46 protein-coding genes are annotated in these 53,485 nt (G+C 58.9%); 27 read left to right on the top strand and 19 right to left on the bottom strand.

Annotation, left to right across the window (positions count from 1 at the left end):
- Positions 1 to 347: 347 nt before the first annotated feature.
- The 7 genes from IM317_RS20660 to nudI all read left to right on the top strand — a co-directional run bounded on the left by IM317_RS20660 (position 348) and on the right by nudI (position 16,643).
- Complete coding sequence (locus tag IM317_RS20660; RefSeq protein ID WP_033146335.1) at positions 348 to 10,403, top strand: BapA/Bap/LapF family large adhesin; 10,056 nt, start codon at positions 348 to 350, stop codon at positions 10,401 to 10,403.
- An 80-nt stretch (positions 10,404 to 10,483) separates the two neighbouring features.
- The gene (locus IM317_RS20655; protein WP_033146336.1) at positions 10,484 to 11,887 is read left to right on the top strand and encodes a TolC family outer membrane protein; all 1,404 of its coding nucleotides are present in this window, start codon (positions 10,484 to 10,486) and stop codon (positions 11,885 to 11,887) included.
- Positions 11,884 to 14,082, top strand: coding sequence for a type I secretion system permease/ATPase (locus IM317_RS20650; RefSeq protein ID WP_033146337.1), 2,199 nt, complete (start codon positions 11,884 to 11,886; stop codon positions 14,080 to 14,082). The genes IM317_RS20655 and IM317_RS20650 overlap by 4 nt, the downstream gene beginning before the upstream one ends.
- A gap of 10 nt (positions 14,083 to 14,092) precedes the next feature.
- Positions 14,093 to 15,262, top strand: a complete 1,170-nt coding sequence (locus tag IM317_RS20645) for an HlyD family efflux transporter periplasmic adaptor subunit (protein ID WP_086374946.1) — start codon at positions 14,093 to 14,095, stop codon at positions 15,260 to 15,262.
- A 253-nt stretch (positions 15,263 to 15,515) separates the two neighbouring features.
- Positions 15,516 to 15,815 carry a type II toxin-antitoxin system RelE/ParE family toxin gene (locus IM317_RS20640; RefSeq protein WP_033146338.1) on the top strand — a complete coding sequence of 100 codons (300 nt, stop codon included), beginning with the start codon at positions 15,516 to 15,518 and terminating at the stop codon, positions 15,813 to 15,815.
- A gap of 10 nt (positions 15,816 to 15,825) precedes the next feature.
- Positions 15,826 to 16,173, top strand: a complete 348-nt coding sequence (locus IM317_RS20635) for a HigA family addiction module antitoxin (protein WP_033146339.1) — start codon at positions 15,826 to 15,828, stop codon at positions 16,171 to 16,173.
- A gap of 44 nt (positions 16,174 to 16,217) precedes the next feature.
- Entirely contained in the window at positions 16,218 to 16,643 is a 426-nt protein-coding gene (gene nudI, locus IM317_RS20630) for a nucleoside triphosphatase NudI (protein WP_033146340.1), read from the top strand.
- On the opposite strand, the gene IM317_RS20625 is transcribed toward nudI, so the two are convergent.
- Positions 16,615 to 17,346, bottom strand: a complete 732-nt coding sequence (locus tag IM317_RS20625; protein ID WP_033146341.1) for an AraC family transcriptional regulator — start codon at positions 17,344 to 17,346, stop codon at positions 16,615 to 16,617. The genes nudI and IM317_RS20625 overlap by 29 nt on opposite strands.
- A gap of 97 nt (positions 17,347 to 17,443) precedes the next feature.
- Here IM317_RS20625 and IM317_RS20620 point away from each other — a divergent pair, with 97 nt between their 5' ends.
- Complete coding sequence (locus IM317_RS20620; RefSeq protein WP_033146342.1) at positions 17,444 to 17,863, top strand: nuclear transport factor 2 family protein; 420 nt, start codon at positions 17,444 to 17,446, stop codon at positions 17,861 to 17,863.
- Positions 17,864 to 17,865: 2 nt separating this feature from the next.
- Here the strand turns inward: IM317_RS20620 and IM317_RS20615 are convergent, their stop codons facing one another.
- The 3 genes from IM317_RS20615 to IM317_RS20605 all read right to left on the bottom strand — a co-directional run bounded on the left by IM317_RS20615 (position 17,866) and on the right by IM317_RS20605 (position 20,557).
- Complete coding sequence (locus tag IM317_RS20615; RefSeq protein WP_033146343.1) at positions 17,866 to 18,384, bottom strand: DUF6622 family protein; 519 nt, start codon at positions 18,382 to 18,384, stop codon at positions 17,866 to 17,868.
- An 84-nt stretch (positions 18,385 to 18,468) separates the two neighbouring features.
- Positions 18,469 to 19,650, bottom strand: coding sequence for a PLP-dependent aminotransferase family protein (locus tag IM317_RS20610; protein WP_033146344.1), 1,182 nt, complete (start codon positions 19,648 to 19,650; stop codon positions 18,469 to 18,471).
- Positions 19,651 to 19,669: 19 nt separating this feature from the next.
- Complete coding sequence (locus tag IM317_RS20605) at positions 19,670 to 20,557, bottom strand: LysR family transcriptional regulator (RefSeq protein WP_033146345.1); 888 nt, start codon at positions 20,555 to 20,557, stop codon at positions 19,670 to 19,672.
- A 97-nt stretch (positions 20,558 to 20,654) separates the two neighbouring features.
- On the opposite strand from IM317_RS20605, the gene IM317_RS20600 reads away from it, so the two are divergent.
- Positions 20,655 to 21,257 carry a short chain dehydrogenase gene (locus IM317_RS20600; protein WP_023308908.1) on the top strand — a complete coding sequence of 201 codons (603 nt, stop codon included), beginning with the start codon at positions 20,655 to 20,657 and terminating at the stop codon, positions 21,255 to 21,257.
- Here the strand turns inward: IM317_RS20600 and IM317_RS20595 are convergent.
- The 7 genes from IM317_RS20595 to IM317_RS20565 all read right to left on the bottom strand — a co-directional run bounded on the left by IM317_RS20595 (position 21,251) and on the right by IM317_RS20565 (position 29,680).
- Positions 21,251 to 21,985, bottom strand: coding sequence for a bifunctional 2-polyprenyl-6-hydroxyphenol methylase/3-demethylubiquinol 3-O-methyltransferase UbiG (locus IM317_RS20595; protein ID WP_033146346.1), 735 nt, complete (start codon positions 21,983 to 21,985; stop codon positions 21,251 to 21,253). The two genes, IM317_RS20600 and IM317_RS20595, sit on opposite strands and share 7 nt — an antisense overlap.
- A 99-nt stretch (positions 21,986 to 22,084) precedes the next feature.
- Positions 22,085 to 23,464, bottom strand: a complete 1,380-nt coding sequence (locus IM317_RS20590; RefSeq protein WP_033146347.1) for an amidohydrolase family protein — start codon at positions 23,462 to 23,464, stop codon at positions 22,085 to 22,087.
- A gap of 1 nt (position 23,465) precedes the next feature.
- Positions 23,466 to 24,422 (bottom strand): carbamate kinase family protein, encoded by a 957-nt coding sequence (locus IM317_RS20585; protein ID WP_033146348.1) that lies wholly within the window; start codon positions 24,420 to 24,422, stop codon positions 23,466 to 23,468.
- Complete coding sequence (locus tag IM317_RS20580) at positions 24,419 to 25,999, bottom strand: hypothetical protein (RefSeq protein ID WP_033146349.1); 1,581 nt, start codon at positions 25,997 to 25,999, stop codon at positions 24,419 to 24,421. Before IM317_RS20580 ends, IM317_RS20585 begins: the two co-directional genes overlap by 4 nt.
- An 11-nt stretch (positions 26,000 to 26,010) precedes the next feature.
- Positions 26,011 to 27,426: a DUF1116 domain-containing protein gene (locus IM317_RS20575; RefSeq protein ID WP_033146350.1), complete on the bottom strand. Its 1,416-nt coding sequence runs from the start codon at positions 27,424 to 27,426 to the stop codon at positions 26,011 to 26,013.
- Positions 27,426 to 28,967 carry an acyl-CoA synthetase FdrA gene (gene fdrA, locus IM317_RS20570; RefSeq protein WP_033146351.1) on the bottom strand — a complete coding sequence of 514 codons (1,542 nt, stop codon included), beginning with the start codon at positions 28,965 to 28,967 and terminating at the stop codon, positions 27,426 to 27,428. The genes IM317_RS20575 and fdrA overlap by 1 nt, the downstream gene beginning before the upstream one ends.
- 107 nt (positions 28,968 to 29,074) lie before the next feature.
- Complete coding sequence (locus tag IM317_RS20565) at positions 29,075 to 29,680, bottom strand: ankyrin repeat domain-containing protein (protein WP_033146352.1); 606 nt, start codon at positions 29,678 to 29,680, stop codon at positions 29,075 to 29,077.
- A gap of 320 nt (positions 29,681 to 30,000) precedes the next feature.
- Here IM317_RS20565 and IM317_RS20560 point away from each other — a divergent pair, with 320 nt between their 5' ends.
- Positions 30,001 to 30,930, top strand: coding sequence for a LysR substrate-binding domain-containing protein (locus IM317_RS20560; RefSeq protein ID WP_033146353.1), 930 nt, complete (start codon positions 30,001 to 30,003; stop codon positions 30,928 to 30,930).
- Here the strand turns inward: IM317_RS20560 and IM317_RS20555 are convergent.
- Positions 30,927 to 31,085, bottom strand: coding sequence for a YqaE/Pmp3 family membrane protein (locus IM317_RS20555; protein WP_023308917.1), 159 nt, complete (start codon positions 31,083 to 31,085; stop codon positions 30,927 to 30,929). The genes IM317_RS20560 and IM317_RS20555 overlap by 4 nt on opposite strands.
- A 179-nt stretch (positions 31,086 to 31,264) precedes the next feature.
- On the opposite strand from IM317_RS20555, the gene IM317_RS20550 reads away from it, so the two are divergent.
- The 3 genes from IM317_RS20550 (at position 31,265) to IM317_RS20540 (ending at position 32,354) form a co-directional block, all read left to right on the top strand.
- On the top strand, positions 31,265 to 31,564 hold the full coding sequence (locus IM317_RS20550) for a helix-turn-helix transcriptional regulator (protein WP_029742056.1): 300 nt from the start codon (positions 31,265 to 31,267) through the stop codon (positions 31,562 to 31,564).
- 9 nt (positions 31,565 to 31,573) lie between these two features.
- The gene (locus IM317_RS20545) at positions 31,574 to 32,095 is read left to right on the top strand and encodes a rhodanese family protein (RefSeq protein WP_033146354.1); all 522 of its coding nucleotides are present in this window, start codon (positions 31,574 to 31,576) and stop codon (positions 32,093 to 32,095) included.
- A gap of 79 nt (positions 32,096 to 32,174) precedes the next feature.
- Positions 32,175 to 32,354 (top strand): hypothetical protein, encoded by a 180-nt coding sequence (locus IM317_RS20540; RefSeq protein ID WP_023308920.1) that lies wholly within the window; start codon positions 32,175 to 32,177, stop codon positions 32,352 to 32,354.
- Between the two features lie 38 nt (positions 32,355 to 32,392).
- Here the strand turns inward: IM317_RS20540 and stpA are convergent, their stop codons facing one another.
- Positions 32,393 to 32,797, bottom strand: coding sequence for a DNA-binding protein StpA (stpA, locus tag IM317_RS20535; RefSeq protein WP_033146355.1), 405 nt, complete (start codon positions 32,795 to 32,797; stop codon positions 32,393 to 32,395).
- Between the two features lie 495 nt (positions 32,798 to 33,292).
- On the opposite strand from stpA, the gene alaE reads away from it, so the two are divergent.
- The gene (gene alaE / locus IM317_RS20530) at positions 33,293 to 33,742 is read left to right on the top strand and encodes an L-alanine exporter AlaE (protein ID WP_008502567.1); all 450 of its coding nucleotides are present in this window, start codon (positions 33,293 to 33,295) and stop codon (positions 33,740 to 33,742) included.
- 32 nt (positions 33,743 to 33,774) lie between these two features.
- Here alaE and IM317_RS20525 read toward each other — a convergent pair whose 3' ends face one another.
- On the bottom strand, positions 33,775 to 34,119 hold the full coding sequence (locus IM317_RS20525; protein WP_023308923.1) for a DUF2002 family protein: 345 nt from the start codon (positions 34,117 to 34,119) through the stop codon (positions 33,775 to 33,777).
- A 160-nt stretch (positions 34,120 to 34,279) separates the two neighbouring features.
- Here IM317_RS20525 and IM317_RS20520 point away from each other — a divergent pair, with 160 nt between their 5' ends.
- The 13 genes from IM317_RS20520 (at position 34,280) to leuA (ending at position 49,115) form a co-directional block, all read left to right on the top strand.
- Complete coding sequence (locus IM317_RS20520) at positions 34,280 to 34,606, top strand: DUF883 domain-containing protein (protein ID WP_023308924.1); 327 nt, start codon at positions 34,280 to 34,282, stop codon at positions 34,604 to 34,606.
- A 242-nt stretch (positions 34,607 to 34,848) separates the two neighbouring features.
- A complete protein-coding gene (nrdH, locus tag IM317_RS20515; protein WP_033146356.1) occupies positions 34,849 to 35,088 on the top strand; it encodes a glutaredoxin-like protein NrdH in 240 nt (79 codons plus the stop codon).
- Positions 35,085 to 35,495 carry a class Ib ribonucleoside-diphosphate reductase assembly flavoprotein NrdI gene (nrdI, locus tag IM317_RS20510; RefSeq protein ID WP_021241965.1) on the top strand — a complete coding sequence of 137 codons (411 nt, stop codon included), beginning with the start codon at positions 35,085 to 35,087 and terminating at the stop codon, positions 35,493 to 35,495. The genes nrdH and nrdI overlap by 4 nt, the downstream gene beginning before the upstream one ends.
- Positions 35,468 to 37,612: a class 1b ribonucleoside-diphosphate reductase subunit alpha gene (gene nrdE / locus IM317_RS20505; protein ID WP_033146357.1), complete on the top strand. Its 2,145-nt coding sequence runs from the start codon at positions 35,468 to 35,470 to the stop codon at positions 37,610 to 37,612. The genes nrdI and nrdE overlap by 28 nt, the downstream gene beginning before the upstream one ends.
- 9 nt (positions 37,613 to 37,621) lie before the next feature.
- Positions 37,622 to 38,581 (top strand): class 1b ribonucleoside-diphosphate reductase subunit beta, encoded by a 960-nt coding sequence (gene nrdF, locus IM317_RS20500; protein ID WP_033146358.1) that lies wholly within the window; start codon positions 37,622 to 37,624, stop codon positions 38,579 to 38,581.
- Between the two features lie 331 nt (positions 38,582 to 38,912).
- Positions 38,913 to 40,124: a glycine betaine/L-proline ABC transporter ATP-binding protein ProV gene (gene proV / locus IM317_RS20495; protein WP_032660399.1), complete on the top strand. Its 1,212-nt coding sequence runs from the start codon at positions 38,913 to 38,915 to the stop codon at positions 40,122 to 40,124.
- The gene (gene proW / locus IM317_RS20490) at positions 40,108 to 41,178 is read left to right on the top strand and encodes a glycine betaine/L-proline ABC transporter permease ProW (RefSeq protein WP_033146359.1); all 1,071 of its coding nucleotides are present in this window, start codon (positions 40,108 to 40,110) and stop codon (positions 41,176 to 41,178) included. Before proV ends, proW begins: the two co-directional genes overlap by 17 nt.
- 9 nt (positions 41,179 to 41,187) lie before the next feature.
- Entirely contained in the window at positions 41,188 to 42,183 is a 996-nt protein-coding gene (proX, locus tag IM317_RS20485; protein WP_033146360.1) for a glycine betaine/L-proline ABC transporter substrate-binding protein ProX, read from the top strand.
- A gap of 202 nt (positions 42,184 to 42,385) precedes the next feature.
- Positions 42,386 to 43,570, top strand: a complete 1,185-nt coding sequence (locus tag IM317_RS20480) for an MFS transporter (protein ID WP_029742048.1) — start codon at positions 42,386 to 42,388, stop codon at positions 43,568 to 43,570.
- A 313-nt stretch (positions 43,571 to 43,883) separates the two neighbouring features.
- Positions 43,884 to 44,414: a transcriptional repressor MprA gene (gene mprA, locus IM317_RS20475; protein ID WP_023333174.1), complete on the top strand. Its 531-nt coding sequence runs from the start codon at positions 43,884 to 43,886 to the stop codon at positions 44,412 to 44,414.
- Between the two features lie 126 nt (positions 44,415 to 44,540).
- Positions 44,541 to 45,713, top strand: a complete 1,173-nt coding sequence (gene emrA, locus IM317_RS20470) for a multidrug efflux MFS transporter periplasmic adaptor subunit EmrA (RefSeq protein WP_033146361.1) — start codon at positions 44,541 to 44,543, stop codon at positions 45,711 to 45,713.
- A gap of 16 nt (positions 45,714 to 45,729) precedes the next feature.
- A complete protein-coding gene (gene emrB / locus IM317_RS20465; protein ID WP_032660391.1) occupies positions 45,730 to 47,277 on the top strand; it encodes a multidrug efflux MFS transporter permease subunit EmrB in 1,548 nt (515 codons plus the stop codon).
- Positions 47,278 to 47,459: 182 nt separating this feature from the next.
- Positions 47,460 to 49,115 carry a 2-isopropylmalate synthase gene (gene leuA, locus IM317_RS20460; protein ID WP_033146362.1) on the top strand — a complete coding sequence of 552 codons (1,656 nt, stop codon included), beginning with the start codon at positions 47,460 to 47,462 and terminating at the stop codon, positions 49,113 to 49,115.
- Here the strand turns inward: leuA and IM317_RS20455 are convergent.
- The 5 genes from IM317_RS20455 to yqaB form a co-directional block, all read right to left on the bottom strand.
- Positions 49,102 to 49,866 carry a helix-turn-helix domain-containing protein gene (locus IM317_RS20455; RefSeq protein ID WP_033146363.1) on the bottom strand — a complete coding sequence of 255 codons (765 nt, stop codon included), beginning with the start codon at positions 49,864 to 49,866 and terminating at the stop codon, positions 49,102 to 49,104. The genes leuA and IM317_RS20455 overlap by 14 nt on opposite strands.
- Before the next feature lie 54 nt (positions 49,867 to 49,920).
- Positions 49,921 to 50,436: an S-ribosylhomocysteine lyase gene (gene luxS, locus IM317_RS20450; protein WP_014884972.1), complete on the bottom strand. Its 516-nt coding sequence runs from the start codon at positions 50,434 to 50,436 to the stop codon at positions 49,921 to 49,923.
- A 153-nt stretch (positions 50,437 to 50,589) separates the two neighbouring features.
- Positions 50,590 to 52,134 (bottom strand): glutamate--cysteine ligase, encoded by a 1,545-nt coding sequence (gene gshA / locus IM317_RS20445; RefSeq protein ID WP_033146364.1) that lies wholly within the window; start codon positions 52,132 to 52,134, stop codon positions 50,590 to 50,592.
- 83 nt (positions 52,135 to 52,217) lie between these two features.
- Positions 52,218 to 52,646: a YqaA family protein gene (locus IM317_RS20440; protein WP_008499541.1), complete on the bottom strand. Its 429-nt coding sequence runs from the start codon at positions 52,644 to 52,646 to the stop codon at positions 52,218 to 52,220.
- Complete coding sequence (gene yqaB / locus IM317_RS20435) at positions 52,643 to 53,209, bottom strand: fructose-1-phosphate/6-phosphogluconate phosphatase (RefSeq protein WP_032648006.1); 567 nt, start codon at positions 53,207 to 53,209, stop codon at positions 52,643 to 52,645. Before yqaB ends, IM317_RS20440 begins: the two co-directional genes overlap by 4 nt.
- Between the last annotated feature and the right edge of the window lie 276 nt (positions 53,210 to 53,485).

The following is a 53,485-nucleotide window of genomic DNA, read 5'->3' as shown; positions in this document are numbered from 1 at the left end:
CCCCAATACATTAATGCCCTCTTCATTGTTTTTGCACTTATTTACGAAAGCTTAATTTGCACAACCTTCGTTTTCTGTCTATATCATTTTTATATTCTAAAAAATAATTCCTCTATTAATTACAGGGTTTTACAAGACACAAAACACCCATAAAAACTGTTCTCTTTTATAAGTCATTAGATTCGCTCTGATGTTGCCACTCTGAATTCTGGCGGGCATCGTGCGCGCTAAAAACAACGGTCAGTGCTGCGTAATAACAGCGACTGCGCCGGGGGCGCCCTTTACCTTCTGCAGAGTTGGCTCGTCTTGCTCGCCGTTCATGACACATCTGCTGGAGTAATGCCTAAATGAGCCAAATCTCTGTTATATCGAAACTTACTGGCGTGGAAACGACCACGGAAGGCACACAGGTTACCCTGAGCCATTCCTCTATCGTTGAGCTTAATGTCGAGCGAGCGAGCGTCTCCCACTTCGCGCGAAACGGTAACGATCTGCTGGTTACGCTGCACTCCGGCGAGGTGATCACCCTTAAAAACTTCTACGTCACGGACGCGCAGGGCGTGAGCCAGCTGGTACTGCAGGACAGCAACGGCGCATTATGGTGGATTGAAGATCCGACCGGAGCCGCCACGTACGAATCTATCGCGTCCACGGACGTGCTGCTTGCGGCCTCCGGGAGCGACGCCGGTGGTGCCGCCATCTGGCCATGGGCACTGGGCGGAATTGCCGCAGCGGGCGGCATCGCGGCGGCGGCAAGCACCGGCGGCGGTGATAGTGGCGGCAGTAACAATTCGGCCAATGCGGATACGACAGCGCCGAACGCGCCTTCCGGCCTTAAGTTCTCTTCAGATGGCAAAACCGTCACCGGTACCGCAGAACCCGGCAGTACCATCACGCTGAGAGACGCGAACGGCAACGTCATTGGCACAGGAAAAACGGGCAGCGACGGCAGCTTTACCGTCTCTCTCGGCACACCGTTGACCAACGGCGAGCAGGTGACCGCCACCGCCACGGATAACGCCGGGAATACCAGCCCGGGCACAACGCTCAACGCGCCGGACACCACCGCGCCCGATGCGCCAGCAATCACCAGCGTAACGGACGATGTCGCCCCGCAGACGGGAGCAGTCAGCAACGGCGGCAGCACCAACGATCAGCGCCCGCAGCTTACCGGCACCGGCGAAGCGGGCTCGACCGTGACGATTTATGACGGCGGAGTCGCCATTGGTACGGCGGTCGTCGCCAGCAACGGCACCTGGACCTTTACCCCGTCGGTTGACCTGAGCGAAAGCACTCACCAGATTACCGTGCGGGCAACCGACGCCGCCGGCAACACCGGGCCAGCCTCGCCGGTGTTTACCCTGACGGTGGATCTTACTCCGCCGGACGCGCCGAGCGCGATTGTGTTGACCGACGATACGGGCCTTATCAAGGGAACCATCACGTCTGTCGCGCCAACCGATGCTTCACTGCCCATCCTCGCGGGAACCGGCGAGCCCGGCGGAACCATCACCATCTACGATAACGGCGTGGTGGTTGGCACAACGACGGTGTTGCCCAACGGCACCTGGAGCGTCACGCCGAACGGCCCGCTCCCGGACGGGACACACTCCATAACCGTCACTGAAACCGATGCCGCCGGAAACCTGAGCGCGACCTCAGAGCCCGTCATCTTCACCGTGGACACCACGCCGCCGTCTGCCCCGGGTAATCTCGAGGTTTCGAATGATGGCGGCACCATCAGCGGCATCGCGGAAGCTGGCAGCACGGTGACCATCCGTGAAGGCAATGTCACCCTTGGCACTGTTGTTGCCGACAGCGAAGGGAACTTTAGCCTGACGCTGACCCCGCCGAAGCTCAACGGCGAAATCCTGACCGCTGACGCCACCGACACGGCGGGCAACACGGGGCCCGCAACCTCCGCGGCGTCACCGGATATTACCCCACCGCAGACGCCAATTATCGTGTCGGTGATTGATGACCTGCAGGCCACCACCGGCCCCGTGGGCCAAAACGGCCTCACCAACGACCGGGCCCCGACCGTGAACGGGACGGGCGAAGCGGGCTCGACCATCACGATTTATAACGGCAGCGATGTCCTCGGTACGACGGTTGTTCCCTCCTCCGGCCTGTGGAGCTTTACGCCGCCCGCACCGCTGACCGATGGCACCTGGGTGCTGACCGCGAAGGCGACGGATCCCGCCGGTAATCCAAGCGGGTTATCAGACCCGTGGACAATTAACGTCGACGGCACGGCACCCGGCGCCCCGGTGATTTCACAAGTTGTGGACGATGTTCCCGGTCGCACCGGCTCGCTCGACATTTATGAGACCACTAACGACGCAACCCCGACGCTCAGCGGTACCGCCGAAGCAAACGCGACGGTCACCGTGCGCGTGGACGGTGTTGCTATTGGTACGACCGTCGCCAATGGTCTTGGCGTATGGATCTTTACGCCTTCCTCGCCTATCGCCGAGGGCCCGCACGCCCTGACCGCCGTCGCGACCGATGCGGCAGGTAACACCAGCGGCGTCTCCAACACCTGGACTCTGACGATTGACAGCGTCGCGCCTGCCGCCCCGGTCATTACCCAGGTGCTGGATGATGTGCCGGAGCGCCTCGGTGCGCTCAACCCCAACGACAGCACCAACGACACCACGCCGACGCTCAACGGCACGGCTGAACCTGGCTCAAGCGTCACCATCCGCCTGGATGGCACCGATCTTTTCACGGTCCTGGTCGACGACAACGGCACGTGGACCTATACCCTCACCACGCCTCTTGGCAGCGGGCCTCATACCTTTACCGTTGTTGCCACCGATGCGGCGGGTAACACCAGCCAGCCGTCAGGTGGCTTCACCCTGACCGTCGATACCACGCCGCCAGCGGCAGCAACCATCGCCACCGTGACCGATGACGTCGGCGGCGTTCAGGGCACGCTCATCAGCGGCGATACCACGGATGACACCACACCGCTGCTGCAGGGCATCGCCCCGGCTGATGCGGTGATCACCGTCTATGACGGCGCCACCCTGCTCGGCACCGCCACCCTCGACGGCAGCGGTGGCTGGAGCTTTACGCCCGTTACCCCGCTCACCGACGGCCCGCATTCGCTGACGGTTCACGCCACGGATGCCGCCGGCAATACCACTGTCTCCAGCCCGTTTGTGTTGACGGTAGATACCGTCGCGCCCGCCACGCCGGACGTCCCGGCCATCACCGTCAATCCTGACGGAACAGCAACAACGCTAAACCCGGGCGAAACCACCCGCGACACCACGCCAACCCTGAGCGGTACCGGCACGGCGGGCGATACCGTGACGATCTACAACAACGGCGCCAAAATCGGCGACGCTGTCGTGGACAGTACCGGCAGCTGGTCGTGGACGCCATCACCCCCACTGTCCGGCGGTACCTATGACATCACCCTGACCGTCACCAACGTGGACGGCACGGGCAACGAAAGCGCCCCGTCGCAGCCGGTAACCATCACCATTGATACCGAAGCGCCGGCTACGCCTGCGGCACCGACCGTCACCGACAGCGTCACCCAGATCACCGGCCCCGTACCCGATGGCGGAACCACCAACGATCCGCGCCCGGTCCTGAGCGGCACCGGCACGCCGAACGACGTCATCAACATCACTGACACCGTCAACGGCATATCGACCGTCGTGGGCACCGTCACGGTAGACAGCAGCGGCAACTGGAGCTGGCGCCCTGGCAGCGACATTGCCGAGGGCAGCCACGCCTATACCGCCACCGCCACCGATGAAGCGGGCAACGTCTCTGACCCGTCGCCAGCGATTACGATCGTCGTGGATACCCTGGCACCGGATACGCCGGTGATTAGTGCAGTGGGCGGTGAGCCGAACGGTGGCTACATCACGGATACCACACCGACAGTGGGCGGAACCGGCGTCAACGGTGAGACGGTGATCGTCTACAACAACGGCGTCGAAGTGGGCCGTGTCGTGGTGGCTAACGGGGAATGGAACCTGACGCTTCCAACGCAAACGGACGGTCCGCTCAACATTACCGTGGCGGGCGTGGACGCAGCGGGTAACGTCAGCGCGCCGAGTTCGGTCTTTACCGTTACCCTCGATACCGTTGCGCCTGAGATCCCCGTCATTAGCACCGTAGCTGACAGCCAGCTGTCTAATAACGTGCTCTACACGAAGGACGGCACGCCAACCCTTACCGGGACCGGTGAACCCGGCACCACCGTTATCGTTTCCGTAGACGGCACGCCATCTACGGTGCTGGTGACGGTCCAGCCGGGCGGCACCTGGAGCTGGACTGCCGACACGACGCTGCCGGATGGTCCTCATACGTTCACAGTCTCTTCCAGCGATCCAGCGGGTAACTCCTCCGGTGATTCAGCACCGCTGAGCGTGACGGTAGACACCGTCGCCCCGGCAGATCCGGGCAACATGCTGCTGGCTGATGAAGGAACACCGCTGACCGGTACCGGTGACGTGGGAAGCATCATTACCGTGACAAACGGTTCCACGGTCATTGGTACCGGCGTTGTCGGCAGCGACGGCAACTTCTCCATTGCGCTGAGCCCGGCGCAGCTGGATCCGACCACGCTGACCGTGACCGCTACGGATGCCGCAGGGAATGCCAGCGCGGGCGTGCCTTTTGTCGTCACCGACTCGTCGCTTGAGCTGCCGCAGGTGCCCGTCATCACGGCGATCGTCGATGACGCGGATCCGATCACTGGCGATGTGAAAGGCAAAACAACTAATGACACCACGCCAACGCTTACCGGTACGGCCGAAGCGGGCAGCCTGATTACCATCTATCAGGACGGTAGCGCGACGCCATTGACGACGGTGACCGCCGACGGCAGCGGCAACTGGAGCTATACGCCAGCCGCGCTTGGCGAGGGGCTGCACACCTTTGAGGTAACGGCGACCCTCAACGGCCAGACCAGCGGCCGCTCTCCGGCGGCCAGCGTCACCGTCGACCTCACCGCACCGGGCACGCCGGCTATCGGCGCGGTGATTGACGACGTCGGTCCGGGCACCGGACCGCTGACCAGCGGCCAGACCACCAACGACAACCAGCCGACCCTCACCGGCACCGGCGCGGTCGGCGATACCATCTCCATCTACAACAACGGCGTGCTGCTGGGGACCGCGGAGGTCGGCAATACGGGCACCTGGAGCTACACCACGCCCGTCCTGACAGAAGGCAACCATATCCTGACCATCCGCGAGACCGATCCGGCGGGGAATCAGAGCGGTCCTTCGGCGGGCTTCACCGTCGTGGTGGACTCCGTTTCCGCCACGCCGGTCATCACCAACGTCACGGATAACGTCGGTAACGCCGCCACCACGGTGGTCAGCGGCAGCGAAACGAACGACGCCACGCCAACCCTTTCGGGGACAGCGGACGCAAACAGCGTGGTGACCATTTTCGACGGCGGTACCCAGATTGCCGTGGTGACGGCTGACAACAATGGTACATGGACGTTTACCCCTGACACCGCGCTCGGCGAAGGCTCGCACAGCTTCACCGTCCGGGCGACCGATCCGCTGGGCAACGTCAGCGCGGTCTCAGCTCCCTGGAGCGTGGTGGTTGACCTGACGGCACCGACGGTTCCGACGCTGGATAATGTGAGCGACAACGTCCCTGGCGGCGTCCAGGGTAACCTCACCAGCGGCCAGGTGACCAACGACAGCACCCCGACCATCAGCGGCACCGGGCAGGCGGGCAGCACGATTCACATCATGAATAACGGCACGCAGATTGGCACGACGATCGTTGACGGCAGCGGGAACTGGTCCTTTACGCCGACCGCGCCGCTGGGCGACGGCAGCTACTCCCTGCGCGCGTATGCGACGGATACCGCAGGCAACGCATCGGCTAACTCATCGGTCTTCACCTTTACCATTGATACCGCAGCGCCCGGCGTACCGGTGGTGACCAGCGTGATTGACGACGTCGGTCCGGTCACCGGGGCGCTCACGTCGGGTAACAGCACCAACGACGCGCGCCCAACCTTCAACGGTACGGGCGAGGTGGGTTCTACCGTGCACGTGATCGTTGATGGCAACGAAATTGGCACTGCGGTGGTGAATGCCCAGGGCAGCTGGACCTTCACCCCGGGTACCGATCTGGGCGAAGGTCCACACGCCATCACCTTCAATGCCACCGACGTGGCTGGCAATACCGGCAGCACGACGACACCCTTTAACCTGACGGTGGATACGGGCGTGCCGTCGGCGCCGGTCATTTCGACCGCGGGTGACAACGCGGGCAGCATTCAAACTCCGCTCACTTCCGGGCAGAGCACCGACGACACCACGCCGACGCTAAACGGCACCGCGACCGCCAACGCCACGGTCACCGTGTATGAGAACGGGCAGCCGGTCGGCAGCGTTCAGGCGGACGGTACCGGCGCATGGAGCTTTACGCCGTCAACGCCGCTGACCAACGGCAGCCATACCTGGACCGCCACGGTCACCGATGCAGCGGGCAACGTCAGCCTGAACTCGCCGGACTTTACCCTGATTGTGGATACCACCGCACCGAACGCGCCGGTTATCAGCCAGGCGATAGACGACGTGGGCACCATCACCGGCCCGCTTACGTCCGGGCAAACAACCGACGATACGGTACCGCGCCTTGTCGGAACCAGCGAACCGTTTGCCACCGTGAAAATCTATGAGGGAACTACGCTTGTCGGAACGGGCACCGCGGATGGCAACGGAAGCTGGAGTATCTTGCTCAACACCACGCTGACTGCGGGCGCGCACAGCTTCACCGCGCAGGCGACGGATGCGGCAGGCAACACCAGCGTGTCGTCCACCAGCTTTAGCCTCACCGTCGACACCACGCCGCCTGCGCTGCCGGTGCTGACCAGCATTCTGGATGACGTGGGCAATGCGGCGACGCCGGTGGCGAACGGCGGGTTCACCAACGACGCGCAGCCAACCCTCAGCGGTACGGCGGAAGCCGGGTCGACGGTGAAAATCTTCGATAACGGCGTACAAATCGGCAGCGTGACGGCGACCGGCGGGGCGTGGAGCTTTACGCCATCCCCGGCGCTGGGCAACGGTCCGCACAATTTGACCTTTACCGCCACCGATGCGGTGGGCAACGCCAGCGCGCCGACCGCCGGGTACGTGATTAACGTCGATACCCTCGCGCCGGGCGCACCGGTCATCAGTTCGGTCATTGATGATGTCGGCAGCGTTACCGGCCCGGTGACCGGTACGAATCCGACCAACGACACGCGCCCAACGCTGAGCGGAACCGCCGAAGCGAATGCCACGGTGCGGATCTACGATGGCATCACGCTGGTGGGCACGGTGACCGCCGACGGCAGCGGCAACTGGACCCTGCCGCAAACCACCACGCTGGCGCAAGGCACGCATAACTTCACCGCCACGGCCACCGATGCAGCGGGCAACACCAGCGTGGCGTCAGCCGTGACGACGATTATCGTCGATACGACCGCTCCAACGGCGCCGACCGGGACCTTCAACGCCGACGGTAGCGTCCTGACCGGGACTGCGGAAGCAGGCAGCACCGTCGCGATCCGCCTTGCGGACGGCTCGACGGTGACCGCCATTGCGGGCAGCAACGGCACCTACACCTACACCTTCATTAACAAACAGACCGAAGGCCAGACGCTGCAGATCACCGCCACCGACGCCGCGGGCAACACCTCGCTGCCGGGCTCCGCCCTTGCGCCGGTGGTGCCGCTCTCCGCCAGCAATAACGTCGAAGAGCTGAACCTCAGCACCACGGCAACCGTGACCAACAGCCAGTACAGCGATTACGGCTTCCTGCTGGTTGGCGCCGTCGGCAACGTCCTGACGCTGCTGGGCAATGATACGGCCCAGGTCAACTTCACGGTGGGCAGCGGCGGCAGCGCGGATATCGTGGTGAACGCCAACGCCACGGGAGCGGTGCTCTCTCTGCTCAACACCCTTGAGCTGGTGGTTCAGCATTACGTCAACGGCGCCTGGACCACCGTGGTGGATACCGGCCAACCGCAGTTTGCCGATCTCCTGACCCTCGGTGCAACCGGCGTATCGCTGAACCTGACCGGGCTGGCCGACGGCAACTATCGCGTGCTCAGCTACAACACCAACCTGCTGGCGACCGGCTCCTACACCAGCCTCGACGTGGCGGTGAAAGAGACCGGTCCGGGTACGGTCACGGGCGATACCAGCCTCAACGGCAACGTGATCCTCGATACGGACCCGACAGCCGGCAGCGACAACGCGCCGGCCGGAACCACCATTTCCGCAGTCACTAACGCCCAGGGCGTCACCACCAGCGTGAACGCCGACGGCACGGTGATCCAGGGCAAATACGGTACGCTGACCATCAACCGCGACGGCAGCTACACCTACAACCTGACCGACACCAGCGCCGCGGTCGTTGGCCGGACGGAGAACTTCACCTACACCATCACCCATAACGGCGTCAGCGCGTCGGCGCAGCTGGTGTTGTCTCTGGGTGCCGGTACGGTAATCAACGGCATTGTGGCGGTGGACGATACGGCCTCGCTGACCTTTGACACCACCGTGAGCGAGATTAATAACGGCGCCTCGTCTCAGAACGGTTTTACCCTGGTGGGCATTAATCTCGGCAGCACGCTGGGGCTTAACCTGCTGGACGACATGACCAACCCGATTATCTACAACGTGGAGGAAGGCACGACCCGCACCATGACCATCCAGGCCTCCGTGGGCGGCGTGGCGCTGGCGTCGGTATTCGATCTGTACGTCTATAAGTTCAACAACGCCACCCAGACCTTCGAGCAGGTTCGCGTCGAGTCGGGCTGGCTGCGCGCTCCGCTGCTGGGGGGCACGTCATCCCAGCTGACGCTGAATCTGCCGGCCGGGGAGTACCTGTTCTTACTCAATACCGCATCGGGGATCGCCGTCCTGACGGGCTACACGCTGAGCGTCCTGCAGGATCATGTCTACAGCGTGGCGAGCATCAGCGAAACCACCACGGGCGACGTGCTGGCGAATGACCCAGTTCCTCCCGGCACGTTGGTCACCGAAGTGAACGGCGTGGCGGTCAACAGCAGTGGAACCACCACCATTCAGGGGGAATACGGCACGCTGACCATCAATTCGTCCGGACAGTACACCTACACCCTGAGAAGCGGCGTGGGAGCGGACCATATCAGCACGCCGGATACTTTCGTCTACACCGTTACCGCGCCTGACGGCTCGAAGGATACGGCATCGCTCAACATCACCCCAACCCCCCGGGCGATGGATGCCGTGAACGATGTCAGCGCCACGATGGACCTCACCTCGGTGCACCACACGTCGGCATACTCGGATACGACCGTGGGCACCACCAGCTGGACGACGGCCCTGCTCTCGTCAACCCAGGGCTCCGGCAGCGGAACCTTCGTGGTCGACGCGAACACCGCGCTGCACAACGTGTCGCTCCACTTTAACGTGGCCTCGCTGCTGGCGCTGGGCGGGCTAACGGTAAACTGGTCCATCAGCGACGGCTCGGGCGTGATACGCAGCGGCTCCTTCAGCGGCGGCTCACTGCTGGGCGGCAATATCGACATCCCGCTCACCGGGCTGGATCTGAACGCCGGAACCTATACGCTGAACTTTACCGGTAGCGTACCGGGGCTGAGCGTGGGGAACATCACCATCACGCCAAGCGTGAACGGCACCACCTACTCGCTGAGTGATTTCGACGTCACCGGCAGCCACACCGTCAACGGCAATATCTTTGACGGCACCGATTCTGGCGGCGTGCTGGATCAGCTCCACTCGGTGGATACCCGTCTGAGCGTGACCGGGTACAACGGCGTGACCACCACGCTGGATCCGTATACCGGCAGTGCAACGGTGAACATCACCGGCCATTATGGCGTCCTGGCGATCGGCGCTGACGGCCATTACACCTATACCCTCAACAGCGGGGTATCGCTCTCATCCATGACGTCGAAGGAGACCTTCAACTACACCCTGACCGACTCTACCGGGAGAACGGACAGCGCCACGCTGACCATCAATATGGCGCCGCAGTTCATCAGTTCGGAACATAACGACGCCATCACCGGTACGGCCTACGGCGATACGCTGATTTACCAGGTGCTGAACAGTACGGTGGGGAATGCCACGGCGGGTAACGTCAGCAGCACCGCGGGCGATCACTGGACTGGCTTCTCGCTGGCGCAGGGGGACAAAATCGACATCGGCGATCTGCTGGTGGGCTGGAACGGTAGCGCCGCGACGCTGGGGAATTATCTCCATGTCACTAATAGTAATGGCAATACCGTGATCTCCATCGACCGTGACGGTGCGGGAGGCACCTACACTAATACCACGCTCGTTACGCTTGATGGCGTTCAGACCACCTACGACGAGCTTGTTAACCAGCAACACATCATTACCTGATAGCACCTGCAAGAGATGACCCGGGCGCACAGCGCCCGGGCATAAATAATAAAGCCGTATTTTTTTAATAGGGACATGACATGGGAATGAAGATGCCTCACTGGTGGCTCTCGTGCTGCCTGATATCTGTGCCCGCTCTTTGCGCGAACCCGGCGGCAATCATCAATACCGGACAGCTTCGCGAAACGCAGGAACTCCCCTCGCTCAATTGCCGCGTCGCACCTGCGGCTGGCAAAGCCGCACCCGGTTCATTGCAGCTTGGCGATGCCGTCAATCGCGCCGTCACCTGGCACCCGGCCATCAGCGAAGCCGTGGGGAAACTCTACCAGCAGAGCGAAGAGGTGGACGTCGCTAAATCAAAATACTATCCGCAGATTAATGCCGGCGTGGACAACGGTTATTCCCACGACGGCGACCAGAACGGCTTTACGCCGTCGCTGGTGCTTTCTCTCTCACAGATGCTCTACGACTTTGGCAAAGTGGACAGCCAGGTGCGGGCCGAGAGCGCGGGCGTTGCCCAGCAGCAGGCCAACGTGCTGGTGAGTATCGACACCATCGCTCACGATACCGCCATCGCCATGGTGCAGGTGCAAACCTGGCAGCAGATGGTCGAGACCGCTAAAGAGCAGCTCGACGCCCTCTCCTCGATTGGCTCTCTGACCCGCCAGCGTAACGACGAAGGGGCCACGTCGCTTTCTGACGTGGTGCAGACCGATGCGCGCATTGAAGGCGCGCGCGCCCAGCTGATGCAGTACCAGGCCAGCCTGGACAGCGCCCGCGCCACGCTGATGAGCTTTCTCGGCTGGAACAGCCTGAACGCAATCAGCAATGACTTTCCGCAAAAGCTGGGCCGGAGCTGCGACATTGCCGAGCCGGATGACCGTCTGGTGCCCGCGGTGCTTGCCGCCTGGGCGCAGGCTAACGTCGCCCAGGCTAACCTCGACTACGCCGACGCGCAGATGACGCCAACCGTCTCGCTGGAGCCGGAGGTGCGTCACTACATGAACGATCGCTACGCGGGGAGCGAAACCCGCGATCGCACCCAGTATTCCGCATGGGTGAAAGTGCAGATGCCGCTCTACCAGGGCGGCGGCCTCACCGCCCGGCGTAACGCTGCAGGACACGCGGTGGAGGCGGCGCAGTCCACCGTTCAGCGTACGCGCCTTGATGTCCGCCAGAAGCTGCTGGAAGCCCGCAGCCAGGTGATGAGCCTGCAAAGCACGCTGCAAATCCAGGGCCGCCAGGAAGCCCTCAGCGCCCGCACCCGCGAACTGTACCAGCAGCAGTATCTCGATCTCGGCTCGCGCCCGCTCCTCGACGTGCTCAACGCCGAGCAGGAGGTCTACCAGGCGCGCTTCACCCAGCAGCAGACCCTCGGTCAGCTGCACCAGCTGCAGCTCAACTGCCTGTATAACACCGGGCAGCTGCGTCATGCGTTCGATCTTGATAACCGCACCATCCAGACCGTGGAGATCCAGCCATGAAGCAACGCGAAATCCCGCAGGGCGAAACGATGACGGATGAGGCGCTGGCGCAGTGGGCGCAGGCCTTCGGTTTTGTCGCCACGCGCTACCGCGTCGCCTGCTCCCCCGGCGCGCTGATCGCAGGCGCGCCGTGGCTGAAAGGCAAACCGATGGTTCCCGCCCTCACCCAGCTGGCCCGCGAAGCGGGGCTGTCGTTTCAGCTTCTTACCAACGATCGGCAGGCGATCAACAGCTGGCGTCTGCCGGTGGTGGTGGCGATGAATGACGGCAGGATCGGCGTGATCGAGCATTTCGACGGGGACGATACGCTGGAGGTCAGCTTTTTCGACGATGAGACCTACACCAACCGGCTGTCGATGACGGCGATGCTGCCCGCTATCCGCCACGTCATTGCCCTGCGTCCACTCGCCGCGCTGAAGGACAGCCGCGTGGATGCCTATATCTCAAAATACCGCCCGGACTGGCTCTACCGGCTGGTGATGCGCGACCTGCGCCCCTACAGCTGGGTCATGCTGGCCGCCCTCTTTATCAACGTGCTGTCGCTATCCGGGATCGTCTTTTCCATGCAGGTGTACGACCGGGTGATCCCCGCGCAGTCCTACCCGACGCTTTACGTCCTGACCATCGGGGTGCTGATTGCCACCCTGTTTGGCTTTGTGCTGCGCGTGGCGCGCGGGCACATTATGGATCTGCTCGGCAAGCGCTCGGACATGCGCGTTTCGGATCGCGTCTTCGGCCACGCGCTGCGGCTGCGCAACAGCGCGATCCCCCGCTCCACCGGCAGCTTTATCTCTCAGCTGCGCGAGCTGGAGCAGATCCGCGAGATGGTGACCTCGTCCACCATTTCGACCATTGTCGACCTGCCGTTCTTTCTCCTGTTCGTGGTGGTGCTGGCGATCATCGCCCCGCAGCTGGCGTGGATCGCCCCGGTCGCGGCGGTGATCATGGTCCTGCCCGGCCTGCTGCTGCAGAAGAAGCTGGCGGAGCTGGCAAAGCAGTCGGCTCATGAATCGACCCTGCGCAACGCGGTGCTGGTGGAGAGCGTGCAGGGGCTGGAAGACATCAAGCTGATGCAGGCGGAAAACCGCTTTTTGCAGCAGTGGAACAGCTATATCCAGATCACCGCAGAATCCGGCCTGCGCACCCGCGAGCTGACGCAGAACCTGATTAGCTGGGGGATGACCATTCAGAGCCTGGTCTACGCCGGGGTGATTGTGGTCGGCGCCCCGATGGTGATCGACGGCACCCTGACCACCGGTTCGGTGGTCGCCGCGTCGATGCTGGCCTCCCGCATGATCGCCCCGATGGCGACGCTGTGCGGCGTGCTGGCGCGCTGGCAGCAGGTCAAAGCGGCAAAAGAAGGGCTGGACAGCATCATGCAGCTTCCCACCGAAAATCAGCGCGAGGAGACGCCGATCCGCCAGGACGTGCTGCGCGGTCATTACCTCTTCGAGCAGGCGCAGTTCCGCTACCAGCCGGACGATCCGCGCATGGCGCTGCGCATTAACCGGCTGGAGATCAGACCGGGTGAGAAAGTGGCGATCCTCGGGCGCAACGGCGCGGGCAAATCGACCCTGCTGCAGGCCATGGCGGGCGGAATGGATCTGGCGGCCGGCGAGCTGCGGCTTGATAACTTCAGCCTGCCGCATCTCGACGTCGCCGACGTCCGGCGCAACGTCGGCTTTATGACCCAGAACGCCCGGCTGTTTTACGGCACCCTGCGCGAAAACATCACCCTCGGCATGCCGCGCGCCACCGACGAAGAGATTTTCGAGGCGCTGGAGCTGACCGGCGCGGCAGGCTTCGTGCAGAAGCTGCCCAAGGGGCTGGACTACCCGATCATGGAAAACGGCGTGGGGTTATCCGGCGGGCAACGCCAGTCGATTCTGCTGGCGCGGATGCTGCTGCGCGATCCGAATATTGTGCTGATGGATGAACCCACCGCGTCGCTGGACGAGCACACCGAGCGGGAATTCATCCAGCGTCTGGGCGACTGGCTCGGGCATCGCACCCTGATTGTCGCCACGCATCGCGTACCGGTGCTGGAACTGGTGGAGCGCGTCGTGGTGTTGAAAGAGGGGATGCTGGTGATGGACGCGCCAAAAGCCCAGGCGCTGAACAACAGCCGTATGCAGCAGCAACAGCAGCAGGCAGCAACCGGACGGGAGTGGAAAAATGAAAATCAGTCAGCGTGACGTGGCGGCAATGGACGATCTGGATAACGCCCTCGACTCCGAAAGCGGCTATACCGGCGCGCGTCGGATCGTGATCTTCTCGCTGCTGATGTTTGTGGTGCTGGGCGTCTGGGCGTGGTTTGGCGTGCTGGATGAGGTATCAACCGGCTCGGGTAAAGTGATCCCCAGCTCGCGCGAGCAGGTCTTACAGTCTCTCGACGGCGGGATCCTCACCGAGCTGAACGTCCACGAGGGCGATCAGGTGCAGGCCGGACAGGTGCTGGCGCGGCTCGATCCGACGCGTTCCGAATCGAACGTAGGCGAAAGCGCGGCGCGCTACCGGGCTTCACTGGCCTCCAGCGCCCGACTGTACGCCGAGGTGAACGATCTCCCGCTGAAGTTCCCCCCTTCGCTGGCAAAGTGGCCGGATCTGATTGCTGACGAAACGCGACTCTACAACTCCCGCCGCGCGCAGCTGGAGGACACCCAGCGGGAGCTGCGCGCCGCGTTAGATCTCGCCAACAAGGAGCTGGCCATCACCCAGCGGCTGGTCAAAACCGGCGCCGCCAGCCACGTGGAGGTGCTGCGCCTGCAGCGGCAGAAAAGCGATCTGGAGCTGAAGCTCACCGACGTACGCTCGCAGTATTACGTTCAGGCGCGCGAGGCGTTATCCAAGGCCAACGCAGAGGTGGATATGGTTTCGGCGATCCTCAAAGGCCGCCAGGATTCCGTCACCCGTCTGACGGTAAAATCCCCGGTGCGCGGGATCGTGAAAAACATCAAGGTCACCACCATCGGCGGCGTGATCCCGCCCAACGGCGAGCTGATGGAGATTGTGCCGGTGGACGATCACCTGCTGATCGAAACCCGCCTGTCGCCGCGCGATATCGCCTTTATCCACCCGAACCAGGAGGCGCTGGTTAAAATCACCGCCTACGATTACGCCATTTACGGCGGCCTGCACGGGGTCGTCGAAACGATCTCTCCGGACACCATCCAGGACGAGGCCAAGCCGGAAGTGTTCTATTACCGGGTGTTTATCCGCACCAGCCAGGATTACCTGGTGAATAAGGCGGGCAGGCACTTCTCGATTGTGCCGGGGATGATTGCGACGGTGGACATTAAGACCGGCGAGAAAACGGTGCTGGATTATCTGATCAAGCCGTTTAACAGGGCGAAAGAGGCGCTGAGGGAGCGGTAGTCAATCGCCGGGTGGCGGCTCCGCCTTACCCGGCCTACATACCCGGAGGCCCTTGCAAGCGCAGCGCCGCCGGGCATTTAACCGCACGTCAGAACTGGAACCTACCTCGGAGTATTCATCTTTAGCCATACATCCCACTTCCCTTCAGCCATCGCCCAGGTAATATTAACCGCAGACAAAAAAACGCACTTGCGCACAGTGCGGGAGTGCATTACTATTCAATCAGCTTCAAGGACTGGAGCTCAGCACCATTATGATTAGTTATTTTCGGGATCAATGGCTTGAGGATTTTTTTCTTTACGGCAGATCGAGCAATGTTATTCCTGCAAATCTGGAAACAGCGCTTGCGAGAAAGCTCGATATCATCAGGGCAGCAACCTCGCACAGGGATTTGCGATCGCCACCGGGCAATATGTATGAAGCATTGAATCCTCCGCTGAAGGGATATTCCTCAATCCGGGTAAACAGGCAATACAGGCTCGTATTTCGCTGGACAGAGGGTAAAGCAGAAGATCTCTACCTCTCTCCACACAAGTACACGCAACACAAGTGAGGCATCACCTATGACACTTCAACAGGCACTCCGCAAACCCACCACGCCGGGCGACGTGTTGCAGTATGAGTATCTTGAACCGCTCAATCTGAAAATCAGCGATCTGGCGGAGATGCTCAATGTTCACCGCAACACCATCAGCGCGCTGGTCAATAATAATCGCAAGCTGACTGCCGATATGGCGATCAAACTGGCAAAAGCCTTTGATACCACGATTGAATTTTGGCTTAACTTACAGCTGAACGTCGATATCTGGGAAGCGCAATCCAACCCCAGGACGCAGGAGGAGCTAAGCCGTATAAAGACCGTTGCGGACGTCATGGCTAAGCGAAAATCTGGCCAGCCGGATGTAGCCTGATTCGGTAAACACTTCACCTATCAATACTTTTTCAGGAAGAAATCATGCGCCAACGAACCATTGTCTGCCCCATCATCCAGAATGACGGTGCCTACCTCCTGTGTAAAATGGCCGACGATCGCGGCGTGTTCCCCGGCCAGTGGGCTCTCTCCGGCGGTGGAATGGAGCCGGGCGAAACCATGGAACAGGCGTTGCGCCGTGAGATCCGCGAAGAGCTGGGCGAAGCGCTGGAGATTGTCTCGGTTACGCCATGGGCTTTTCGCGATGACATCAGGGTGAAAACCTACGCCGATGGCACTACAGAGGAGATTTACATGATCTATCTGATCTTCGACTGCATCAGCGCCAACCGGGAAGTCACGTTTAATGAAGAGTTTCAGGAGATCGCCTGGGTTAATCCGGAATCGTTAAAAGAGCTGGATCTCAACGCAGCCACGCGCATTACCTTCGCCCAAAAGGGCCTTCTTTAATCGCCCACTGCCCCGGCGTTTTACCGGTCCATGCTCTGAAAACCTCAATAAATGCGCTGACGCTGCTGTAGCCGCAGGACAGCGCAATCCACCCTACCGGCTTCCCCGCCGCCAGCCACTCCATTGCCCGCATGACGCGAGCCAGCTGCCGCCAGTTAACAAAGTTCATTCCGGTCTGGGCGCTAAACCGACGGTTGAAGGTACGCACGCTCATCCCAGCATGAATAGCATGGCTCTCGACCGTCTGGTTATCATCGACAAACTGCAGCAAATGGCTGACCACGTTCTTCAGACGCGGATCCGTCGGCACGGGCAGAGAAAAGCGAGCCTGGGGCGTCAGGGCAAGCTCATCCAGCAGCAAAGTAAGCTTTCGCGGATCGTACTCGCTCTCTGCATCGCATAAACGGGAAAACAGTGCATGGGTGAGATCGTCGGGCTCGAACAGCGCGGGCGCATCGGGAAGCATTGCGCACCCGGCGGGGTCAAGAAAGATAGCGCAGCCTTCTACCGCACTTTCGGAAAAAGCGGCGTGCTGCCGATCCGGAGGGATCCAGCCGATGTGTTTTGCCGGTACGACCGATCGCGCCTGCTGCGTCTCAATGACCAGCAGCCCCGTTGCAATGCGCCACAGCTGGCCGGTGCGATGACTGTGCCAGGGCGTTCGGTACCCGCCTGGATGAAGGAGCGTTTCAACACTGACCATATCATTTTGACCGAAAATCGTTATTCTTCGGCGTATTAGAGAAACTGCGACTTCGGCTGTCAAGGATAATGGTGATTCAACCACATAAGGAGCCCGCATGAGCATTATCACGTCCCTGATATCCCACGCCGACAACGCCGCGCAGCGCGAAAAGATGGCCTGCCTGTTAACCCGCTTATTCAACGGCGATATCGATCCGGCAGAGGTATTTACGCCCGATTACCAGCAGTTTACGGACGGTCACGCGCTTGACTACCGGGGTTTTGTCCAGCATCTGAGCCACGTCAGCTCACAGATCCGCGCAATCGCCTTTACCGTGGTGGAGATAGCCTGTCATGACGAACTTCTGGCTGACCGGCATATCGTGACGGTCACGTATCCTGATGGTCGTCAGGCAGAGATCGAGGTTTACCTGTTTGCCGCGCTGCGTGAAGGGAAAATCTGGCGGATCCATGAAGTCACGCGAGCACTCAGCGGCGATGCTGCAGATCGCACGCTGGCACACGCGACAGAATAACCTTACTCCGCCGGGCGCGGTGCGGCACTGTTATACACCCCAACGTAACGCGCAAATTTCCCGAGAAACACGCCGGCAAACACGCCGCCGGAGACGATCGCCAGCGCGCTCATGGCGGGCTGCTGCATCGTCTGGGGAGAGACCGCGCTCATCACGCCCAGCACATACTTCACGCCGAACGCCAGCATCATAAACGGCAGCGCGGTGTAGTCTGCCTGGCGGTAAAGGCTGCGCGGCGCATCTGCGCGGGTGATAACCGCCTGCTTAATCAGGATATACCCCAGCGCGGCCCCGGCGAGGATCCCCGCCGTCCACAATGCGACAGTCCCGGGCGTCAGCGTGCGGTAGATCACCAGATCGTAGATATCCCAGATTAGAAATATTGCCGGAATGATGGCAAGCCTCTCCAGCGTAACGGTGGCAGGCCTGCGGGCTTTAATGCCGCGAGAGATAAGGAAGATAAACAGCACCCACACCCAGGCAGGCGTGTGCGTAACGACACCGAACAGAAATTCAAACATGGAGATCTCCATGGACGATTGCGGCCCGTGCCGCCTGAACGCGTATTGCGCATAACGGCAGGAAAACCATTATGCGCAGGTCTTTTACAGCGATTTTTTCAGGCGTTGAACCGCTTCCTTCAGCTCTTCATCCGTTGGCGTGACAAACGACATACGCAGCGTTGAATGGTCTGGCTCATTGCAGTAGAAAAATTCGCCCGGCACAAATACTACGCCGTTACTTAACGTTTTTTCCAGCCAGCGGGTGGTATTACTACCATTTTTCATATTCGCCCACAGGAACATGCCGCCCTTCGGCTTGTGGAACGACATCATATCGCCCAGCTCGGCCTCCAGCTCGGTTGCGAACGTCTGGTATTTCTGGCGATAGGCTTCGCGGATCGTTTTAATCTGGTCGGGCAGGCGACCGGTTTTCAGGTATTCATACGTCATCAGCTGCGACAGCGTGCTGGTGTGCAGGTCGGTGGTTTGCTTAAGGTTTACTACTGCGCGCTTCAGCCATTCCGGCACCAGCACCCAGCCCACGCGGGTTCCTGGAGCAAGAATTTTGGAGAAGGTTGAGGTATACACCACGTTCTCTTCGTTGCCGATATCTTTGGCATGGGCAATTAACGGGCGGAAAACTTCATCGGTATAATTAATTTCGCTGTACGGATCGTCTTCAATAATGACGAAATCATAGCGCTTCGATAATTCCACCAGCTGTTTGCGACGCGCCTCAGAAAGGGTTACCCCGCCAGGGTTGCCAAACGTCGGAACAATATAGACCGCTTTGATGGTTTTATTTGCCGCCAGCACTTCAAGCTCGTCGACCTTCATGCCGTCGCCATCGGTGCCAACGGATTCAAAATTAGCCTGCGCCAGGCCAAATACCTGCAGCGCAGCAAGATAGGTTGGACGCTCAACCACAACGGTATCGCCCGGGTTAATTAATGCACGCGCCAGCACGTCGAGGGACTGCTGTGAACCGGAGGTCACGACCACATCATCTGCCTTGCAGCGGATCCCGCGCCCTTCACAGATGCGCTGAATTTCTTCCCGCAGCCCCGGTACGCCTTCGGTCAGACCGTACTGAAAGGCCTCCCCAAAATGCTGTGATAATACGGCATCAGCGGCAATTTTCAGCCCTTCGTGATCGAACAAAGCCGGGTTAGGAATACCCCCACCCAGCGAAATGACGCCGGCCATTTTGCTATGTTTTAATAATTCACGGATGGCAGATGATTGCAGGCCCTGCGCGCTGCTGGCGAGTTTATTCACAGACATTCTTTGCATACCTTCTTTTTTATAGTGTGCCCAATCTTAGCAGAATATGGGCGATAAATTCCGTTAGCTTAGGGAGAGGTCGTAAATCCTGACGCCACAGCAAATGCACGGGTCTCGGCGCCGGAATATACGCCTCCAGCACCCGCACCAGCCTGCCGCTTTCCAGATCTTCCGCCACCAGCACTTCCGGCTGTAGCAGCAGTCCCGCCCCGGCTCTCGCGGCCATCCGCAGCCCGTAGCCGTCGTTGCATCTTAAGACCGCGTCCCGCTTCCAGCGCACTTCGCCCTCAACGCCCGGCAGCCGCCACTCGTTGCGCGCGGTCCACACGCTGTGGGACAGGCAGAGATGATCCACCAGATCGGCAGGGGTTTGCGGCGTACCGTAGCGCGCAAGATAGTCCGGCGCGGCGCAGATCACCATCCGGTAAGGGCAGAGGTATTTCGCCACCAGATCGTCGTTGTGAATGTCGCCAATGCGAATGGCAAGATCGATACCCTCCTCCACCAGATCCACCATCCGGTTGGTGAGATCCAGCTCGATGCGCACCTCCGGGTAGCGTTGTAAAAAAGAGGCCGTAAGCGGCGCGATCGCGCTGCCGCCAAACGAGGTGGGCGCCGTCACGCGCAGGGTGCCGGACGGCGCGGCGCGCAGGCGTTCCACGGCGCTTTCGGCGATCGCGACCTGCTCCAGCACCCGCTTCGCCTCGTCGAAATAGACCCGCCCGGCGTCGGTCAGGCTCTGGCGCCGCGTGTTACGCTCCAGCAGGCGGGTACCGAGCTGTGATTCCAGCAGCGCAACGTATTTCCCCACCATTACCGCCGACATCTCCAGCCGTGCCGCCGCGCCGGTAAAGCTGCCGCTTTCAACCACGGCAATAAAGGTCTCCATGCTGCGAAGCTTATCCATATTCCAAACTCCTGGTTAGCAATCTTCTAACTTTAGCCCAGTTTATCTCCATTTTTATTTATTAAAGAATGGAGGCTCACAACATAAGGAGTCAGCTATGAAAATCGTCATTATTGGTGCCAGCGGTACGGTCGGTCGTGCGGTAACGGAAGAGCTGAGTCGTCGCCACGAGGTCATCCGCGTCGGCCGCACGCAGGGCGACGAGCAGGTGGATATCACCTCGCAGGCGAGCGTCCAGGCGCTGTTTGAGAAAATCGGCCCGGTGGATGCGATTGTCTCCGCCAGCGGTGGCCTTTACTTTGGCCCGCTCGCGACCATGAAGGACAGCGACTTCAACCAGGGCCTGCAGGACAAGCTGCTCGGGCAGGTGCGCCTGGCGCTGACCGGCCAGCATTATCTGAACGAGGGCGGCTCGATTACGCTGATAAGCGGCATCGTGGCGCACGAGCCAATTGCCCAGGGCGTGAATGCCACCACGGTGAATGCGGCGCTGGAAGGGTTTGTCCGCGCCGCAGCCTGCGAGCTGCCGCGCGGGATCCGCATCAACCTGATTAGCCCGACGGTACTCACCGAATCCGTCGAAACCTACGACGGCTTCTTCCCGGGCTTTGAGAGCGTTCCCGCCGCGACCGTGGCGCAGGCCTATCGCCGCAGCGTGGAAGGCGTGCAGAGCGGGCGGGTGTATAAGGTGGGTTATTGAGCCTTACGGGCGGCGATCAGCACCAGCATCGGGCGCTCCGCCTCTTCGGCCAGCGCGGGCCAGGCGTCAATCTGCGCCTGCGCTGGCCCCCACTCGTTGACGTCGTTTATCGTTAATCCGGCCCCGATCAGCGCGTTAAGCGTGGTGCCGAGCGTGCGGTGGTATTTAACCACCCCGTCCGCCAGCCAGTTGCTGACGCGTTTGCCTTCATCCTGATAATGGTTCACGCCCCAGAACCGCTCGCCGCTATCGTCGGTCAGCCAGCCCTGACGGGTGGCGCAGGTGTAGATCGGGTGCTCCATCGAAAAGACCAGGCTGCCGCCAGGCTTGAGCGCGCGCTGAACCCTGGCGAATAGCGTATCCAGTTCCGGCAGGTAGTGCAGCGCCAGCGAGCTGTAGACCAGATCGAGGCTGTTCTCGTTAAGCTTAAGAGATTCCAGATCGCTACGCTGATAGTGAATCTGTGGGTCAGCGGTAAGCTCCGCCGCGCGGGCGAGCATCTTTTCTGAGATATCGAACCCCGTGACGTCAGCAGCGCCCAGCTCGCGCGCCGCGCGGCAGAACCAGCCGTAGCCGCAGCCGAGATCGACAACCGATTTGCCGGTTAAATCCGGCAGCATACTTTTTAGTGCGGGCCACTCCGGCGCGCCGTCCAGACCCTGCACCGAGCGTGGAAGCAGGGCGTAGCCTTCAAAAAACGCCGGATTGTCGTAGATATTTTGTGCCATGGCAGATCCCTCTTTAAGAATGTGCCTCCCAGTATAAAGCATTGCATGCGGCCTGATGCCTTCATCCCCCTCTCCCACAGGGAGAGGGAGAAATGCACGTCAACCCAGCGAGCCCCAGACAAGGTTGCCCTTATGGAACGTCGCGGTGCGAGGTGAAATGCGCGCCACGGCCTCGGCGGAGCAGGAAGCATCCACCAGCACAAAGCTGGCGTCGTCCTGCGCTTTCGGCCACACGCGCTCGCCTTTGTCGTTCAGCGGCAGCACGTCGCCGGTGGCAATACCGAGCGCGCGCGAGAGCGTCTGCTCGTTCGGGCGGATGTAGAGCTGAGCGTAAAGATTCGCCTTCTCCAGCATGTCCCCCAGACCGTATGGCGACCAGTGATCGATCACGCTGTCGGTCCCCGTCATCACGAACACGCCCTTCTCGCGCAGCTGCTTCAGCGGCATATGCAGGGTGCCAATCGGCACCGTGGAGGCGATGGTCACCCGCTGCGCCGCCATGCGGGTGGCGATCTCATCTACCTGCTGCTCGTTGAGCGTCGCCAGCGCGAAGGCGTGGCTGATGGTCAGCTTGCCCTTCAGCTCCGGCGTTTTCTCCACGGTTTCCACCATATAGTTCACCGCCGCCACGCCCGCCGGGCTGGTTTCGTGCAGGTGGATATCCACCCCTTTGTCGTAGTCCAGCGCAATCTGGAACATGGTGTCGAGGGATTTCTCCATCGCGCCGTCGACGTTGGTAGGATCCAGCCCGCCCACGTAGTGCGCCCCGGCCTGCATCGCCTCGCGCATCAGCTTTTCGGAGTTTGACAGCAGCAGCCCGTGCTGCGGAAAAGCGACGATTTCGCAGTCAAAGCCGGGCTTACGGCGCGATAAAACCGCCTGCAGGTTTTCCAGATTCTTCAGGCCGGAGGTCGGCTCGATATTGCAGTGGCTGCGGGCGATGGTGGAGCCTTTCGACTGGATCAGATCGATCAGCTTTTCCGCGCGCTCCTGGGTGTAGGGCTGTAGCTCCGGCAGCAGCTTCTGCTCAAGGCGGATCATGTCCTGAATCGTGGTGCCCGCGGGGCGGTTCAGGGAGCGCCACGGACCGCCGTAAAAGGTTTTATCCAGGTGAATGTGCATGTCGCGCATCGCCGGGAGCATCAGCTTGCCGCCCGCATCGTAGTGCGGCAGCGTGGCGTCGGCGTGGCGCTTGTTATCGCGCAGGGCGACGATCTTCCCGCCGTTAATTTCCAGCGTTTTCAGCTCGGTGCGGGTGCTCGTCGCCACGCCGCCGTCGACGTTGAACCCGGCCTCCAGCAGCACGTTGTCCAGATAGTAATGTTTCGCGGTGATGCTCATCGGTTTGCCCGTCTCGCAGGTTGGCTTCGCGGAGTCAGCAGCATACGCGACGGATCCGGTGGCGCCAAACAGCGCGCAGGCGGTGACCATTTTGCCGCTCTGGCTGATAAATTCGCGGCGGCTTTTGTTTTCACTCATCTTATCTTCCTTCATTAACAATATGGGTGCCGGTTTCCCCGCGCAGCGCCGCGGGCAGGCTGTCCGGCGAGGTGATAATCACGCGCCTGCCGCCGTGGTGTAAAAATTCCAGCGAGGCGACGATTTTGGGGAGCATGCTGCCCGCCGGGAAGTGGCCCTCATCCCTGTAGCGCGTCATCTGCGCCACGCTGACGGTGTCCAGCGCCTGCTGGTTCGGCTTGCCGAAGTTGATGCACACCTTCTCCACGCCGGTGGTGATCGCCAGCACGTCGGCACCGATCTCCCGCGCCAGCAGCGCGGTAGAGAGATCTTTATCAATCACCGCATCGACGCTCTGGTAGTCGCCCTGCTCGCTGCGAATCACGGGTATTCCGCCGCCGCCCGCGCCGATCACCACAAAGCCTTTTTGCGTCAGCGTTTTGATGGCGTCGGCCTCAACGATGCGCAGCGGCTGCGGTGAAGCCACCACGCGACGGTAGCCACGGCCTGAATCCTCGACAAAATGCCAGTCCGGGTGTGCCTGCTGCAGCTCGTCGCGCTGCGCCTCGGTGAAGAACGCACCGATAGGTTTGGTAGGGTGAGTAAAGCCCGGATCGTTTTTATCCACCTCTACCTGCGTGACGACCGTGACCGCTTTTTGCTCCCCGCGCGCGGCCAGGCGATTGTTGAGCGCCTGCTGGATCAGGTAGCCAATCCCGCCCTGGGTGTCCGCCACGCAGTTTGCCAGCGGGGTTAGCGGCAGCCCTTCCCGCTCGTGGGCGATTTCGGCGCGGCGCAGATCCAGCCCCACCTGGGGGCCGTTGCCGTGGGTGAGCACGATGTCATAGTCGGATGCCAGCATTTCCAGCACCGACTCTGCCACCGCTTTCACCGCCTGCGCCTGGTGTTCAATCGACTGGCTGGCGTTGTCTTTGATAATGCTGTTGCCGCCGATGGCGACGACCATAAGCTCTTTCATTTTGTGTCCTTTAGAAGGTGCGTTCTGGTGCCCTCACCCCGGCCCTCTCCCACAGGGAGAGGGGGAGTAACAGAGATATCCAGCACATGCTTCACCACAAACATGCCGCCCATCATCAGATACGCGGTGACGAACATCAGCGAACTGCCCTCGGCAAAGCCCACCACCGGGGCGTGGATCACCCCAAACAGCGCCAGCAGCGCCCCGACGGCGGCCGCAACGGCTCCGCGCAGCGGCTTGTTGATGATGGCGAAAATGGCGATACAGCCCCACAGCATGCTGGCGAGCGGCGCGCCGTTGCCGAGATGCACCAGGCCTTCGTAGTAAATTCCTTTGCTGTGCAGCACGTCGGTGCCGATCTTCGCCGCGCTGGTGCCCGCCGCCCCCATCACGCTGTTCATCATCGTCAGCGCCCAGTTGGCGATCCACGGGAACAGGCAGATGAAGATCACCGGCACCTCCACTTTGGGCGTTTCCCTCACCACCTGGTTGGCGGTGACGACGCCGATAAACACCAGAATCGGCACGATGGCGGTCATCGGAATGATGGCGAGCATAAACGCCCCCAGCCCGAACAGCGGCACGATGAACATGGTCACGCCGGAGGCCAGCGTATAGCCGATGCTCGCGCCCATCGCTTTCCAGCCAGGATGGCCGACGTAGACCGTCACCGGGAACGGGTTCCCCATCAGGCAGCCGAGCATCGACGCCAGACCGTTCGCCAGCATCACCTTACGCGTCGGGTACGCATCTCCCGCCGCGTGGGCGCTTTCGATGTTCTCCAGGTCAAAGATGTAGTTCGCCAGCCCCAGCGGCACGGCAGATGCCAGATACGGCAGCGCGTGCGGCAGGCCCTGCATGAAGCTGTTCACGTGCACTTCCGGCGGGTTAAAGCCGAAGGATGACATGGACGCTTTAATCGCTTCCGGGCTTTGCAGGCCGGAGATCCACGCCAGTGCCGTACCGGCAATCAACAGCAGCAGACCGGTCGGGATACGGGCGAAAATCGGCTTTTTACCGAACCAGTTGATGAAGATCAGCAGCAGCACGATAAACGACACGGTCGGCGCTTCGAACGCCTGCAGCATCGGGTTCATCGCCAGCAGCAGCAGGCCCAAACCGGAGAGGCAGGACAGCAGCACGGTACGCGGGATCATCTTGCGGATGGTTTCCCCCAGGAACGAACCGCCCGCGAGGATCATCGCCTCCACGAAGCACCACACCAGGCCAATCTGGATCGCGAAGTCCGCATCGCCGGTCTGCTGATAAACCGGCATCAGGACCAGGAAGGTCACGGTAAAAATCGACGGCGCGCTCGGGCCGGACGGCAGCGCGGTCACGTCCGTTCGTCCGGTGGCGCGCGCCATCTGCATGCCGAACCAGGCGTAGCAAATACTCGCGACCAGCACCGCCAGCCCGAAGGCCGGCGCGATGCGTCCATAAACAATCTCCTTCGGGATGCCGACGACAAAAATGAGCAGCCCCATCATGGTCAGCAAATTGGTCAGGTTATTGGTCATCAACCCGAAATACGCCGCCCAGTCACCTCTTTTCCACTCCAGCTTCATGTTTTTCATGGATGCATGCCTTATAAAAAGTAGCGATCGCGGAAGGTCAACAGCGCCTTTTCAAAACAGCTAAACGGCGGGTGAACGATGCCAGCTCCAATCATGCCGATGCCCGCGTCTTTATGGGCAATGGCGGTGTTAATCACCGGCAGAATGCCGCTGCCCGCGACTTTGGTGATGTCGATAGCGGTCGGAATGCCCATAAACGAGAGCAGCGGAATGGTGACGTTCGGGTTTTCGCCGAGGGTGATTTCGCGCATCTGACGGGAGAAGTCGATGGCTTCCTCCACCGTGCCGCCCACCAGCGCAACGATTGCCGGGGCCGTCGCCATCGCAAAGCCGCCAATGCCGTAGGTTTCGGTGATGGCGCTGTCGCCGATGTCCAGCCCGGAGTCTTCCGGCTTATAGCCCGCAAACATCGGGCCAATTACCTGCTGCGCCGGGCCGGTGAACCACTGCCCCGGCAGGCCGGAAACGCGCAGGCCGAACTCATAGCCGTTACGCGCCATGGTGGTGACGACGGTGCTGTACTCAATGCCGTGAGCGGCGTCCAGCGCGGCCTTACACATCGCCATCCACGTCGGGCCGGAGAAGTAGTCGCTGCTGGCGACAAACTCGAACACCTCGCGCTGCTGCTCCACCGGGTAGCCCGCCTGGATCAGCCCCGGCGTCAGCGCCTGGATCAGCAGCGTGGTGCCCGCGTTGTTGCGGTTGTGGCACTCGTCACCCATGTGCAGCGCCTGGGCCAGCATCAGGCGTAGGTCGATTTCGCCGACGATCTTCATCGCGTCGCGCAGCATCGGGCCGAGCACGTCGCGCATCCAGTTCAGGCGGTCGATCACGCTCTGGTCGTTGGCGCCCATGCGCAGGATCTTCGCCATCTGCTCGCTGAGGTTGGTGAACGCGCGGTTGCCGTAGGTTTTGTTCTCCACGATGTGCATAAACATCGACGCGGAGGTGACGCCCGCCATCGAGCCCACGCAGTCGTGCTCGTGGCACGGCGAGAAGGTAATTTCTCCCGAGGCGGCGAGCCTTGCCGCGTCGTCCAGATCTTTCGCCAGCCCTTCAAACACCAGCGCCCCGGTGACCGCGCCCTTCATCGCTCCGCACATGTTCTCCCAGGCGACAGGCGGACCGGCGTGCAGAATGGTGGTGCGGGTCATGCCCGGCACCACGTTAATGGCCTGGTCATAGCCCACCAGCACCGGATGAGACTGAATAATGCGCTCAAGGGCGATGCGGTTAGCGGCGGCGATTTTCTCCGCCAGCGGTTTTTCCGCCAGTTGGTCGAGCGCTTCAACGACCTGCATATTGCCCCGCCCCGGCGGCGTCCAGTCGAGCTGGGTGACGGGAACGTGCTGCTTTTTTAGATCGTCGCTGAACATTGCAATGCCGACGTTAATCACGTTCAGCGGCTGGTTGAATAAGGTCGTCATTATGCTTTCTCCCCTTTGCAGACAAATTCGCGTGCCAGTAATCCGGTGTTGGTGCTGCTGCTGGCCCAGATGACGCCTGCGTCGGTCAGCAGCTGGCACTGCTGCGCCAGCGACTGCGGATCCTGGTCGGTGCCGAGCACGTAGCCGAGAATTTCCAGCGGACGGTTATCGGCCCTCGCGATGGCCTGCGCCTCTTTAATGGCGTCGATCATCACGCCGACCGGATCCTCGTGCGCGCCGAAGCCCAGCACGAAGTCCATCACAATTACCCCGACTTCCGGGTCGCGGGCTTCCTGCAGCAGGCGGCTGATGCGGTTGGTCGGGTCGATCATCGGGTGCGGCTTGCCGTTGGTGAAATCGTCGTCGCCAAAGTCGAGGAAGGTATGGGCTTTACTGACGCTTATGTCGCTCAGGCGCTTAGCCGGATCCGGCTGGATGTTGCTGTAGACGTCGTCGAATTTCGCAAGCGCGGCAAACATCGCCTCGTCGCACAGGGTGCCGCCGCAGAACAGGCCGCGAATGTACTTCTGCTGCGGAGTCAGGCGGGCGCGCACCTCTTCAATCAACGGCCAGTTGAGCGGATGCAGATCGAGGGACTCTTTATTGATGCCGGTGAGCAGGACCGCCTTCAGGGCCGCCTCTTTGGTGCCGCGCGCAAACTGCAGGCCGTCTTCATCGGCGGGCGGTTCGCTGCGGCCGAGGAAGCAAACAACCACCGGCTTGCGGCAGGCGCGCGCGCGGGCCAGCACTTTTTCCGCTACGGCTGGCGCTGGCGGCTTGGAGATCAGCACGATAACCTGGGTGCCCTCGTCGGCTTCCAGCATGTCGATGGCGTCGAGCATCATCAGGCCGCCGATTTTCTCGCTGAGATCGCGTCCGCCGGTACCGATCAGCTGCGACACGCCGCCGCCGAATTCGTGAATGCGCACGCTCAGCTCCTGGCTGCCGGTGCCGGAGGCGCCGACGATGCCAATCGGTCCGCGGCGCACCGCGTTGGCGAAGCACAATCCCGCGCCGTTGATGATGGCGGTGCCGCAGTCCGGCCCCATCATCAGCAGCCCTTTCTTATGCGCCAGCTGCTTCAGCGCCAGCTCGTCGTCGAGCGACACGTTATCGGAAAACAGCATCACGTTGAGATCGTTTTCCAGCGCCTGGCGCGCTTCGCGGGCGGCGAAGGTACCGTTGACGGAAATCACCGCGAGGTTGCTCTCCGGGCGATGGGTTTTGGCGCTGGCAATCGTAGCGTAGCGCGCTTCATGGGGGCCGCCGCTCTCTTTACGCGTGAACAGCGCTTCGATGGCCGCCAGGGTTTCATCATTCGCCGCGTCGCCTTTAATTACGATCATCAGGTCGCCGTTTTTGGCTTCCGCTAATTCCGGCGTTAATAGCCCGAGGTTTTTTAATACGCCTTTGTTCATTTCCGTCGCCATCGCGACAAACGCCTGCTCGACGCCCGGTAATTTATTGGCTTTGGTGGAAACGGACATTAATGAGACGGAGTCAAAATATGTGTTCTTTTTTATGACGATTTTTGTGGGCATTATTTTCTCCTGAACGCGGATAAAAGGGGGCCGCCGTCGTGCAAAATGCACGTCGGTAAAAATGCTTTTTAAATTAACGGCCAGCCGGACGCGGCTGACCGAATGCGTTATGCGCCCGCCGCCAGCAGCAGGTCAGCTATTGCATCGAAGCCTTTGTCCCGCGCCAGCTCGAGCGGGGTTTTGCCGTATTTATCGGTCATGTGCGGGTTCGCGCCGTGATCCAGCAGCAGCTTGACGATCTCCTGCTGCTTCGCACCGCCGTCGTTAAGCACGATCGCTTCCAGCAGCGGCGTCCAGCCGACAAAGTTGGTGTGGTTGACGTTGATATCCGTTTTCTCCAGCAGCTCGCGCACGATCTCCACGTGCCCTTTTTCGCTGGCAGGGGTAATGCCCACGCCGCCAAAGCGCGTCAGGCGGTCGAGATCGGGATTTGCAGGAAGGACAAGGCGCAGCAGGGTGATATCGTTGGTCAGGCAGCTAATCAGGAAAGGGTTAAAGCAGGTCTGATCCTGTTTATCAATATCCGCCCCGGCGGCAATTAATAACGCCACGCAGTCATAATGTTTTTTCAGGCTGGAAATAATAACGGCGGTTCTTTTCTGTCGATTGGTGGCGTTAATATCCACGCCTTTCTCCAGACAGGCTTTTAGCGCATCGCTATTGCCCTCTTCTGCCGCCAGCAGAAATTCAGTAACGAGTTCGTTCGCAGACATATTCAGACTCCCGATGTTTTTATTTCTGTTGACCTGAGAATAGCAACAGCCTGGTGATAAAAGAATCCGCTTAAAAATGATTCATCGACAGTCAATTCATTGTTGAGGTAAATTCAATAAACTGGTCAAAACGTGCGTCTGTGCAACCTTTTTCTTATGTTTCTCCGCTTTTTAGCGCTTCTGGCTGCATTATGCTTATGCCTGAGGAAGCCTTACTGCTTGCGGCTTTCGACAAAGAGTCAGAACTGTGATCGGCTTCAAATGCGTTGTAACGACGCTGTTAAAATATGTTCAAAACTGATGGCTGAAGGGAGTGAGATATGAATTCCATCTTTACCGAGGAAAACCTGCTGGCCTTTACTACCGCCGCACGCTTCGGCAGCTTCAGCAAAGCCGCCGCCGAACTGGGCGTGACGACATCTGCCATCAGCTACACCATCAAGCGCATGGAGACCGGGCTGGACGTGGTGCTGTTCGTCCGCAGCACGCGCAGCATTGAGCTGACCGAGTCCGGGTTTTACTTTTACCGTAAGGCCACCGACCTGCTGAACGACTTTCACGCCATCAAGCGCGGGATTGATACCATTTCTCAGGGCATTGAGGCGCGGGTGCGCATCTGTATCAACCAGCTTTTGTATACCCCACGCCACACGGCGCGGCTGCTGCAGGTGCTGAAAAAGCAGTTTCCCACCTGTCAGATCACCGTGACCACCGAGGTCTACAACGGCGTCTGGGACTCCATCATCAACAACCAGGCCAACATCGCGATTGGCGCGCCGGACACGCTGCTGGACGGCGGCGGGATTGATTACACAGAGATCGGCGCCATTCGCTGGGTGTTTGCCATCGCGCCGGAACACCCGCTGGCGTTCACCCCGGAGCCAATAGCGGAAAGCCAGCTGCGCCTGTATCCCAACATCATGGTGGAAGATACCGCGCACACCATTAACAAAAAGGTTGGCTGGCTGCTGCACGGGCAGGAGGCGATTCTGGTCCCGGACTTTAACACCAAATGTCAGTGTCAGATCCTGGGCGAAGGGATTGGCTTTTTGCCGGAATACATGGTCCGCGAGGCGGTAGACGCGGGGCTGCTGGTCACCCGACGGATTAACAACCCGCGTCAGGACTCGCGCATGCTGCTCGCCACGCAGCATGCCGCAACCGGCCAGGTCACGCGGTGGATCAAGCAGCAGTTTGGTCCGGCGGGGGTGCTGACCGATATCTATAGCGATTTACTGTGGCGCGCCTAGCTTTTGCTCTGTACCCAAAACGCGTGAATGAGGCCGGGGAAGTAGCCCAGCAGCGTCAGAAGAATGTTGATAATAAACGCCCAGCCAAATCCTTTACCCAACAGCACGCCCAGCGGCGGTATGAGGATCGTAAAAACAATACGCCAAAATCCCATATAAACACTCCGTTCAATCTAATCCATTGAAAATAATAAAGAGAACGCTGTAAGCATAGCCAGTTTATTCGTCTGTACCAGTTCCGGGCCCCGCGTTTACCCTCTTTTACGCTTTTGACGCTAGTTTAATGCACCGGATTAGTTTAGCATTCACTTAATTAAGAAAATACTAAACAATCATGACCGAACTCGAACAGCTTCAGGCCAGCGCCGGGCAGGCCGCCACACTTTTAAAAGCGATGAGCAACCCGCGTCGGCTGCTGATCCTCTGCACCCTGTGCGGAGCGCCCGGCACCAGCGCGGGGGAGCTTGCGCGAGCCACGGGGCTAAGTCCTTCCGCCACGTCGCAGCATCTGGCGCGCATGCGTGAGGAAGGGCTTATCGACAGCACCCGCGACGCGCAGCGCATTCTCTATTCCATTAAAAACGATGCGGTACATCAGCTTATCAGCACCCTGAAAACCCTTTATTGTCCGTAAGGAGCCGCCATGTCACTTACTCTTCTTTCACCGCGCCAGGCCAATGCCCGCGTCGCTGAAGGCGCAAAACTGATTGATATTCGTGATGCCGACGAGTATGCCCGCGAGCATATTCCCGCCGCGCGGTCCGTGCCGCTGGATACCTTACCCGGCGCACTTAACGCGCAGGCGGGCGATACGGTGATTTTTCACTGCCAGTCCGGCGCCCGGACGTCGGGGAATGCCGAGCGCCTTGCTCAGGCCGCCGCGCCCGCAGAGGCATTTGTGGTCGAGGGGGGGATTCAGGGCTGGAAGCAGGCGGGGCTGCCAACCGTTGAAGACAAATCCCAGCCGCTGCCGCTGATGCGTCAGGTGCAAATTGCCGCCGGGCTGTTGATACTCTGCGGCGTGGTGCTGGGCTATAGCGTCTCCAGCGGCTTTTTCCTGCTCAGCGGTTTTGTCGGAGCCGGGCTGCTGTTCGCCGGTGTGACGGGTTTTTGCGGCATGGCGCGACTGCTCAAGGTGATGCCATGGAATCGGCGTACCTCATAAGCAGTAATCGGTGAATTACGCTGTACCCGGCGTCATGCGTGGGCTAAGGTGAAGATCGCTAAAACGATGAGGAGGTAATATGTTTTCTGTCGGTGATTATGTGCAACCGCGTAAAGGCGGCCCGAAACTGAAAGTGCTCGAAGTGAACGGTGACAGCATTGTGGCGGTCCAGGCCAGCAATGAGCAAGGCGAGAAATATACGCTGAAAGCCGCCGACGTGGCGCCTTATACCGAAGAAGGCGATTTCGGCGTCTGCTGAACAGTCAGCCGGGCGGCGTGTTCCGCCCGGCTCATCCGTTAGATCAGAAAATCATCCAGTGATTTACCGTCTGCCAGCGCGCTGGCGATAGGCTTCGGCGTGCGGCCCTGGCCGGTCCACGTTTTCTCTTCGCCGTTCTGGTCAATAAAGCGATATTTTGCTTCACGCGGCTTACGCTTTTTCGCTGGCTTACCCGCCTGCGCCAGTTCAGAACCCAGCAGGTCAGTCGGGGAAATACCATCGGCTTTCATCCGCTCCAGCAGGGCATTAATTTTTTCCTGCTGCTCAGCACGCTGCTGCTCTAATTCCGTCAGCTCGCTGCGTTTCTCTTCAGTAACGACCCTGACCTTTTCCAGCATTTCCTCAAGAACGTCCAGGGATAATTCACGCGCCATAGCGCGCAGGGTTCGGATATTATTAAGATTCTGTAACGTCAAAGACATATTATTTGAAAACCTTTTCTTTGGGGGATAAATAGATAAATCGCCGACAGAATAATTCATTTGAGTTGAAATATCTACCCAAGGGTCCGTACGGGCATCAGCGTTAATATATTTAGAACTCGCTGTTAATAATAGCGCAAGGCGCTGACAGGACACCGGTGAATCCAATCACCACATTAATATAAATAGCCAACTTTAATCCAAACCACAGCATACTCCACCGCTATCAGGTGGGGATTCCTGCCTCTCGCCACCGAAAAAACAAGTGATTGATTTTAATATAAAAACCATCAAACGAGACAGATTATAACGATCGGAACAAAAAACGAACAACTTTAGAGAATTTTGTGGACAAAAGGCGATTAAATAAAAATTAATCACTAGTTGTTAGTTCAAACGTAGAGATATACGCTATACACGTCAAACAAACCAACCTAAAGCACTAACCGCTGAAGGAAAATCGTTTCTTTTGTGTTCTTCTCAAGGAGTTCAGACATGTTCTCGCCGCAATCTCGCCTGCGCCACGCGGTGGCGGATACTTTCGCGATGGTTGTTTACTGTTCCGTCGTGAACATGCTGATCGAAATATTCCTCTCCGGAATGTCCTTCGAGCAGTCACTTTCTTCTCGTCTGGTGGCGATCCCGGTCAATATTATTATTGCATGGCCTTATGGTTTATACCGCGATGCGGTAATGCGCTTCGCGCGTCGTATCAGTCCTGCAGGCTGGGTGAAAAACCTGGCGGACGTTCTGGCGTATGTGACGTTCCAGTCGCCGGTTTACGTAGCCATTCTCCTGACAGTCGGTGCAGACTGGCACCAGATCGCTGCGGCGGTGAGTTCGAATATTGTCATTTCGATGTTGATGGGAGCCGTTTACGGCTATTTCCTCGACTACTGTCGCCGCCTGTTTAAGGTCAGCCAGTACAGCCAGGCAAAAGCGTGATGTGAAGCGACTGGCGCACGCCAGTCGCGGATTTACTGTACGTCGCCAAACAGTCCCTTCAAAAATCGCTCCAGCGCCATACGCGAACTGAAACCGTGCGGAATACCATAATGCTCATGCCGTTCACCGCCTAAATAGAGCGGAAATTGCTGATAATGATCGCAGGTTTTAATATCCGAGGCAGGCTCAGCAAATGACAGACTTCTGTCTTTCAGCGTCGGGTGAATAATGAGAGCGGTACGTCCCATTCTTGCTTCGCGATTAACATAAACATAATTCTCGCCGCGGCGATATCCATACGCTTTTGGCGTCACCTCATCCATGGTGAATCCCTCTTTTTCAAGAACGCGTGCCACCTCGTCAGGTCGTAAATACATATCTTTTCCTCGTTATCTTTTCCTGCCCGGCAACCTTACAGTATTCAGCAATAGCAGGGCTTTCAGAATAGTCCATAAACTGCCGGATAACGCGTGAGGCGCTTCAGATATTAAATTTCTGAACTAAACTGAACGGGAACACAAAATTACGGAGGATCGTATGTTTAACAGACCGAACCGAAACGATATTAACGACGACGCTCAGGATATTCGTAATGATGTCAGCCAATTAGCGGACACGCTGGAAGAGGTGCTGAAGTCCTGGGGAAGTGACGCGAAGGACGAAGCGGATGCCGCAAAGCGTAAGGCTCAGTCTCTGCTCCGTGAAACCCGCGCCCGTATGAACGGACGTTCACGCGCCACGCAGGCTGCCTGCGACATGGCAAGCTGTGCTACGACCTTCGTGCGTGAAAAACCGCTATGTACTCTGGGAACCGTCGCGGCGGTCGGCATCTTCGTCGGTGCCCTGCTCAGCCTGCGTAAATAATCCCGCGTATTCTGCCCCGGTAGCCTCAGGCGCCGGGGCATTTTTATGCCCGTTAGCCTGAAAAACCCGTACAGCCTGCCCTGCCCCGCTGTGCTCATCACAGGGGCGATATCAATCTAAATTTCCCATATCTTGTATGGTTGAAACTTAAGACATCTACATCTAGTATTCCTTTAGCAAGATACACACAACCCGACGCGATGATTCGCGCCGTACCCTCATTTTAAATGGAAATACGAATCATGAGCATTATTATTTACACTCGTAACGATTGTGTTCAGTGCCACGCGACCAAACGGGCAATGGAAAGCCGTGGCGTGGCGTTTGAAATGGTGAATGTTGACCAGGTCCCCGAGGCCGCAGATACCCTGCGCAAGCAGGGTTTTCGTCAGCTTCCAGTGGTGGTCGCCGGGGAAACAAGCTGGTCTGGCTTCCGCCCGGACATGATTAACCGCCTGAGCGCTCAGGCCACCCGGGTATGAGTGGGCTGGTTTTCTTCTCCAGCAGCTCGGAAAACACGCTCCGCTTTATTGAGCGCGTCGGGCTGCCTGCGGTGCGCATTCCGCTGAACGAGCGGGAGCGGATACGGGTAGAGGAACCTTACATACTGGTGGTGCCCAGCTATGGTGGCGGCGGTACGGCAGGAGCCGTGCCTCGCCAGGTGATCCGCTTTCTGAACGATCCTCATAACCGCGGGCTAATCCGCGGCGTGATCGCGGCGGGGAATCGCAATTTCGGCGATGCCTTTGGCCGCGCCGGGGATGTCATTTCTCAAAAATGCGGCGTGCCGTATCTCTATCGTTTTGAGCTGATGGGGACACAGCAGGACGTCGAAAACGTGCGTAAAGGAGTGAACGAATTTTGGCAACGACAACCGCAGAACGGGTGATTCAGGCGACACCGGATTACCACGCATTAAACGCCATGCTTAACCTCTACGATCGGGAGGGGCGCATTCAGTTCGATAAAGATCGTGAGGCGGTGGACGCCTTTTTTGCCGCCCACGTGCGGCCCAACAGCGTGACGTTTGCGAGCCAGAATGAACGTCTCGACTATCTGGTTAACGAGGGCTACTACGACGCGCGCGTGCTCACCCGCTACGACCGCGACTTTGTGGTGAAGCTGTTTGAGCGCGCCCACGCCAGCGGCTTTCGTTTCCAGACCTTCCTCGGCGCGTGGAAGTACTACACCAGCTACACCCTGAAGACCTTTGACGGCAAGCGCTACTTAGAGAGCTTTGAAGATCGCGTGGCGATGGTGGCGCTAACCCTGGCGCAGGGTGATGAAGCGCTGGCGGAACAGCTCGCCGACGAGATCCTCTCCGGACGCTTCCAGCCCGCCACGCCGACCTTCCTCAACTGCGGCAAAGCCCAGCGCGGCGAGCTGGTCTCCTGCTTCCTGCTGCGTATCGAAGACAATATGGAGTCGATTGGCCGCGCGGTGAACTCGGCGCTGCAGCTTTCCAAACGCGGCGGCGGCGTGGCGTTTCTGCTCTCGAACCTGCGTGAAGCGGGCGCGCCGATCAAGCGCATCGAAAACCAGTCCTCCGGCGTGATCCCGGTGATGAAGATGCTGGAAGATGCCTTCTCCTATGCCAACCAGCTTGGCGCGCGTCAGGGCGCGGGCGCGGTTTACCTGCATGCGCATCATCCGGACATTCTGCGTTTTCTTGATACCAAACGCGAAAACGCCGACGAAAAAATTCGCATCAAAACCCTGTCGCTCGGCGTGGTGATCCCGGACATCACCTTTAAGCTGGCCAAAGAGAATGCCGAGATGGCGCTCTTCTCGCCGTACGACATCGAGCGTATTTACGGCAAAGCGTTTGGCGACGTGGCCATCAGCGAACTTTATGACGAACTGGTGGCCGACGATCGCATTCGCAAAAAAACCATCAACGCCCGCGATTTCTTCCAGCGGCTGGCGGAGATCCAGTTTGAGTCCGGCTATCCGTACATCATGTTTGAGGATACGGTGAACCGCGCGAACCCGATTGCCGGGCGTATCAACATGAGCAACCTGTGCTCGGAGATTTTGCAGGTCAACAGCGCGTCAGCCTACGACGAGAACCTGGACTACGCGGACATCGGCAAGGATATCTCCTGCAACCTCGGGTCGCTGAATATTGCCCACACCATGGATTCCCCCGACTTTGGCCGCACGGTGGAGACCGCCATTCGCGGGCTGACGGCGGTATCGGACATGAGCCACATCCGCAGCGTGCCGTCTATTGAAGCAGGCAACGCCGCGTCGCACGCCATCGGTCTGGGGCAGATGAACCTGCACGGCTATCTGGCGCGGGAAGGCATCGCCTACGGCAGCCCGGAAGGGCTGGATTTCACCAACCTCTATTTCTGCACCATTACCTGGCACGCGCTGCACACCTCGATGATGCTGGCGCGCGAGCGCAGCCAGCGGTTCGCGGGCTTTGAGCAGTCCCGCTACGCCAGCGGGGAATATTTCAGCCAGTACCTCGAAGGCGACTGGCAGCCGAAAACCGAAAAAGTACGCGAACTGTTTGCCCGAGCGGGGATTACCCTGCCGACGCGAGAGATGTGGCAGCAGCTGCGAGAAGAGGTGATGCGCTACGGCATTTATAACCAGAACCTGCAGGCCGTCCCGCCGACCGGATCGATTTCGTACATCAACCACGCCACGTCGAGCATTCACCCGATCGTATCGAAAATTGAAATTCGAAAGGAAGGCAAAACCGGGCGCGTTTACTACCCTGCCCCGTTTATGACCAATGAGAACCTGGCGCTGTATCAGGACGCGTATGAGATCGGCCCGGAGAAAATCATCGATACCTACGCCGAAGCGACAAAACATGTGGATCAGGGGCTGTCGCTGACGCTGTTCTTCCCGGACACCGCCACCACGCGGGATATCAACAGAGCGCAAATCTACGCCTGGAAGAAAGGCATCAAAACGCTCTACTACATTCGCCTGCGCCAGCTTGCGCTGGAAGGCACCGAAATCGAAGGCTGCGTGTCCTGCGCGCTGTAAGGAGAAAGGATGAAACTGTCACGCGTGAGTGCCGTTAACTGGAACAAAATCCAGGACGATAAAGACCTGGAGGTATGGAACCGCCTGACCAGCAACTTCTGGCTGCCGGAAAAGGTTCCGCTCTCCAACGATATTCCGGCCTGGCAAACGCTCGGCCACGCCGAACAGCAGCTGACGATCCGCGTCTTTACCGGCCTGACGCTGCTGGACACCATTCAGAATACCGTTGGTGCACCCGCGCTGATGAGCGACGCGCTCACGCCGCACGAAGAGGCGGTGATGTCGAATATCAGCTTTATGGAGGCGGTGCATGCCCGCTCCTACAGCTCGATTTTCTCGACCCTGTGCCAGACCAAAGACGTGGACGCAGCCTACGCCTGGAGTGAAGAGAGCGAGTCACTACAGAGAAAGGCGGAGCTGGTTCTGGAATATTACCGCGCCGACGAGCCGCTGAAGAAAAAGATCGCCAGCGTGTTCCTGGAATCTTTCCTCTTCTATTCCGGCTTCTGGCTGCCCATGTACTGGTCGAGCCGGGGCAAGCTCACCAACACCGCCGATTTGATTCGGCTCATCATTCGCGATGAAGCGGTGCACGGGTATTACATTGGCTATAAGTATCAGAAAGAGCTGGAGAATGTCAGCGAGGCGAAGCGCGAGGAGCTTAAAGGCTTTGCGCTCGATTTGCTGATGGATCTGTACGACAACGAGCTGAGCTATACGGAGGAACTCTACGCCGGCACCGGCTGGGAGGACGATGTGAAGGCCTTCCTCTGCTACAACGCCAACAAGGCGCTGATGAACCTGGGCTACGACGCGCTTTTCCCGCCGGAGATGGCGGAGGTGAACCCGGCGATTCTGGCCGCGCTGTCGCCCAATGCCGACGAAAACCACGATTTCTTCTCGGGATCTGGCTCATCGTATGTGATGGGCAAAACGGTGGAAACCGAGGATGAAGACTGGGATTTTTAATGAACGCTAACGTTCGTTAATTTAATATAAACCCAACAACTCCCTCTCTAATATTTACAAAACAACTACACTGTAATTTCCACGTCATATTCGCCTGAATCATTTCGATTCAGGCGAAATTTCCCGATGCAGCAGCAAAAAAATGAGAAAAATTCAAACCGCCCTCAGCCCTTTATTCATGGGAAATTCAGCCGTTTCGCTTACGTCAAAATTCCGCACTTAGCCCGACTCAGGGTTGTCTCAGATTCTCAGTATGTTAGGGTTATGCCCGTTAACAATTTACCATGGTAATCATATCGGCATAAACAAATAACAGGACACTCTCTATTGCATGGCAATTAAATTAGAAGTGAAAAATCTTTATAAAGTATTTGGCGAGCACCCGCAGCGCGCATTCAAATATATTGAGAAAGGCCTTACGAAAGAGCAAATTCTGGAAAAAACCGGGCTATCGCTTGGCGTTAAAGACGCCAGTCTGGCCATTGAAGAAGGCGAGATTTTTGTCATCATGGGATTATCCGGTTCGGGTAAATCCACTATGGTTCGCCTTCTCAATCGCCTGATTGAACCCACCCGCGGGCAGGTGCTGATTGACGGCGTGGATATCGCCAGAATATCAGACGCAGAGCTTCGCGAGGTGCGCAGAAAGAAGATCGCAATGGTGTTCCAGTCATTCGCGCTGATGCCACACATGACGGTGCTGGATAATACCGCTTTCGGCATGGAATTAGCCGGCACGCCGGCTCAGGAACGTCAGGAAAAAGCCCTTGATGCGCTGCGTCAGGTCGGGCTGGAAAATTATGCGCATGCGTACCCGGATGAACTTTCCGGCGGTATGCGTCAGCGCGTGGGATTAGCCCGTGCATTAGCCATTAATCCAGACATATTATTAATGGATGAAGCCTTCTCCGCCCTCGATCCGTTAATTCGCACCGAGATGCAGGATGAGCTGGTAAAATTACAGGCTAAACATCAGAGAACGATTGTCTTTATTTCCCACGATCTGGATGAAGCCATGCGTATTGGCGACCGCATTGCCATTATGCAAAACGGTGAAGTGGTGCAGGTCGGCACGCCGGATGAAATTCTCAATAATCCGGCGAACGATTATGTGCGCACCTTCTTCCGCGGCGTGGATATTAGCCAGGTCTTTAGCGCCAAAGATATTGCCCGCCGAACGCCAAACGGCATTATCCGTAAAACGCCAGGCTTCGGCCCGCGCTCGGCGCTGAAGCTGCTGCAGGATGAAGACCGTGAATACGGCTATCTGGTTGAACGCGGCAATAAATTTGTTGGCATTGTCTCCATCGACTCCCTGAAAACGGCTCTCACTGAGAACCAGGGAATCGATGCGGCGTTAATTGACGCTCCGCTTGCCGTGGACGCCGAAACGCCGCTCAGCGAGTTGCTCTCTCACGTGGGCCAGGCGCCGTGCGCCGTGCCGGTCGTGGGTGAGGAACAACAGTACGTCGGCATCATCTCAAAAAGGATGCTGCTGCAGGCTTTAGATCGCGAGGGGGCAAACAATGACCGATCAATCTAACCCGTGGGGCGCCACTGAGGCAGCGGACAGCGCTGCGCAATCCGCCGACGCGTGGGGTTCCACGCCAGCGCCGACAGATGGCAGCGGCGCGGCAGACTGGCTCAACAGCGCACCCGCGCCTGCGCCAGAACACTTCAACATCATGGATCCGTTCCATAAAACGCTGATCCCGCTGGACAGCTGGGTCACGGAAGGGATCGACTGGGTGGTCACCCACTTCCGTCCGGTCTTTCAGGGGATCCGCGTCCCGGTGGATTACATCCTGAACGGCTTCCAGCAGCTGATGCTGGGCATGCCGGCGCCGGTGGCGATTATCCTGTTCTCCCTGATCGCCTGGCAGTTCGGTAGCGCGGGCATGGGGGTCGCCACGCTGATCTCTCTGATCGCTATCGGCGCGATTGGCGCGTGGTCGCAGGCGATGATCACCCTGGCGCTGGTGCTGACCGCTCTGCTCTTTTGCATTGTCATCGGCCTGCCGATGGGGATCTGGCTGGCGCGCAGCCCGCGAGCGGCGAAGATAATTCGTCCCCTGCTGGATGCGATGCAGACCACCCCGGCGTTCGTCTATCTGGTGCCTATCGTGATGCTGTTCGGCATCGGCAACGTGCCGGGCGTGGTGGTGACCATTATCTTCGCCCTGCCGCCGATTATTCGTCTGACCATTCTGGGGATCAACCAGGTGCCTGCGGACCTGATCGAAGCGTCACGCTCGTTCGGCGCCAGCCCGCGCCAGATGCTGTTTAAGGTTCAGCTTCCGCTGGCGATGCCGACCATCATGGCGGGCGTTAACCAGACGCTGATGCTGGCCCTGTCGATGGTGGTCATTGCCTCGATGATCGCCGTTGGCGGTCTGGGTCAGATGGTGCTGCGCGGCATTGGCCGTCTCGATATGGGGCTGGCCACCGTCGGCGGCGTCGGCATTGTGATCCTCGCCATTATCCTTGACCGCCTGACTCAGGCCGTCGGTCGTGATTCACGCAGTCGCGGCAACCGTCGCTGGTATACCACCGGCCCTGTCGGGTTACTCACCCGCCCTTTCACGAAATCAAAATAAGGAACAACGATGCGACATAACGTACTTTTTGCCACAGCGTTTGCCACCCTTGTCTCCACCAGCGCGTTTGCGGCTGACCTGCCTGGCAAAGGCATTACCGTACAGCCGGTGCAGAGCACCATTTCGGAAGAGAGCTTCCAGACCCTGATCGTCAGCCGCGCGCTGGAGAAGCTGGGCTACACGGTTAACACGCCGAGCGAAGTAGATTACAACGTGGGCTACACCTCGATTGCCTCCGGTGACGCCACCTTTACCGCCGTCAACTGGCAGCCGCTGCACGACGACATGTATGCCGCCGCCGGCGGTGACAAGAAGTTCTATCGCGAGGGGACCTTCGTGACGGGTGCGGCGCAGGGGTATCTGATTGACAAGAAAACTGCGGACCAGTACCACATCACCAACATTGAACAGCTGAAAGATCCGAAGATCGCCAAACTGTTCGACACCAACGGTGACGGCAAGGCCGACATGATGGGCTGCTCGCCGGGCTGGGGCTGTGAAGCGGTGATTAACCACCAGAACAAAGCCTTTGACCTGGCAAAAACCGTCGACGTGAGCCACGGCAACTATTCAGCGATGATGGCCGACACCATTGCCCGCTTCAAAGAGGGTAAACCGGTGATCTACTACACCTGGACGCCGTACTGGGTGAGCGACGTGCTGAAGCCGGGCAAAGACGTGGTGTGGCTGCAGGTGCCGTTCTCCTCCCTGCCGGGCGAGCAGAAGGATATCGACACAAAACTGCCGAACGGCATGAACTACGGCTTCCCGGTGAACACCATGCATATCGTGGCCAACAAAGCCTGGGCGGAGAAAAACCCGGCGGCGGCGAAGCTGTTCTCGGTGATGAAGCTGCCGCTGGCGGACATCAATGCCCAGAACGCGATGATGCATGCGGGCAAATCGTCTGAAGCGGATGTGAAAGGCCACGTCGACGGCTGGATCAAAGCCCACCAGCAGCTGTTTGACGGCTGGGTGAAAGAGGCGCTTGAAGCGCAGAAGTAAAAACAAAACCCTAACCCTCTCCCAGAGGGAGAGGGGACGATGACCTCCCTCTCCCCTTGGGAGAGGGCCGGGGTGAGGGGATCAAACCGCACAATCCCCCTAAACCGCACAATACATCACCCAACAATCCCCCAACTTTCACAATCATTAGCTATTATGGTTTCCGGAAAAATAATCACTCAACTAACGATTCCTGAAACTAATGACAAAAACAACTCAAGGGCTTAGCCCCGCACTCATCCTTTTAATGTCCGTGGCAACGGGTCTGGCGGTCGCCAGCAACTATTACGCGCAGCCTCTTCTCGACACCATCGCCCGCGCGTTCAATCTCTCCGCCAGCTCCGCAGGCTTTATCGTCACCGCTGCACAGCTGGGCTATGCCGCCGGGCTGCTGTTCCTGGTGCCGCTCGGCGATATGTTTGAACGCCGAATGCTGATCGTCTCCATGACCCTGCTGGCCGCCGGTGGGATGCTGATCACCGCCAGCAGCCAGTCGCTGACGATGATGATCGTCGGTACCGCGCTAACGGGGCTGTTCTCCGTGGTGGCGCAAATCCTGGTCCCGCTCGCCGCGACCCTCGCCTCCCCGGAAAAACGCGGCAAGGTGGTGGGCACCATCATGAGCGGCCTGCTGCTGGGGATTTTGCTGGCGCGTACCGTTGCAGGGCTGCTGGCAAGCCTCGGCGGCTGGCGCACCGTATACTGGGTGGCGAGCGTGCTGATGGTCATTATGGCGCTGGCGCTGTGGCGCGGGCTGCCAAAAGTGAAGCAGGAAAACCACCTGAACTATCCTCAGCTGCTGGCCTCCGTTTTCAGCCTGTTTACGCAGGACAAGCTTCTGCGCACCCGCGCCCTGCTGGGCTGTTTCACCTTCGCTAACTTCAGCATTCTCTGGACGTCGATGGCGTTTCTGCTGGCCGCGCCGCCGTTCAATTATTCCGAAGGGGTGATTGGCCTGTTCGGCCTGGCCGGTGCCGCAGGCGCGCTGGGGGCACGCCCCGCTGGCGGGCTGGCCGACAAGGGCAAATCCCACCTGACCACCTCCGCAGGGCTGGTTTTACTTCTGCTCTCCTGGGCGGCGATCTGGTACGGACACATCTCGGTGCTGGCGCTAATCGTCGGTATCCTGGTGCTCGATCTCACCGTTCAGGGCGTTCACATCACCAATCAGACCGTCATCTATCGCGTGAAGCCAGAGGCGCGTAACCGCCTGACGGCCGGATACATGACCAGCTACTTCATCGGCGGCGCAGCGGGTTCGCTTATTTCAGCGTCGGCGTGGCAGCATGCGGGCTGGTCGGGGGTATGCGCGATCGGGGCCATCGTCGCCACTCTCAACCTGCTAGTATGGTGGCGCGGTTATCACCGCCAGGATGCAATTAACTAACATTTACATTGAGTTGGCCTCTTAGGGTGTTAAGAGGCCCTTCACTCTGTTAATGTAAACGTAATCATTTATCCCAGAAATTTTAATGTGGGTGACATATTTACAATCGGCATGAATAGTTCAGACCCCCGTCCTCACATCCTCTCTTCAGCGGGTTCACACCCAACGCTTTCTGTGCTCACCGGGTCACGGACTTACCCGGCGCTTTCTGATGGTGACATAAGTTTGGCGGATATAACCGCACAAATAATTCATTTACATTATTTGTCACTATCGTTACTATATCGGCTGTAATTAATGAGGTTATGCCCAAATGGATAGTTCGTTTACGCCCATTGAACAAATGCTTAAATTCCGCGCCAGTCGCCATGAGGACTTCCCGTATCAGGAAATCCTGCTGACTCGCCTGTGCATGCACATGCAGGGTAAGCTACTGGAAAACCGTAATAAAATGCTGAAAGCTCAAGGGATTAACGAGACGTTGTTTATGGCGTTGATTACGCTGGAGTCTCAGGAAAATCACAGCATTCAGCCTTCCGAACTGAGCTGCGCGCTGGGCTCCTCCCGTACCAATGCGACCCGTATTGCCGATGAACTCGAAAAGCGCGGCTGGATTGAGCGCCGTGAAAGCGACAACGATCGCCGCTGCCTGCATCTGCAACTGACCGATAAAGGTCACCAGTTCCTGCGCGAGGTGCTGCCACCTCAGCACAATTGCCTGCACAAACTCTGGTCTGTCCTCAGCACCGCCGAGCGCGACCAGCTTGAGCACATCACTCGCAAGCTGCTCACCCGTCTGGACCAGATGGATGAAGACGGCGCCGTTCTTGAGGCGCTGCGCTAACGCGACGACACGCTCACCATTCCAGATTCATAAGAAAACCGACAGGCCAGCACGTCACAGTGCTGGCCTTTCTGACAACAGGTCGGCTCAGCCGATGTGAAAATAAGAAGATCGTGGAGAACAACAATGAGCGCAAATGCGGAGAGCACTACCCCGCAGCAACCGGCCAACAAGAAAGGCAAACGTAAGAGCGCCCTTCTTCTGTTGACCTTGCTCTTTATCATTATTGCCGTGGCATATGGGATCTATTGGTTTTTAGTACTGCGTCATGCTGAAGAGACTGACGACGCGTACGTGGCAGGGAACCAGGTACAAATTATGGCGCAGGTGTCGGGCAGCGTGACGAAAGTCTGGGCTGACAATACCGACTTTGTGCAAAAAGGCGATGTGTTGGTGACCCTCGATCCAACCGACGCCCAGCAGGCGTTTGAAAAAGCACAGACCGCGCTGGCCTCCAGCGTCCGTCAGACCCGCCAGCTGATGATCAACAGCAAACAGCTGCAGGCCAACATCGACGTGCAGAAAACGGCGCTGGCGCAGGCGCAAAGCGATCTGAACCGCCGCGTACCGCTCGGCACCGCCAACCTGATTGGCCGTGAAGAGCTGCAGCACGCCCGCGACGCCGTTGCCAGCGCTCAGGCACAGCTGGATGTGGCGATTCAACAGTACAACGCCAACCAGGCGATGGTGCTGGGTACCAGTCTGGAAAACCAGCCTGCCGTACAGCAGGCGGCGACCGAAGTGCGCAACGCGTGGCTTGCCCTGCAGCGTACCAAAATCGTCACCCCGATGACCGGCTATGTCTCCCGTCGTTCCGTCCAGCCAGGGGCGCAGATTAGCCCAACCACGCCGCTGATGGCGGTCGTGCCGGCAGACAATCTGTGGGTAGACGCCAACTTTAAAGAGACGCAGCTTGCCCATATGCGTATCGGCCAGAGCGCGACGGTTGTCAGCGACATCTACGGCGATGACGTGAAGTACACCGGTAAAGTGGTCGGCCTGGACATGGGGACCGGCAGCGCTTTCTCCCTGCTGCCTGCGCAAAACGCCACCGGTAACTGGATCAAAGTGGTTCAGCGTCTGCCCGTGCGTATTGAGCTGGATGCCAAACAGCTGGCGGATCACCCGCTGCGTATCGGCCTCTCAACGCTGGTGACGGTCGACACCGCCAACCGCGACGGTCAGATCCTGGCAAGCCAGGTGCGCAGCAGCCCGGCTTATGAAAGTAACGCCCGTGAAATTAGCCTCGATCCGGTCAACAAGCTGATCGATGACATCGTGAAGGCAAACGCCGGTTAATCCGAAGGTGAGCGTTATGCAACAGCAAAAGCCGCAAAAACCGCTGGAAGGCGCGCAGCTGGTCATTATGACCATCGCGCTGTCGCTGGCGACATTCATGCAGGTGCTGGACTCCACCATCGCAAACGTGGCGATCCCGACCATCGCCGGTAACCTTGGCTCGTCGCTGAGCCAGGGGACCTGGGTCATTACCTCGTTTGGGGTGGCAAACGCCATCTCCATTCCGATTACCGGCTGGCTGGCAAAGCGCGTCGGTGAAGTGAAGCTGTTCCTCTGGTCAACGGTATTGTTCGTTCTTGCCTCCTGGGCGTGCGGCATGTCCAGCAGCCTGACGATGCTGATTTTCTTCCGCGTCATTCAGGGGATTGTCGCCGGGCCGCTGATCCCGCTGTCGCAGAGCTTACTGCTGAACAACTACCCGCCAGCCAAACGCTCGATTGCGCTGGCGCTGTGGTCAATGACCGTGATTGTCGCGCCGATTTGCGGGCCTATCTTAGGCGGCTATATCAGCGACAACTATCACTGGGGCTGGATCTTCTTCATCAACGTACCGATTGGCGCCCTCGTGGTAATGCTGACGCTCCAGTCGCTGCGCGGCAGAGAAACCCGTACGGAACAGCGGCGTATCGACGCCATTGGTCTGGCACTGCTGGTTGTCGGCATCGGTAGCCTGCAGGTCATGCTCGACCAGGGCAAAGAGCTGGACTGGTTCAACTCCCGGGAGATCATCATCCTGACGATTGTCGCGGTGGTGTCGCTGAGCTTCCTGATTGTCTGGGAGCTGACGGACGATAACCCGATAGTCGACCTGTCGCTGTTTAAGTCGCGAAACTTCACCATAGGCTGTCTGTGTATCAGCCTCGCCTACATGCTCTACTTCGGCGCGATTGTACTGCTGCCGCAGCTGTTGCAGGAGGTATACGGCTACACCGCAACCTGGGCAGGTTTAGCCTCGGCGCCGGTTGGATTGATTCCGGTTCTGCTGTCGCCGATTATTGGCCGCTTCGCCCACAAGCTCGACATGCGCCGGCTGGTGACGTTCAGCTTTATCATGTACGCCGTGTGCTTCTACTGGCGCGCGTATACGTTCGAACCGGGAATGGACTTTGGCGCGTCCGCGTGGCCGCAGTTTATTCAGGGCTTTGCCGTGGCGTGCTTCTTTATGCCACTGACCACCATCACGCTTTCCGGTTTACCGCCTGAGCGCATGGCGGCCGCATCGAGCCTGTCGAACTTTACGCGAACGCTGGCGGGCTCGATAGGTACGTCGATCACCACCACCCTGTGGACGAACCGTGAATCGATGCACCATGCCCAGCTGACCGAAGCGGTGAACCCGTTCAACCCGAACTCTCAGCAGATGTACAACCAGCTGCAGGGAATGGGTATGACGGAGCAGCAGGCGTCCGGCTGGATTGCCCAGCAGATCACCAACCAGGGGCTGATTATCTCGGCCAACGAGATTTTCTGGATATCGGCGGGGATCTTTATCGTCCTGCTGGGGCTGGTATGGTTTGCTAAACCACCGTTTGGCGCCGGTAGCGGCGGCGGTGGCGCGCACTAGTCCTGTGACAGTTGCCCGGTGGCGCTTCGCTTACCGGGCCTACGAACGTAGGCCGGATAAGGCGTAGCCGCCATCCGGCAAAAAACCGCACCGTGTCCAGAACGCGACAGCGATTGACAGTTTCGATAAAGCAGCGCTCCTGAAATCAATTCACGATAGTGAAAAGACAACAGGAGCGCATCATGCTGAACACACCCGCCGACAAGTACCAACCCTATCCAACCCTTTTTCTGCCCGACCGCCGCTGGCCGGAGCAACGCATTACCCGCGCGCCGCGTTGGCTCTCCACCGACCTGCGCGACGGCAACCAGGCCCTTGCCGAGCCGATGGACAGCACCCGCAAGCTGCAGTTCTGGGACCTGCTGCTGGGCTGCGGATTCAAAGAAATTGAGGTGGCTTTCCCATCCGCCTCGCAGACCGACTTCAACTTCGTTCGCCAGCTGATTGAAGAGAACCGCATCCCGGATGACGTCACGATTCAGGTATTAACCCAGGCGCGGGAAGATCTCATCCATCGCACTTTCGAATCCCTGCGCGGTGCGAAACAGGCCACCGTCCATCTGTATAACGCCACCGCCCCGCTGTTCCGCCGCCTGGTGTTCGGCATGGAAAAAGCGCAAATCGTTGAGCTGGCGACGCGATCCACGCGGCTAATTCGTCAGCTGTGTGAAGAGAACCCGGACACCCGCTGGCAGTATGAGTATTCCCCGGAGACCTTCTGCTTTACCGAGCCGGAGTTTGCGCTGGAGATTTGTGAAGCCGTGGCGGAGATCTGGCAGCCGTGCGACGAACGGCCCATGGTGATCAACTTACCGGCCACCGTCGAAGTGAGCACGCCGAACGTCTATGCCGACCAGATCGAGTATTTCTGTCGCCACTTCAGCCGCCGCCGGGATGTCTGCATCAGCGTACATCCGCATAACGACCGCGGTACCGGCGTCGCCAGCGCCGAGCTGGCCGTGATGGCGGGGGCAGACCGCGTGGAGGGCTGTCTGTTTGGTAACGGGGAACGCACGGGCAACGTCTGCCTGGTGACGCTGGCGATGAACCTCTACAGCCAGGGCGTCAGCCCGAATCTCGACTTTAGCGATATGAACCGGGTCGTGGAAGTGGTGGAAGCCTGCAACCAGCTGCCGGTGCATCCGCGCCACCCGTGGGCAGGCCGGCTGGCCTATACCGCCTTCTCCGGCTCGCACCAGGATGCGATCAAAAAAGGCTTTGATGCCCGCAGGCCTGGCGATCGCTGGGAGATGCCGTATCTGCCCGTCGATCCGCAGGATATCGGCTGCACCTACGAAGCGGTGATCCGCGTCAACAGCCAGTCAGGGAAAAGCGGCAGCGCGTGGCTCATCGAACAGAATCATGGTCTGAAATTACCTCGCGCCCTGCAGCAGGATTTCAGCCAGCACGTGCAGCAGGAAACCGATCGCCACGGAAAAGAGATGACGCAGAATGCGCTGTGGCAGCTGTTCCGCACCCGCTACGGGCTGGTAGCCACGCCGCAGTTTGCGCTGCAATCCTACCGCAGCGACAGCCAGCAGGACGGCCAGCTGCGTTTGACGGCAAGCATCGCTACGCAGGGGGGAACGCGTCAGCTGGAAGGTCAGGGTAACGGTCTGCTCTCCGCCGCCGCTCAAGGCTTAAGCCGCTGGATCAGCGCCCCGTTCGTGATTAAGGATTATCACGAGCATACGTTAGGCGAACGCAGCGACAGCCGCTCGGTGGCCTACATCCGCTGCCTGTTCCAGGACGGGAGCAGCCGCTGGGGCGTGGGCATCGACAGCGACGTGGCGCGCGCGTCGCTTCAGGCGCTTTTAAACGCCGTCAGTCGTTCTTAAAGTAATCGCTGGGTGAGACGCCCATTACCCGGCGGAACATCGCCGTAAAGGCGCTGTGGCTGCCGTAACCCAGATCCAGCGCCACGCGTAGTACCGGCTGGCCCTGCGCCAGCCGCACTAAGGCTTCCAGCAGGCGCGCCCTTCTCAACCACTCGCCGTAGCTTAATCCCGTCTGCTGCTGAAAATGGCGGTTCAGGGTGCGTTCGCTCATGTTCATCATGCTCGCGGCCTGCGCGCTGCTCCAGCTCTCCCCCGCGTTTTGCCGGATTTGCAAACACAGGTGACGTAACGCCTCGCCTTCCGGCTCCGGCAGGTGAAACGGCAGCACCGGCATGGTGCGGATTTCATCGAGAATGAGTTCATAGACGCGTTCATCCCGGCTGCCGGGCGAGTACGATTCAGGTAAAGCAAGGGAGACGAGGATCAGCTCGCGCAACAGCGGCGCGATCTGCACGATCTGACAGGTGGCCGGGAGATCGGCCCGCGCCAGCGGATCGATAAACAGCGTTCGCGCCGCCACGTTGCCGGTGATGCGAAGCGAGTGGCGGGTCCCCGCTGGTAGCCAGACGCCGCGACCGGGAGGAACAACCCAACAGCCCGAAGCCGTATCGACCCGTACCACGCCGCTCAGGGTGTGCAACAGCTGCGCGCAGTCGTGCTCATGCCACGGCTCGCTGTCACCATGAGCGTAATCATGGGCAAACGGAACGAGGGGACGATGGGTAAAGGAGAATGTTGAGGTTGTGGTCATGGGGTTAAACCACCCTCACCCTACCCTCTCCCGGAGGGAGAGGGAAAAGGTGCACTAGATGTGCAGTTCCTGCAGTTTTTCTTTTGGCAGGGCCAGCTCTTCGTTGCTGTTCACGCGAACATCACGCTCGATGATGTGACGCGCGATGTCCTGCGCTTCTTCCAGAGAGTGCATCTGGTAAGTACCGCACTGGTAAACGTTCAGCTCAGGGATCTGGTTCTGCTCTTTCACCTTCAGCACGTCTTCCATCGCCGCTTTCCACGCATCAGCGACGCGTTTCTCTTCCGGCTGGCCAATCAGGCTCATGTAGAAACCGGTACGGCAGCCCATCGGAGAGATGTCGATGATCTCAACGCCGTTGCCGTTCAGATGGTCACGCATGAAACCGGCGAACAGGTGTTCCAGGGTATGAATGCCTTTCTCTGGCATCACTTCTTTATTTGGCACGCAGAAACGCAGATCGAAGACGGTGATCGTGTCGCCGTGCGGGGTGTGCATGGTCTTCGCCACGCGTACTGCAGGTGCTTCCATACGGGTATGGTCGACAGTAAAGCTATCTAATAACGGCATACGTCACCTCCGACAGTGATTTTTTTTAAAATAAACTGAACTCTTCTACAGAATGCACGTCTGAGTATATGAAAGACGCGCATTTGTTATCATCATCCCTGAATTCAGAGATGTATATTTTGGCCACAGCGATGTGGCCTTTTTCTTTTCTGCTTAAGACTGCTTCGCCAGAAACGCCTCAAACGACTCGGTATCCGCCGCTTCAACCTCTTTCTGACGCACCACGGACGCATCGCGTTCCGCGACAAAATCCGCTTCGCTCAGCACTTCTAACGGCTCCTGCATCAGCATCTCGCGGTACTCCGCTGAGAGTGAACGCCCGGTGCCGCCAATGCCCTGATCGATCATAGAACGCAGAATACGCGCTGAGAACGTCAGTTCCGGATTATCAAAACATTCCACCAGCTGGTCGCAGATCTGTTGATACGCGTCGCCGCCGTCGATGCTGTCCATTGTGCGTGCAACACGCTTCAGGTCGCGGAACAGATCTTTGCCGACTTTGGTCAGCGGGAACTGTGCCGTTTCGCAGCCAATACCCAGCGTCAGGCCCGGCTTACGCCCTTCCAGAATCACGCGATTCCAGTTTGTACGGGTGCAGAGCAGTTCGTCTGAACTCATTTCCGGCGCATCCGCCAGCACGCACCAGACCATAAACAGATCCAGGAAGCGAATCTGCTGCTCATCAACGCCAATCGGTGAGAACGGGTTGATATCCAGCGAACGCACTTCAATGTATTCGATCCCGCCGCGCTGCAGCGCATCCGACGGGGTTTCACCGCTGCGCGTTACGCGCTTAGGACGAATAGGCGCATACAGCTCGTTTTCAATCTGCAGCACATTGCTGTTGATTTGCAGGCGCTTGCCGTCTTTTTCGAGGCCGATTTTCTCGTACTCTTCCGACGGGGTTTTGATCGCCCGCTTCAATCCTGCCACATATTCGTGCAATTCGTTAAACGTAATACCGAGATTGCTTTGCGATTTATTGGTATAACCGAGATCGCTCAGGCGCAGAGAGGTGGCATACGGGAGATAGTACATTCCGCACTCGGTCTTCTCGAACGGCAGCGTGGTCGGTTTCCCCTGCAGGAACGAAGAACAGATCGCCGGGGAGGCACCAAACAGATACGGGATCACCCAGCCGAAACGGTAATAGTTGCGGATCAGGCGGAAGTAGCCTTCAGAGATCGCGTCTTTATCCGTTTCACCGCATTTCGCCTGCCAGAACGCCATTGGCAGCGAGAAGTTGTAATGCACGCCCGAGATCGTCTGCATCAACGCGCCGTAGCGGTTTTTCAGCCCTTCGCGATAGAGCGTTTTCAGCCGGCCGATATTTGACGTGCCGTACTGCGCCAGCTCAATCTCCTGGCCCTGCTCGATATAGCACGGCATGCTGAGGGGCCACATACGTTCGTCGCCCATGTTGCGCGCGGTGTAGCGATGGATATCGCGCATGATCGTCAGCATATGATCAATATCACCCTCTACTGGCGTGATGAACTCCAGCAGTGCCTCAGCGAAATCGGTTGTGATCCATTTATGTGTCAGCGCCGAGCCTAACGCCTTCGGGTGACCCGTCGTCGCTAAGCTACCGTCCGCGTTAACGCGCAGCGTTTCACGCTCAAGACCACGCTGAATACCCTTCAATGCCTGAGGGTGGTTTTCCAGCCAGGCCAGCGCCTGAGATACGTCCGGGATCAAATTGACCTCCCGCCTGTCAAAGTAATGTTACTCAGCATAATTGTAATGGTTGACGATTGAAGGTCGCGTATTCATTCCACCAATTAGTGCCACCACGTCATACCCTGTAGTGTTGCCCACGCCACGAGAACATAGCGCAACGCCTTGCCAAGGCACAAAAAAAAGAGCACCGGTCCCCAGGAGATGCGCATCCATCCCGCCAGCAGACACAGTAAATCGCCTATTACAGGCATCCAGCTTAATAACAGCGTGGCAGCGCCATAGCGTTTTAGCCAGCCGACTGCCTTTTCCTGCCAGCGCGATTTTTCGCGCAGCGGAAAGAAACGCCCAAGAATAACGTTAGTCAGCCCTCCAAGGCTATTACCCATTGTTGCTATTAATACAAGCAGCCAGGGCTGACTCACGCCGGACAACAGCATCGCCACCAGCACCACTTCCGAATTTCCCGGTAACAGCGTGGCGCTTAAAAAACTGCTGGCGAATAATGAGGCAAGTGACAGCGCGTCACTCACAGTAAGCGCACATCCACAGCATCCATTCCGGCATCACGCGCGGCCTGGATGCCGAAATCGGCATCTTCAAACACGACACATTTTGCCGCCGGGACGCCCATTAATTCTGCGCAAAGCAGGAAGGTGTCCGGTGCGGGCTTGTGATGTTTAACATGATCGGCGGCGACCACGGCAGAAAAATAGTGGCGCAGGCCAAGATGGTTGAGTAAAGCTTCTGCAATCGCGCTTTCGCTCCCGGTTCCTACCGACATCGGGCGGCGCCCGTGCCACTCTTTTACCACATCAATCAGCGGCAGAGGGCGTACGGTATCTAAAAGCATGGCTTTTACCGCATCGGTTTTTTCGCGCGCGAGCAGGTGCGGGTCGAGATCGGCCTGATTCAGTTCAATCACGGCCTGCGCAATACGCCAGGTGGGGGATCCGTTGAGGGCAATCATCGCCTGAAGATCGAAACGCATGCCGTAGCGGCCCAGGACGTCAGTCCAGGCTTGACGATGCGTGGGTTCGGTATCCAGGAGAGTGCCGTCCATATCGAAGATCAAACCGTCATACTGTGCGTACATCGTGCTCTCGCTAAACGATTAACAAAGCATTACTTTATCGTAAATGGTGATTTTTGTCGCTGACTGAGAAGCCATAACTACGAGAGTGATTAAGAAATAAACATCGAAGGGAATAACAGAAGAGATGGTGCATCCGGGAGGATTACTCGGCTGCGCCTCGCCCTGCGGGCCGTTGCTGAAGCAACGTTATCCTCCCTGGTGCTTGCGATTAACTCGCAGACCTTGAAACAACAGCGTGGCTATTATCTCGGAGAATATGGTGCATCCGGGAGGATT

This window comes from Enterobacter cloacae complex sp. S3, assembly GCF_014930495.1.
Lineage (GTDB): Bacteria > Pseudomonadota > Gammaproteobacteria > Enterobacterales > Enterobacteriaceae > Enterobacter > Enterobacter asburiae_B.
Note: the sequence above shows the minus strand (reverse complement) of the source record. Positions and strands in the feature narration are given on the sequence as shown.

Excerpts from the sequence above, each read along its gene's own strand:
- IM317_RS20640 (WP_033146338.1), top strand. The coding sequence starts at position 15,516 with ATGATTAGTTATTTTCGGGATCAATGGCTTGAGGATTTTTTTCTTTAC.
- fdrA (WP_033146351.1), bottom strand. The coding sequence starts at position 28,967 with ATGCCCACAAAAATCGTCATAAAAAAGAACACATATTTTGACTCCGTC.
- IM317_RS20580 (WP_033146349.1), bottom strand. The coding sequence starts at position 25,999 with ATGAAAAACATGAAGCTGGAGTGGAAAAGAGGTGACTGGGCGGCGTAT.
- IM317_RS20455 (WP_033146363.1), bottom strand. The coding sequence starts at position 49,866 with ATGACCACAACCTCAACATTCTCCTTTACCCATCGTCCCCTCGTTCCG.
- IM317_RS20565 (WP_033146352.1), bottom strand. The coding sequence starts at position 29,680 with ATGTCTGCGAACGAACTCGTTACTGAATTTCTGCTGGCGGCAGAAGAG.
- IM317_RS20520 (WP_023308924.1), top strand. The coding sequence starts at position 34,280 with ATGTTTAACAGACCGAACCGAAACGATATTAACGACGACGCTCAGGAT.
- IM317_RS20555 (WP_023308917.1), bottom strand. The coding sequence starts at position 31,085 with ATGGGATTTTGGCGTATTGTTTTTACGATCCTCATACCGCCGCTGGGC.
- IM317_RS20645 (WP_086374946.1), top strand. The coding sequence starts at position 14,093 with ATGGACGATCTGGATAACGCCCTCGACTCCGAAAGCGGCTATACCGGC.
- IM317_RS20575 (WP_033146350.1), bottom strand. The coding sequence starts at position 27,426 with ATGACGACCTTATTCAACCAGCCGCTGAACGTGATTAACGTCGGCATT.
- nudI (WP_033146340.1), top strand. The coding sequence starts at position 16,218 with ATGCGCCAACGAACCATTGTCTGCCCCATCATCCAGAATGACGGTGCC.
- yqaB (WP_032648006.1), bottom strand. The coding sequence starts at position 53,209 with ATGTACGCACAGTATGACGGTTTGATCTTCGATATGGACGGCACTCTC.
- IM317_RS20605 (WP_033146345.1), bottom strand. The coding sequence starts at position 20,557 with ATGGATAAGCTTCGCAGCATGGAGACCTTTATTGCCGTGGTTGAAAGC.
- IM317_RS20655 (WP_033146336.1), top strand. The coding sequence starts at position 10,484 with ATGGGAATGAAGATGCCTCACTGGTGGCTCTCGTGCTGCCTGATATCT.
- proW (WP_033146359.1), top strand. The coding sequence starts at position 40,108 with ATGACCGATCAATCTAACCCGTGGGGCGCCACTGAGGCAGCGGACAGC.
- IM317_RS20595 (WP_033146346.1), bottom strand. The coding sequence starts at position 21,985 with ATGGCACAAAATATCTACGACAATCCGGCGTTTTTTGAAGGCTACGCC.
- nrdH (WP_033146356.1), top strand. The coding sequence starts at position 34,849 with ATGAGCATTATTATTTACACTCGTAACGATTGTGTTCAGTGCCACGCG.
- emrB (WP_032660391.1), top strand. The coding sequence starts at position 45,730 with ATGCAACAGCAAAAGCCGCAAAAACCGCTGGAAGGCGCGCAGCTGGTC.
- alaE (WP_008502567.1), top strand. The coding sequence starts at position 33,293 with ATGTTCTCGCCGCAATCTCGCCTGCGCCACGCGGTGGCGGATACTTTC.
- IM317_RS20600 (WP_023308908.1), top strand. The coding sequence starts at position 20,655 with ATGAAAATCGTCATTATTGGTGCCAGCGGTACGGTCGGTCGTGCGGTA.
- IM317_RS20585 (WP_033146348.1), bottom strand. The coding sequence starts at position 24,422 with ATGAAAGAGCTTATGGTCGTCGCCATCGGCGGCAACAGCATTATCAAA.
- IM317_RS20620 (WP_033146342.1), top strand. The coding sequence starts at position 17,444 with ATGAGCATTATCACGTCCCTGATATCCCACGCCGACAACGCCGCGCAG.
- emrA (WP_033146361.1), top strand. The coding sequence starts at position 44,541 with ATGAGCGCAAATGCGGAGAGCACTACCCCGCAGCAACCGGCCAACAAG.
- IM317_RS20625 (WP_033146341.1), bottom strand. The coding sequence starts at position 17,346 with ATGGTCAGTGTTGAAACGCTCCTTCATCCAGGCGGGTACCGAACGCCC.
- luxS (WP_014884972.1), bottom strand. The coding sequence starts at position 50,436 with ATGCCGTTATTAGATAGCTTTACTGTCGACCATACCCGTATGGAAGCA.
- proV (WP_032660399.1), top strand. The coding sequence starts at position 38,913 with ATGGCAATTAAATTAGAAGTGAAAAATCTTTATAAAGTATTTGGCGAG.
- proX (WP_033146360.1), top strand. The coding sequence starts at position 41,188 with ATGCGACATAACGTACTTTTTGCCACAGCGTTTGCCACCCTTGTCTCC.
- IM317_RS20590 (WP_033146347.1), bottom strand. The coding sequence starts at position 23,464 with ATGAGTGAAAACAAAAGCCGCCGCGAATTTATCAGCCAGAGCGGCAAA.
- leuA (WP_033146362.1), top strand. The coding sequence starts at position 47,460 with ATGCTGAACACACCCGCCGACAAGTACCAACCCTATCCAACCCTTTTT.
- IM317_RS20660 (WP_033146335.1), top strand. The coding sequence starts at position 348 with ATGAGCCAAATCTCTGTTATATCGAAACTTACTGGCGTGGAAACGACC.
- nrdI (WP_021241965.1), top strand. The coding sequence starts at position 35,085 with ATGAGTGGGCTGGTTTTCTTCTCCAGCAGCTCGGAAAACACGCTCCGC.
- IM317_RS20650 (WP_033146337.1), top strand. The coding sequence starts at position 11,884 with ATGAAGCAACGCGAAATCCCGCAGGGCGAAACGATGACGGATGAGGCG.
- IM317_RS20610 (WP_033146344.1), bottom strand. The coding sequence starts at position 19,650 with ATGTCTGTGAATAAACTCGCCAGCAGCGCGCAGGGCCTGCAATCATCT.
- nrdF (WP_033146358.1), top strand. The coding sequence starts at position 37,622 with ATGAAACTGTCACGCGTGAGTGCCGTTAACTGGAACAAAATCCAGGAC.
- IM317_RS20615 (WP_033146343.1), bottom strand. The coding sequence starts at position 18,384 with ATGTTTGAATTTCTGTTCGGTGTCGTTACGCACACGCCTGCCTGGGTG.
- IM317_RS20545 (WP_033146354.1), top strand. The coding sequence starts at position 31,574 with ATGTCACTTACTCTTCTTTCACCGCGCCAGGCCAATGCCCGCGTCGCT.
- IM317_RS20480 (WP_029742048.1), top strand. The coding sequence starts at position 42,386 with ATGACAAAAACAACTCAAGGGCTTAGCCCCGCACTCATCCTTTTAATG.
- IM317_RS20550 (WP_029742056.1), top strand. The coding sequence starts at position 31,265 with ATGACCGAACTCGAACAGCTTCAGGCCAGCGCCGGGCAGGCCGCCACA.
- IM317_RS20635 (WP_033146339.1), top strand. The coding sequence starts at position 15,826 with ATGACACTTCAACAGGCACTCCGCAAACCCACCACGCCGGGCGACGTG.
- mprA (WP_023333174.1), top strand. The coding sequence starts at position 43,884 with ATGGATAGTTCGTTTACGCCCATTGAACAAATGCTTAAATTCCGCGCC.
- stpA (WP_033146355.1), bottom strand. The coding sequence starts at position 32,797 with ATGTCTTTGACGTTACAGAATCTTAATAATATCCGAACCCTGCGCGCT.
- IM317_RS20540 (WP_023308920.1), top strand. The coding sequence starts at position 32,175 with ATGTTTTCTGTCGGTGATTATGTGCAACCGCGTAAAGGCGGCCCGAAA.
- IM317_RS20525 (WP_023308923.1), bottom strand. The coding sequence starts at position 34,119 with ATGTATTTACGACCTGACGAGGTGGCACGCGTTCTTGAAAAAGAGGGA.
- IM317_RS20560 (WP_033146353.1), top strand. The coding sequence starts at position 30,001 with ATGAATTCCATCTTTACCGAGGAAAACCTGCTGGCCTTTACTACCGCC.